Origin of the sequence: Microcoleus sp. CZ3-B2, from assembly GCF_036705055.1 — a bacterium.
Lineage (GTDB): Bacteria > Cyanobacteriota > Cyanobacteriia > Cyanobacteriales > Microcoleaceae > Microcoleus.
Genome location: NZ_JAUBTN010000005.1, coordinates 57,672 through 115,342 on the forward strand (window position 1 = coordinate 57,672; position 57,671 = coordinate 115,342).

Genomic DNA, 57,671 nt, shown 5'->3' on the forward strand with positions numbered 1-57,671 from the left:
TGAACTCATACATGACTGTTGATTGTTGACTGTTGATTGTTGACTGTTGACTGTTGACTGTTGACTGTTGACTGTTGACTGTTGACTGTTGACTGTTGATTGTTGATTGTTGACTGTTGACTGGTCAAAAAACTGAATGGTTGAGTGTTGACTGTTGACTAGATTTTATGATTCCGATGCAACCGGAAACGCTATGACGGGTGATAATTGTTACTGGAAAAACTCGATTTCAATCCGATCGCCCACTTTGACACCGAGTTCAGCAGCCCGCCCGCCACGAAGTTCGATCACTCGATCGACAGGAGTATCAGGCCCGTAGGTAGGACAAGGCTCGGCTGTACAGGGAGGCGCCTCGGCTGCGATAGCTGTGACTACTCCATCCCGCAGAAAAATCATATCCAGAGAAATCTGGCAATTTTTCATCCAAAAATTGACCCACCGCGCCGGTTTAAACTCAAACAGCATTCCTCTGTCATCGGCCAGAGAAGTTCTGTACATTAAACCCATAGCCTGTTGTTCCGATGTTTTAGCGACTTCGAGTTCGATCTGGCGATCGGCTATCCGAGCTCTAGCAGAAATAGGCAGCACTTGACCCGATGTTGTCGCCGTTGGAGACTGCGAGGCCAAAATGCCAGTAACACCAGCATCCGCGACAGGTAAAGCCGGCGAACATCCCAGCAAAAATATAATTACCCCAATAAATAGGAAATTAGCTAAATAACTCATAATGATTTTAGATTTAGAATCGGGAATGGGGAATGGGGAATGGGGAATGGGGAATGGGGAATGGGGAATGGGGAATGGGGAATGGGGAATTGGGAATTGGGAATTGGGAATGGGGAACTGGGAATTGGGAATTGGGCGGAGCGAAGCGGAGGGATTGGGAATTGGCCCGCGCAGGTCATTGGGAATTGGGCATTAGGAATAACAAATAACCAATAACCAATAACCAATAACCAATAACCAATAACCAATAACTAATGACTAATGACTAATGACTAATGACTTCTTCAAGCTTCACGCATCACGCATCACGTAGCCAACACCCCGCACCGTCTGAATCAAGCGTTTTTCGCCTTCATCTTCAATCTTGAGCCGCAGATAGCGGATGTAAACTTCTATCACATTCGACTCGCCTAGAAAGTCGTAACCCCAAACATTCTCTAGAATTTGTTCCCGAGTCAAAACCTCGCGGGGATGTTCCATCAAATACTTTAGCAGCTCAAATTCTTTCATCGTCAGGTCGATCGTCCGTCCGTTGCGGAGGGCACGCCTAGAAGCCAAATCCAAAACTAAATCGCCAAACCTCAACTGTTCGCTACTGGGGCGTTCCGGCTGCAAATACAAGCGTACCAAGTGCAAAAACTCGTCAGTGCGGTAAGGTTTGAGAAAATAATCGTCCGCCCCAGCTTCCAGACAAGCCACGCGATCGTCAACTGTATCACGACCGATCAATAATAACACCGGTACCCGATTGCCGCTGCTTCGGAGGTGAGAACACAGCGACAGTCCCGACTCAGGGCCGAGTATGCGATCGATTACAATCAAAGCTGGCTGCAATTCACGGGCTAAATGTTGGCCGGCGGCGGTATTTGAAGCTATTACCGGTTCGTAGCCTGAAGATTTTAAGTCGAGACTCAAGTGTCCGGCGAGAACTTCGTCTGTTTCTACTAGCAGGACACGGGGATTGCGATCGAAAGTAATTGCAGCCATTGAATTGACCGGTGAAGACCATAACTGTTGTAGCACGTTTGAGGGCTGTTGGTTGTTGGTTGTTGGCAGTTGGCAGTTGGCAGTTGGCAGTTGGCAGTTGGCAGTTGGCAGTAATTATTAGTTAACCGTCAACAGCTAACAATAACCAATAACCAATAACCAATCACCAATAACCAATAACCAATAACCAATAACCAATAACCAATCACCAATAACCAATCACCAATCACCAATAACCAATCACCAATAACTAATAACCAATCACCAATCACCAATAACTAATAGCCAATCACCAATAACCAATCACCAATCACCAATCACCAATCACCAATCACCAATCACCAATCACCAATCACCAATCACCAATCACCAATCACCAATAACTAATAACCAATCACCAATCACCAATCACCAATAACCAATCACCAATAACCAATCACCAATCACCAATCACCAATCACCAATAACCAATAACCAATAACCAATAACCAATAACCAATAACTAATAACTAATAACTAATAACTAATGACCATCATCATATTCGGCAGTATCAATATTGACCTAGCAGCAAAAACTCCCCGTTTACCGCAGCCCGGGGAAACTATTATCGGTAGCAATTTTTTGACGGCTGGCGGCGGCAAAGGAGCAAATCAAGCTGTCGCCGCCGCGCGTCTTGGAACTTTTACCCACATCGTCGGCCGCGTCGGCAATGATAAATTTGCTGAAGAATTATTGACAAATTTACAATCTTATGGTGTAAATACAGAGAATGTATTGATAGATAAAACCACTCATTCGGGTGTGGCAATTATCGCGGTAGATGATAGCGGTCAAAATAATATTATTGTGATTCCGGGGGCGAATAACAATGTTGGTGCAGCAGATATAGAATGTCTGAAAAAACTGTTGCCGCAATCTACATCGCTGCTATTACAGTTAGAAATTCCCCTGGAAGTTGTCCGAAAAGCTGCTAGAGTTGGCCGTGAAGCGGGGGTGCGAGTGATTCTCGATCCTGCACCGGCTGTGGGGGATTTGCCGATCGAACTTTATCCGCTAATTGACATTATCACGCCGAATGAAGTGGAAGCTGGCCAGTTAGTCGGTTTTGCGGTGAATGACACGGAAACGGCGATGGCAGCGGCTAAACAGTTGCAGGAACGCGGTGTCGAAAATGTTATTGTCAAATTGGGCGATCGCGGGGTGGTGGCTGTGACTGCAGATGAGAGCTTTTTTGTGCCGGCTTTTGCTGTGGAGGCGATCGACACTGTGGCCGCTGGCGATGCTTTTAATGGCGGATTGGCCTGTGCTTTAGATGGCGGTCGATCGCTCCGTGAAGCAGTGGTGTGGGGCGCAGCAGCGGGCGCTCTGTGTGCAACGAAAGCGGGCGCTCAAGCTGCTATGCCCGATCGCGCAACGTTCGATCGTTTTTTGCAGAATAGGCTTATTGGCTAAATATTCGATAGATAGCGAAACCGCAGTTTGTAGGGCGTGTCGCTTCTTCGTATAATTTAATATCGTGTCCGATCGATTGATAGCAATAAATTGGATCGCGCGTGCCGTGTTTGTTATGGTAATCGATCAAACTTGATATAACGAGCACAAAAAATGAAAAAACCAGGTTTCTTTTAAGAAGTCTGGTTTTTGCGTCTGGGCTGACCCACGCGAGGGCCCAGAAACCGGGTTTTTCAGTTAATCTACAGGTTAGTGCGAAGAATTATTGTCAAAAAAACCCGGTTTCCGATCGCCCCAGAGTGAGTCCTTGGGGTATTTTATTGTCTAGTTGAAGCTACTTAACTTCGGACGATGGCCGAGTGTTAGGCGATTCGTAGTAAACCCCAGAACCTGTATCGGAGACAAAGTGACAATCCCAGTAAGAGCGAATAAAACTCTTCCAAATTGGATCGGTTGATTTGCGGTAATAATCGCCCAACACTGGTTTAATTGCTTCGGTTGCTTCCTTCAAGTGATAGTGCGGCATTGTCGAGAAAATGTGGTGGGCGACGTGGGTGCCGATGTCGTGATGGATGGAGTTGATGAATCCGTAATCGCGATCGATCGTTGATAGCGCACCTTTCAAGAAATACCAGTCATCTCCGCGATACCAAGGAATATCGGCTTCTGTGTGGTGCAGGAATGTTACCAAATCCAGCCACATTACAAAGATTACGTAGGGAACCAGGTAGAACTTGAGTAAAAACAACCAACCAAATTGGTAGGTTAATGCGCCTAAAAAGCCTACCATCAATACTAAGGATGCGGAACTCGTCAACACATCCCATTTTTCGGAAGGACGGAAAATCGGGCTACCAGGCATGAAGTGAGAACCTACCCGATCGGGCGATCGGCGAAACAGATAAATTGGATAGGCAAATAACATCAAATAAAAGCGTCCCAGCTTCTCATACCAGGGCATTTGATTGTATTTGCTTTCCGACACTGGATACCAGCTTTCATCGTTATCCAAGCTGCCTGTATTCGCGTGGTGGGTTCTGTGGCTGATCCGCCAACCGTGGAAGGGTACGAGAATTGGAGCGTGGGAGAGGTGTCCGATCAGGTTGTTCAGCCATTTTTTCTTAGAAAATGAACCGTGCCCGCAGTCGTGGCCTACTACAAACAACGCCCAAAACATGGTTCCCTGCATCAACCAAAAGATTGGATAAAACCACCATGAATCGAGGCTGTAGGCGATCGCGTATAAACCTGCGATAATGCCAATATCTAAAAAGAAATAAGCTAGAGATTTCCCTGTCGAGGGTTCAAAACAATGGGCTGGAATGGCTGCTTTAACATCTTGAAGAGTAAAAGGTAACTCTTTTGTACGGGAGGATGAGCTTTTATCGCTCGGCGGATTGAGAAGAGTATTTGATTGCACGAAGTTTCCGATTTAAGCTGACTTGAGAAACCGCATTTCGCCTTTTAACTTTCACTGTGGGCTCGGAAGGAGCCATATTTTTTACTCTGCAAGGGTTTCTAAAGTTCTTTAGTTCGCATGAATAGCCTTCCCGTGATTCTCAAGCAAGTTGGCTTGTCAAATACTTGTGTGGGAAAATTTAGTGCGATCGACCCTGTTATCTAAAAAAAATTCCTGTGTTCGTTGTTAGTACGAAATGCGATTTTAATCTGATATCGCACTTCTGGAGGCAGTACCTCCAGTCCGCAGGTGGCCTATAGCGCTTCCGGCAGGAATTGTTAACGATAGTGTAGGGAAGGCCGAGCGATTTTAGATTTTAGATTTTAGATTTTTTATTGAATCTCAAACCTCAAATCCGAGTCTTGGGTTTCCCGCAAGTTCTACCCAACTGGCAATTCGCTACAATTCACTAATTCTGCAAGAGTTGCAATAGCTAAGTTAATTTAACATTTCTACACACACTTGGCAAGACTTTTCAGAAAATTTTTAAAATTCATAAATTGTTGAAAGTGACCACTCAAAAATGGATGAAATCCCCCAAAAATTGTCGAGAATTCAAGCATTTTAGATTTTCGTTCAAACTCCTAGATTGACTGCGCTGCAAGTCATATCATATCCGGTCGATTGACACTCGATCAGATTGGAGCGCGCGTGCGGACTCGCATTCCGCACGCGCGAACAAGTCAATCTCAAATCGACTGATGCGCGATCGCTTTCTAGCGTTTGGTTTTTCTAGGTTGCAGCCTTTTCTAAGATCAGCTTAGACCGTTTTACCACTTCTGGAATGTCGATCGGATAATCGCCGGTGAAACAGGCCGAACAGAAACTTTTCGTATCTTCGTTAGTCGCCTTCAGCATTCCCTCTCTACTCAAGAAAGCCAAGGAATCCACCTCCATTAGAGTGGCGATTTCTGCGACTGACTTGGTAGCAGCAATCAACTGATCTTGATTGTCGGTGTCTATTCCGTAGAAACAAGGATGAGTCACCGGCGGCGAGGAAACTCTCATGTGTACTGCGATCGCGCCCGCATCCCGCAAGGCTTTGACGATTTTGCGACTGGTAGTGCCGCGCACGATCGAATCGTCGATAATGATTACTCGCTTTCCGTCCAACACATCTCTGAGAGGGTTGAGTTTCATGCGGATTCCTGACTCCCGCATGGCCTGAGTCGGTTGAATAAAAGTGCGCCCGACGTAGCGATTTTTAATTAATCCTTCGGCGTAAGGAATGCCGGAAGCTTGAGAAAAGCCGATCGCCGCCGGGATTCCAGAATCGGGAACGCCGATAACTATATCAGCATCAGCGGGAGATTCTGCTGCCAACATACGTCCGATCCGCAGTCGGTAGCTGTACAAATTTTCACCTTCCATAATGCTGTCAGGTCGAGCAAAATAGATCATTTCAAAGATGCAAAGTTTGCGCTTCTGCTGCTTGCTCCAGTGGAAGGAAGCCATACCTTCTTCTGTAATCCAAACTAATTCCCCCGGTTCTACATCCCGCAAAAATTCAGCACCAATAATATCTAAGCCGCAAGTTTCCGACGCTAAAACGTACCGTACCGGAGTTGTGGGGAGAGTGCCAATTACCAGCGGGCGAACGCCGTGGGGGTCGCGGACTCCCATCACGCCGATCGGGGTGGCGATCGTCAAACTAAAGGCTCCTTGGCACATACCAAAGGCACTGATCGCTGCTTCGAGCCAGTCTTTACCCTTGTCTACCTCCGAACCGATCGCCACTGCGATCGCCTCTGAATCCGTCGAGCTGACAAACTCGCAGTTGCGAGACAGCAATTCTTCGCGCAATTCTTTAGTATTGACAAGATTCCCGTTATGTGCTAGAGCCAGACTTCCCAAACGGGTTTCGACTACCACAGGTTGAGCGTTGATCGCTCGCGACGAACCTGTAGTAGAGTAGCGAGTGTGTCCAACGGCTAAGTTACCCGGCAAGTGACCTAAATTCGATTCGTTGAAGACTTGGGAAACCAGTCCCATATCCTTGTGCAGATGGACTGTTTCACCCTCAAAGGTGGCAATTCCTGCAGATTCCTGACCCCGGTGCTGCAAAGCATACAAACCGAAGTAGGTCAACTTGGCTACATCTTCACCCGGTGCGTAGATACCGAAAACGCCGCAAGCTTCCTCTGGCTTGTCGGGTTTGCTAGAATGCTCGTCAGCCTCGAAGGAATGGTTGGGAATCATAGATTGGGTTGGCTTGTATGTAATGGGGACGGTACGTGAGCGGGGCAATTTCACCGGTGCGTTTTGTTGGGGAAGATGCCGTATAACTTAACACTCCCTTAATGTTGCCACGGATCTGTCATTCGATTTTAGATTTTAGATTTTAGATTTTAGGTTTACTCCCCAACAGAGGAATTAGCTGAGCCCGATTAGAGTCTAAAATTTTACTCTCTCCACTTGAGATTTTAGATTTTAGGTTTTAGGTTTATTCCCCAACAGAGGAATCACCGGAGCCCGACTAGAGTCTAAAATTTTGCTCTCTTCACTAATTAAGTTAGGCGGCTAATATCCGTTCGAGCTTGTGCAACCTTTCAGGCAGAAGCTATGCGGCGTTCAATGGCATTGTAGTATCGATCGCCCAGTTCTGCGATCGTAACCTCAATTAACGGCTCCTTGTCGGTAGTAAAAACCCGCAAAGACGATTCGGTACTACGAACCAAGCCGATTTTCTGCCACTTACCGGCCAAATTCTCCTGCAAGTAGGATGTCCAAGCAGCCTCATTTTCAGGACTTACCGACACTAAAATACAATTTCCCATTTCGCCAAACAGCAATTCATCCCAACGCTGAGACTGCGACGAATTTGGGGAAAGGTGGATTTTGGCACCAAGTTTACCAGAAATGCAGCATTCAGCCAGGGCGATCGCGATTCCTCCCTCAGCACAATCGTGAGCAGAGCGTACCCAACCGCTGCGGATGCCATCCCGACAAGCTTTTTGCACTTTTCTTTCTAAATCAAAATCTATTCTTGGCGGTTTTCCAGCTACAATCCCGTGAATTGCCGCTAAATATTCCGAACCTCCGAGAGTAGGAGAAGTTGCGATTTTTGAGCTTTCAGATAACAGTTCGGAATTTTGGGATAATTCACCAATGCCCAACAGATAAATTAAATCACCTTTTTTGAGCCAAGCTTGACCCGAAATCTTCTTCAAATCGGGAATTAACCCCACCATTCCGATGACCGGAGTCGGATAAATTGGTACAGGATTCCCCCCAGCATCAACAGTTTCATTGTAAAGAGAAACATTGCCACCAGTTACAGGCGTTCCCAACTCCCGACAAGCCTCAGCAATGCCGCGACAAGCTGACGCTAACTGCCAATATCCGATCGGCTTTTCAGGACTGCCAAAATTCAAATTATCAGTAACTGCCAGAGGTTCAGCACCCACACAACTTAAATTTCTCGCTGCTTCCGCTACAACGGCTTTTGCACCTTCATAAGGATCGAGATAAACATAACGAGAATTGCAATCAACCGTTGCAGCAACTCCGGGAATCATCCCCAGGGGCGTTTCTTTCTTGCTAAGGGGGGGATAATTTTTTGGAGTTTCCCTACCTTGTGCCTTTGTAAATAGAGGAATTACCTCTTCTTCCTGTTTGCTTTCGGAAGCTATAGAAATAGCATTTTCTCTCTGTAAATCCCCCTTAGCAAAAGGGGAGTTTTCCAGGCCTTTACCCAGGGAAGATTGGGAAGTTTCTAGAGGACGCAACCTGACAACCGCAGCATCAGCGCCTCCGGGTAACAGTACAGTATTATTTTGAACTTGATGGTCGTATTGGCGATAAACCCAGCGTTTAGAAGCGATAGTGGGAGTATCTAACAGCGTCAGTAAAATCTGATTCCAAGTTTGGAACTCACCCTTAACTTCAATCCCAAGAGCGGTGCATTCCGGCAACAAATCCGCCGTCCATTCCCAGGCTTTTTTAGCATATTCTGGCGCTTCTGTCAACAGTTCGCGGTGATAAATTGGCGTGTTGTCTGCCAAAGCAGTCGCGGTAATTTCGGCCGCGATTTCGCCTTTAAACAGGATTCGGACGATCGGCTCTTCGAGCACTGTCCCCGCGACTACGGCGTGTAATCCCCAGCGGTGAAAAATATCGATTAATTCCTGTTCCCGTCCTTTTTGAGCCACAAACAACATCCGTTCTTGCGATTCCGAAAGCAGGTATTCGTAGGGAACCATGCCGCTTTCTCGCACCGGAACTTTGTCTAAATCAAATTCAATTCCAACGCCACCTTTGGCTGCCATTTCTGATGTCGAGCAAGTAATTCCGGCCGCGCCCATATCTTGGGCGGCGACGACTGCACCGGTTTTGAATGCTTCTAAACAAGCTTCAATTAAGGATTTCTCTAAAAACGGATCTCCTACTTGGACGGCGGGGCGATCGTCCATTGATTTGTCGGTCAATTCTGCACTGGCAAAACTCGCTCCTCCCATGCCATCTCTGCCCGTAGTGGAACCGACGTAAAGCACGGGATTTCCGATTCCCGATGCGCCGGATTTAACTATTTCTTGAGTTTCCATTAAACCCAAGGCCATGACGTTAACTAAGGGGTTGCCAGAATAGGCTTCATCGAAGTAAACTTCTCCGCCAACTGTGGGTACGCCGATGCAGTTTCCGTAATGACTGATTCCCGATACTACGCCTTTGAATAATCTCTGAGTTTTGCTATCATCTAAGTTGCCGAAACGTAGGGAGTTTAAAAGTGCGATCGGGCGAGCACCCATTGTGAAGATATCGCGAAGAATGCCACCTACTCCTGTTGCTGCGCCTTGGAATGGTTCGACTGCAGACGGGTGGTTGTGAGATTCTATTTTGAAGGCAAGTTGCAAACCGTCTCCCAAGTCTACGACACCGGCATTTTCTCCAGGCCCGACCAGAATGCGATCGCCCTCTGTGGGAAACTGTTTTAATAGCGGTCGCGAATTTTTGTAACAGCAGTGTTCGCTCCACATCACGCCGAACATTCCCAATTCAGCTTTGTTGGGATGGCGGCCGAGGCGCTGAACGATTTCTTCGTATTCTTCGGGTTTGAGTCTTTCGGCGGCAATTTGTTCGGGAGAAAATGGGAGGTTTGGCATAATAATTGCGATGGTTTTGTAGATTTTACATCCCAATTAGGGATTCTTTAAATCAGAACTTAGGCATCAAGATCGAAAAAACCGGTTTTTTGATTTAATCAGCAGGTGGGAAGGCATTTTTTCGGTAAAAAACCCGGTTTACGATCGCCCGTGAGTCCAAGACTGCTAATGCTTATTTTTAGGAGGGGGAGTTTTTTGTTGATAAAAGCATTCAGATTTTAAGTTTTAGCATAGATTGAGGAGGCTGCATTTTTGTCAACTTAATCTCAAAGATCCTACCAGTTGCTTGTGACTCCGATTAGCTCGCAACGGACGCGATCGATTATACAGGAAAATTGAAAATTTACCAAATATCCGATAATGATTGACATATATCTTGTTTTCTGCTATTACAACCGCACCCAACGGTTAAGATGTTCTTAATTCCTCAAACCCTAGTCGAAGATTCCCTCTTCCCTCTTCCTTCGTGTCCTTCGCGTCTTCGCGGTTCGTACCTCTTCACTTATGACTGAAAATCTCAATTTTGCCAACCAAAACTTACGCAACCGTTCATTTAAAGGGCTTGACTTGTCTGGGGCGAACTTCAGCGGTAGCGACATTCGAGGCTGCAATTTCACCGGAGCGATTTTGAGGGGGGCAAATTTTCAGGGTGTCAGAACCGGACAAAGCCGCCTGCGGGTACAAAAGTTGATTGCTAGGGCTGGTGTAACTGCGGTGACAGTGACGGCGGCGGGGGCTGTGATGGGAATGATTGGCGGGGCGGATGCGGGGGCTGTGGCGGTGGCGGGGACGGCTGCGACGGCGATTGCTGCGACTCGTGGCGAGGCGGGAATTGTGGCTGGGGCTGTGGCTGGGGCTGCTGCTGCGATCGGGGCTAGCGGTATTGTGACATTTTGGGGCGGGGATACTTTGAGGGGAATTGGTTTGTTTTTGGTTTCTGGGGTGATTTTGGGGTTAACTGCGATCGGCTTTTTTATTGCTGTTGAACAGATAGAACAATTGTCGGTAACGTCGTTTAGAAAGGCTGATTTGACTGGTGCTATATTCGATGCGGGGGCGGTTCTTGATGCTGATTTTTCCGATGCGCGAGGTTTGCCGTGGTAGACTGCACAATTACAGATTTTTTACCCATTCTCGGAATTCTCGCACTGCTGCGGTTGCGCCTGCTGTTTGAGTGCGATCGATAAATTCGTCAACTTTTGCAGTCGGTAGCATCGGGAAAGCCCTGGAAAAATTGCACTCGGCATATTCGCCATTTTGCAATTGATAAAACTTGACGCTTCGTCCGTCATACCGCCAAATTTCGGGTACGCCTAAATCTGCATATAAATCGAATTGATTTAAGGAACTGCTGGTAATATCAATTTCCAGTGCTAAATCGGGCGCAGGATCTCGCGCAAAGTCTAATTCGGTTCTGCCTCTGACCAGTGCTTCGTTCTGAATATAATAGCATGAATCTGGTTCTTTTCCCGCTGCTTTTTTGCGTTTTTTAATAGTCATCGAACCAAAGGGGTTGTACTCCAGATTTAGTTCTTCTATGAGAGTTACAATTAACCGATCGATCAGCCTGTTGCGATTTTCATGTTCCGGTAGTGGTACCATAATTTCTAATTGACCTTGATGATAAGCAATTCTGGTGGAACGTTTGTTGCCTAGTTCCGCTAGCAGGCTTTCATATAACTTCCAACTGATATTTGGCAGTAAAACTCGCTGTTCGGGGGGCGTTGATATTGTTAGCATTTTACTTGGGTTTTAGAGCTTTAGTGTATTTTAGTTTATCCTTTTTTTTTGCGAACCGCATAAAAAGTATCTGCCGACCGCTACGGTGATGCGCTACTCTAGTTAATAGTAGACTGTGGTAATTAGTCCTTGTTGTTATGAAGCTGCGATCGTTCTTTTCTTTCCTCATTGCTGGTGTTTTAGCACTCTTAGGCTTGGGTGCAGGCGGTTTTTACTGGCTGTCAACTCAAACTCCCCTAAATTTGCTCGCGGGCGGGCCGACAACTACTCCGGCTGCGGCTGTGTTTGTCTCGAAAGAAGTACCTTTGTTGGTTTCAATGCTGGTAAATCCCGATCGCCTCGAAGCATTGCGACAAGTTTTTGCCACTCCCACAGAAAGAAGCCTCGCACACGCAGAATTCGAGCAAATCAAAAAAAGCCTCCTCGCCAATACTGACTTGGATTACAGTCGCGATATCCAACCTTGGATCGGTGACGAAATTACCCTCGCCCTCACAAATCCCGATTTCGACGATCGCGATCGCCGCAAGGGCGAACAAACCGGGTTTTTGCTGGCTGTTTCTTCCCAAAATGCCGATCGCAGCCAACAATTTCTTAAATCCTACTGGCAAAAACAATCTCGTGCGGATAAAACAGTGCAGTCGGAACTATATAAAGGTGTCCAACTAAATTACAAAAAATTACCGACAGCCAAGCCAAAACCCGCTCCAATTTTGCCTTTTAACCCGCTTTATCTGCCGAATTCAACTTTACCATCAAGTTTCGCGACGGCGGCAATCCGCGGCCGTTCGGCTTCTGGAAACAACCTAAATTTTGTTTTATTTTCCCACAGTCCGAATATACTTCGAGATGCAATTAACAACTTGGAAGCAGCGAACCTAAATCTCAGTAACAGTCCTAACTATCAAAAAGCTTTCCAACAGTTAAATCAAGGTAGAATAGCTTTAGCGTTTGTCAATCTGCCGGAGCCAGCAACCGAGCAAAATCTCCCAGTTTCCCCTAATTCCCTAGCAGTTGCTGTCGGAGTCAACCGACGGGGATTGCTGGCTCAAACTGCTTTAGTGACATCGCGAGAAAACACGGCTTCTCCCACACTCTCCGAACCGGTGCTGGCCTTGCAATATATTCCCTCAGCCAGTCCTTTTGCCGTCGCCAGCACCGATTTAAGGAATTTTTGGGCTGATTTGTCATCGATGGTGTCAGCCAATGCAGAAGTATCTAAATTAGTCGATCGCGCGATCGCAGATATTCAGCAAAGTTGGAGCGTTAATTTGCCGCAGGATATATTCAACTGGGTACAAGGAGAATACGCTTTAGCAGTGGTTCCGAGTTCCTCAAACAGTGCGGATTGGGTTTTTGTCACCGAAACATCTGCCGATGCCCTTCAGGCGATCGACAAACTCGATGAAATTGCCCGTAGCAAAGAATACAGCATCGGCAGCTTCACTCTCAGAAACCAGAAAATTACCGCTTGGACGCAGTTGACAACTAGCTCGAATCATGGTAAGGGAAATAATAGGCAAAGTGCGATCGTAACTGAGGCAAAAGGAGTGCGAGCCACTGTCGGTAAATACGAAATTTTTACCACTTCAGTAGAAGCAATGGACGCAGCACTAAAAGCAGCCGAAACAGGTTCTTTGGTGGCCAATCAAGACTTTCAAATCAGCATCGAAGCGCTACCACCAGCTAACGACGGCTATTTTTATTTAGACTGGCCTTCGATCAGATCAATTTGGGAAAAACAAATCCCGCTGTTGAGGTTAATTGAACTTTCGGCGAGACCGTTATTTGACCATTTGCGATCGATCACTGTTACCAGTACCGGAGAAGTCGCAGGAATTCGCAAAGCCACCATATTTATGCGGCTGAATTAGTTATTCGTTATTGGTTATTGGTTATTGGTTGTTGGTTATTGGTTGTTGGTTATTCGTTATTGGTTATTGGTTATTGGTTATTGGTTATTGGTTGTTGGTTATTGGTTATTGGTTATTCGTTATTGGTTGTTGGTTGGTAGTCATTTTAGCCTGAGTGAAGTGGAAGGCTAGTGATTAGTAACGGACGCGCCTATCACGGTAAGAAACCGGGTTTCTACGAGTTTGGGGTTGAGTGACGATAAATATTGAAAGAAACCCGGTTTCTCAGGTGGGCGGGCGTGAGTCAGAAACCGGGTTTCTACGAGTTTGGGGTTGAGTGACGATAAATATTGAAAGAAACCCGGTTTCTCAGGTGGGCGGGCGTGAGTCAGAAACCGGGTTTCTACGAGTTTTGGGTTGAGTGATGATAAATATTGAAAAGAAACCCGGTTTCTCAGGTGGGCGGGCGTGAGTCAGAAACCGGATTTATACGAGTTTTGGGTTGAGTGACGATAAATATTGAAAAGAAACCCGGTTTCTCAGGTGGGCGGGCGTGAGTCAGAAACCGGGTTTCTACGAGTTTTCGTAACAGAAACCATAAATATTGAAAAGAAACCCGGTTTCTCAGGTCGTGAGTACACCTTACTCTACTTGTCAACTAATGCCCCATGCCCCATGCCCCATGCCCTATGCCCTATGCCCTATGCCCAATGACCAATGACCAATGCCCAATGACCAATGATTACTGAGGATTGGGTGGTGTTTTCGGTTTCCCAAAATAAGCTTGAAATACATCTTTGGCGATCGGGGCCGCAGCAACAGCACCAAAACCGGCATTTTCCACAATCACGGCGATCGCAATTTCTGGCTTGTCAGCAGGCCCGAATGCCACATATAGCGAGTGATCCTTCTGTCCGATGACCTCCGAAGTCCCAGTTTTGCCCGCCGTCAGCGGAATCGAACCGTCATTGAGTCCCTGTCCCGTACCCTCGGAAACCACCGCGATCAGTCCTTCCTTAACCACCTGAACTGTCGAAGGTTTCATCCCCGTACTTACCCGTTGAGTCTCTGGAGTGCCAGTCATAGATGTCAAAAGATGGGGCTTGACTCGATAGCCGCCGTTAGCGATCGAACTCACCATTACCGCCGCCTCCAAAGGCGTCACCAACACCAACCCCTGACCGATCGACATCGTTACCGTATCGCCCTCATACCAGGGTTCTTTATAGATTTTCTCCTTCTCCTCCGGCGTCGGGATTTGACCGTGACTGCCGCCGCCAAGTCCCAAAAGATTCAAATCCGTATCTTTGCCAATTCCCAAGCGGTGTCCCCACTTAGAAATTTCCTCGGGCCCGGTACTCATCCCCACTTGGTAAAAAAACGTATTGCTGCTGAAAGCCAAAGCGTCCCGAAAGCCGATGTAGCCGTAACCGCCGCTGTGTTCGTTAAAATCAATTCCTCCCACCGTAATGTAAGACGAAGTACCCAAAATAGAGTCTGGCGAAAACTTGCCTGACTCGATACCGGCGACAGAAGTCACAATTTTAAAAGTGCTGCCAGGGGGGTAGCCCTGCATCGCCCGATTCAAAAATGGATCTTCCTGGTCTTGAAGAGTTGCCCAGTCATCCTTACTGATTTTTCGCGTAAACAGATTGGGGTCAAAAGTCGGGTGGCTGGCGAGAACTAATACCGCGCCGGTTTTGACATCCACGGCGACGACTGCTCCCCGGCGGTTTCCCAGGGCTGTTTCCGCTGCTTTTTGCATGGGCAAGTCGATGGTTAGCTGCACCGCCTCGCCCGGTTTTGGGGGTGTTTCTCCCATCAGCCGCAATTCTTGATTTTGGGCATTTACTTCGATCAGCCGATCGCCCCAAACTCCCGCAATTTGCTTGTTAGAACTCGCTTCTATGCCCATCTGACCGACAATCATCCCCATCGGATATTCCGGGTGAGCTTTCAAATCTACTGCGGTAGCTTCGCCAATATATCCGAGAACGTGAGCCGCCAAACTGCCTTCGGGATAGTAACGGTTCGCTTCTGGCCGCACTTCCACTCCGCGTATTTGTCCTACCTGTTCTGCTAGCGGCACAAAAATTTCTGGCGGCATCGCTTGCTTGATCCGCACCGGTCTGTAGGATAGAGGATCGACCTCTTTTATTTTTTGTAAAATTTCTTTGGCCGGGATTTTAACCAGCGGACTTAACTTTTCTGCTGTTACTTTCCACTGTTCCGGCGTTTGTTCTTTCGGCCACAAATAGACCGATCGAGCTAAATTGTTTCCCGCTAGCAGTTTGCCTTTGCGATCGACAATATGTCCGCGATTTGCCGGCATTGGCACTAGGCGAACGCGATTGTTTTCGGCTCGTTCCCGGTTTTGCTTCCCTTGTACCAGTTGCAATTCCACTAGCCGACTAGCGTGCAGGCTCAGCAAAGCGGTTGCCAGCAGCATTAATACGATCGCCCGGTGCATCGGACGCGACTGTTTCTTAGGAGTTTCCCCCAGAGTTTTGTCACAAGAGCGAAATCCAGAGAGCGAAGAAATTTGTCGTTGCATCATTCTATAAGTAGATGTCAAATCCTAGATTTTAGATTCTTGATTGTCAATTGTGCAGTATACAGCATCAGACCTAGGCGATCGTCTTAGTTCTCAGTCATTAGTTCTTAGTTCTTAGTTCTTAGTTCTTAGTTCTTGGGAATTGGCCAAACAGGCTAAACAGGGCATTGTTAACTGTTGACTGTTGACTGTTAACCGTTAACTACTGCTGACTGCTGACTGCTGACTGCTGACTAATGACTAATGACTGCTGACTGCTGACTGCTGACTAATGACTAATGACTGCTGACTAATGACTAATGACTGCTGACTGCTGACTAATGACTGCTGACTGCTGACTAATGACTAATGACTGCTGACTAATGACTAATGACTGCTGACTGCTGACTAATGACTGCTGACTGCTGACTGCTGACTGCTGACTGCTGACTGCTGACTAATCGTCCAAGCACCAAGAAATAGCCAGCACAATTAAGATCAGGCTCAGCCAATTAGGGAAGTGCAGCCAGCCGAATATATCGACAGGTAACATTATTAAAACCCATGTCAAGAGGGAACCGATCGTCAACAGCAAAGCCAGAATTATCATATCGAGCATCTTGAGAGCGTATAATTTCGGATGTGAGCCGATCGCGTGTGGCAGAACTCGGAGTGGCACCATCGAGGGCGATCGCACGTGTCACGGTTCCGATGATAGTAATCACGAACAACAGCCAGAAGGTTTTTCACTCAATTAAACAAAAATTGTTCTTCCTCTGGAAGTTCCGATTCTGGGGACTCAGACGAGTAAATTCTGAGTTGTAATTTTAAGTTGTGACACAGGAGTATTGCCATGTGGTTCGATCGGCCAGTCCATTTCAAAAACAGTGCGCTCTTAGCTGCGATCGGCGCGATCGCCGCCCTACCAGTTTTAGCAGAAACAGCCAACTTCGGCACTTTAAATTTATCGCGAGGTTTTGACTCCCCAACAGCAATGTTGAGAGGTTCCACAGGCGGATCGTACTCTCTCTCTGCCATTGCCAACACCGATCGCCACAAAAACAAATGTTTGGGTTTTGCCACTCCTACTCCCGACCACATCATAGTCTTGCAGCAAAACTTTTCCAAACTCGCAATCCAAGTCAACAGCGGAGGGAAGGACACAACCTTAGTCGTACAAGGCCCCGGTAACAGCCTGCGCTGCGGAGACGATACAGGTCAAAATAAAGATGCCAGCATAGTTGATTCAGACTGGCAAGCAGGATCTTACAGAATTTGGGTCGGTACTCTCGAAGCCGGAGTCAAGTCTAACTATACAATCTCACTACAGGAATAGAACGCAGCCACGCTGTGGGATGGACACGCTAAAATATTCTACATCCTAAAATTTTTCTCCCGATCGCCCGATCGCCCGATCGCTAATATCATGTCCGTTCGATTAGATTGGTTCCTAGCGCGGACTTAAGTCCGGGCTACGAACCGTTGGTGTTGTAACAATCGACCGAACACGATCTAACTTCCCCGATCGAGTAAAATTGTAAAATTGAAAGTGGCGTGTTTAACCAAAATTGGGAACTCCGAAAGTGCTTCATACCCTTAAAGCTGACTTCAGTATAATTTTCGACCGCGACCCAGCCGCTCGCAACTGGCTGGAAGTATTATTTTGTTACCCAGGTCTTCAGGCCCTAGTGCTGCACCGCCTCGCACACTGGCTTTATTTACTGGGACTTCCCCTAATCCCCCGCTTGATTTCTCACATTGCTCGGTTTTTGACAGGAATAGAAATTCACCCCGGTGCAACGATCGGCAAAAGCGTCTTCATCGACCACGGTATGGGGGTTGTCATCGGCGAAACAGCAATAATCGGCGATTTTGCCCTAATTTATCAAGGTGTCACCCTAGGAGGCACAGGCAAAGAAAGCGGCAAGCGTCACCCTACCGTCGGCGAAAACGTAGTTGTCGGTGCCGGGGCCAAGGTACTAGGAAACCTGCTAATTGGCAACAACGTTCGCATCGGCGCAGGTTCCGTAGTCCTGCGCGATGTACCCTCAGACTGCACCGTGGTAGGGATTCCCGGCCGCATCGTATATCGATCGGGAGTGCGCGTCAATCCCCTAGAACACGGCAGTTTGCCAGATTCCGAAGCTGTAGTAATTCGCTCTTTGCTCGATCGCATCGAATCCCTCGAACAGCAAGTAAAAAGTTTGATTCCTCAAGAATCTCTCTCCTTAACTTCTGTTCCCAATTCCCATTCAGCATTTCAAACTTCAAACAAAACCAGCAATGTAGCCCTAGCTGAAAAAACCGAAGTTGCCGCCGCTTGTCAGTTAAAAGATAAAGCAATTCAAGAATTTTTCGACGGCACCGGCATCTAAAAATTTAATTAGTCATTAGTCAGTAGTCATTAGTCAGCAGTCATTAGTTATTAGTTATTAGTCATTGGGAATTGGGAATTGGTAATTGGAATTGGGAATTGGAATTGGGAATTGGGAATTGGTTACTAATGACTAATGACTGAGAACTACTGACTAATGACTACTGACTAAGGACTACTGACTAATAACTTCTTTTTCACGGATTGACCGATCGCACAAACCAATTTCCATCCCCATCGTGCCCGTAAAGCGATCTGTTCTGCGGTTCTCCCCGCAACTCCAAAAAATCCACCGTTTCCGGTTCCAACAACAGCAAACAAAAATTCGGCAGCGGCTCGCGAGCATCTGGGGAAGCAGAATCAAAAGCACCAGCATCCGCCTTATCTTCCCCCGGTGCAGGCCAAGCAAATTGATCTCGAGCAGCCTCAGAAAGCTCCTGCCAAGCTGTGCGGCGCGCTGTCAACAACTCGGAATCTGCATCGTCTTGCCGCACCAAAATCAGTTGTCCAGCAATCCGAAATTGTTCCCGAGTTTTAGGGAAATACCAGCAAATCTCCCCCCAAGGATAGAGGTCAATTTCCTCCGCCTTCTGACTGCGAATATCAGTAATAAACTTCAACTGATTAGTATCTCCTAAAAAGCCTCGAAACACCACAGTGCGGTTAGCCGGACGACCAGTGGCGCGAACGGTTGCTAATTGCAAGTAGCGAGCAAAAGCCAGACTGCGGTTGCGGTGGAGAGCTCGCGCTAAGGGCGATCGCCAAAGTGCTAAAGTCATAATTAATAACCTATCATATTAGTTAGTAGTCATCAGTCATTAGTCATTAGTCAGTAGTCATTAGTCATTAGTCATTAGTCATCAGTCATCAGTCCTCAGTCAGTAAGCTGTTGCGGCATTTAAATTCTATGTCAAATGCGCGACAACTTAGTCATCAGTCATCAGTCCTTAGTCCTTAGTCCTTAGTCACTAGGAATAGGAAATGATAACTGACAACTGACAACTAACTACTGACAACTGACAACTAACTACTGACAACTAAGAGTACCCGCACGGGCCACCGCCCCTACCAACTGACTAATGACTAATGACTGGTGACTAATGACTAATAACGAATGACTAATGACTGCTGACTAATGACTCTTCTTTCTGCTATAGGTAATTTTATGTCAAATGCACTCTCAAAACTCAAAACTATTGAAACTCCCCACAGCGGCTACCACTGGGACGGCAGTTCCCGGCGCTTTTTTGAAGGCTGGTACTACCGAATAACATTACCAATTCACGGACAATCCTTTGCCTTTATGTATTCCATCGAAGACCCCAGAGGCGGTCAACCATACAGCGGCGGTGCTGCCCAAATTCTCGGCCCCAAAGATAGCTATTTGTGCCGCACCTTCCCCGATGTAGAAAAGTTTTGGGCGCACCGAGAAAGCTTGGGTTTCGGGCATTGGGGCAAGACAGATTTACAAATGAAACCCGAATATTTAGAGCCGCAAATGTTCGACAGCCACGTCCAAGAAGGCTATCAAGCTACTGCTACGTTGAATCAAGGTTATCTGCACGATCCGGGAAGCAGCAGTCACTGTTTTTGGCAGTACGAAATCAAACCAGTTTACGGCTGGGGAAACTCTCAGGAACTCCAGAAATCTACAGCGGGAATGTTATCTTTTTTACCTGTATTTGAGCCTGGATGGCAAATTTTAATGGCTCACGGTTTAGCCACGGGCTGGATAGATTGGAACGGCCAACGCTACGAATTTACAGATGCTCCCGCTTACAGCGAAAAAAACTGGGGCGGTGCTTTTCCGCAAAAGTGGTTTTGGATTAATTGCAATTGTTTTCAAGGTGAAAGCGATTTGGCTGTCACTGCTGGCGGCGGCAAGCGGGGCGTGCTGTGGTGGATGGAATCGGTGGCAATGATTTGTCTGCATTACCGAGGCAAATTTTACGAATTTGTGCCTTGGAATTCTCAAGTTACTTGGAATATTGAACCTTGGGGAAGCTGGAAAATGCAGGCGAGAAACAGCCAGTTTGAAGTTGAGTTAACTGGTACTGCAAGTTCTCAGGGTACTTATGTGCGAACTCCTACTGAAAAAGGCATGGCTTTTTGCTGCCGGGATACGACGCACGGTGATTTGCGGTTGCAACTGCGAGAGTTGTTGGGGGGAAATGTCGATCGCAATGGCAAGCAGCGTTATAAAATTATTTTAGAGGCTCAAAGTTCTTTATCTGGTTTGGAAGTTGGCGGCGGGCCTTGGGATGAAGTTTGGCGATCGAATTAAGTTAGTAGTCAGTAGTCATTAGTCAGTGGTCATTAGTCATTAGTCATTTTAGCCGCTCGCGAAGTCGAAGGCTAGTCATTAGTCAGTGGGCATTAGTCATTGGGCATTGGCCAAACAGGGCATTGGGCATTGGTGCTGTCCCCCCGATCTTTCCGTCCAACGTCAGCAGTCAGCAGTCAGTTAACATTAGTAAAACAGCCATGATAAAAATACTCGGTTTACAATTAGAAAAATTCTACCGCAACCAACAATTACCACCAACTCTCAAAAGAATTTTGGGACTCATGTTATGTTTGGGTGCAATCTTAATACCTGCGACAATTGCCAATGCTGGCGATTTGTCTCGCCAACCTATCACCGAAATTAATGTTAGCTTGGGTAACGAAGCTGGAGAACTCAAATTTTTCCCCAATCAGCTAGAATTTGAATCTGGTAAGCGCTATAAATTAGTGCTGAAAAATCCCAGTCCGCAGAAACATTATTTCACTTCCAAAAATTTTGCAGATGCGAGTTGGACTCAAAAAGTTGAAGCTGGTAATGTAGAAGTTAAAGGAGCTATTCACGAACTGGAACTTAAATCAGGGGCTGTGGCAGAATGGTTGTTTGTGCCGGTGAAATCGGGAAGTTACAACCTTCGCTGTACCGTAGCGGGACATACTGAGGCGGGGATGGTTGGCAAAATTGCGATCGCCTCTTAATCCTCCTATCCCATAGTTGAGACTAGCAGAGAATTCAATCTCAGACTGCATTAGACCTCTTACAAAAGTCAAATTCACCCCCCGCAAGTCCCCCCTCCCGCGGGGAGCAACAAGAATAATCTTGCTCCCTCCCCGCGGGAGGGGAGGGTTGGGGTGGGGTACTTTGGATTTTTGCAAGAGTTTTATTGAATTATGTGCGTCTATCTGTGTCTATCCGCTGGAAATCGGCAGTTAACAGATCGAATATTTATGCCGATCGAGTTTAGCTTCAGCGGATATCGTATTGCTTGAAGATTAATTAGCCACAAAAAGTCGAACTTTCGGGCTTCTACAGACTTTTAAGTAGACTCTAGCGGAGCCATTGTCAGTCCAGCACGGCTCAATTGCATATGATAAAGTTCTGCTTGTTCTTGCGGGCCAACCCAGACGGTGGCTTGGCCTTCGTTGTGAATTTGGTTGGCGAGATCCCAAGCTCGATCGCTCGTCATCCCTGGAATGTATTTCGTCAAACATTCCACTACGTGCTGAAATGTATTGAAATCGTCGTTGAGGACTATTACCCGATAGTTAGGATAAGGCTTGCGGGTAACTTGACTTGATCGAACGGGTGCTATGGTTGGTGAAGAGGTCATCGCGCGAACAGCCACTGAAACTACAAAATTCGTACAATAGTTACCTCTTCAACTATATCACAATTTCTGAACTTTAAAACCGCCCATTGCAAATAGATCGACTTTGGCGATTTTCGAGGGCGATTTTTTGATTTGAGATTTGAGGACAAAGAAACCGGGTTTTCAGGAAATTGAGGGTTTCTACCCACGATTTTGGTTGAAAAACCCGGTTTCCGATCGATCGTTAGATGCAGTACAGCTTATCCAATTACAGTTAACTCTCGATCGACCCCAGAAGTGTTGGTGTCAGAGTATGCTTGCAACAGAAGTTGCTTTAAATCTTCAATCAGCGGATAGCGGGGGTTTGCTCCGGTGCATTGATCGTCAAAAGCGCGATCGGCCATTTCCTCAACGCGAGCAAAAAAGAAATCATCACTCATTCCCTGACTGGCGATCGCCTCCTGAATCGTGCTAGGAATATCTACCTGACGCTTCAAATCTTCCACCGCTGCGATCAAGTTCTCAACTTTCTCATCTAGTGTCTCCCCGCCCAAATTCAGATAATCCGCAATTCGCGCATAACGCCACTTGCTGTTAGGATACTTATTCTGAGAAAAAATCGCTTGTTTGAACGGAACATCCGTTGCATTGTAGCGAATTACATGGGAAATCATCAGCGCGTTCGCTAAACCGTGAGGGACGTGACAAGTTGCACCTAATTGGTGAGCCATTGAGTGACAAACCCCCAGAAAAGCGTTCGCAAATGCCATCCCGGCGATCGTAGCAGCATAATGTACTTTCTCCCGCGCTTTCGGATCGTTAGCACCATTTTTGTAAGCGCTGGGCAGGTATTTAAACAGCAAACGAATCGCTTCTAAAGCCAAACCATTTGTATACTCAGAAGCCAACACAGAAACATAAGCTTCTAAAGCGTGAGTCAGCGCATCAACGCCACCATAAGCAGTCAGTTTCCGGGGCATATTCAGCGTAATTTCTGGATCGACAATCGCCATACTCGGAGTCAGAGCATAATCAGCCAGCGGATACTTAATCCCCGATTTCTCATCGGTAACAACCGCAAAAGGCGTAACTTCCGAACCCGTTCCCGAAGTAGTTGGAATTGCCACCATAAGTGCCTTTGAACCCAAAGGAGGCAGTTCGTATACCCGCTTGCGAATATCCATAAACCGCATCGCCAATCCTTCAAACTCAATTTCTGGATGCTCGTACATCAGCCACATTACCTTAGCAGCATCCATCGGCGAGCCACCACCAAAAGCAATAATTACATCGGGATGGAAACTATTGCAAATTTCTAAACCTTTGCGAACAGTAGCAAGGGAAGGATCGGGTTCCACATCATAAAATGTATAATGAGCGATGCCGATTTCTTCCAAACTATCTGTGACTTCCTTAATCAATCCCAATTCAAACAAAGGTTTATCCGTCACAATCAAAGCACGTTTCTTACCTGCAAGATCCCTCAAAGCTACAGGAATGCAGCCAGACTTAAAATAAATCTTGGGAGGAATGCGGAACCAGAGCATATTTTCGCGCCGTTCTGCTACAGTTTTGATATTCAGCAAGTGATGGGGTGTCACGTTGACAGAAATCGAATTATCGCCCCAGCTACCGCAACCGAGAGTAAGGGAGGGATCGAGGCGGAAATTGTACAAATCGCCGATCGCACCTTGAGAAGAAGGCGTATTAATCAGCACCCGCGAAGTCTCTAGTTTGCTTTCAAAATAACGAATGTGCTTCTGATTTTGCGGAGCAGTGTAGAGTACAGAAGTATGGCCGTGTCCGCCAAAAATTATCAGCGCTTCAGCTTTGTCTACTGCTTCAGTAAAATCCTTGGCGCGGTACATTGCGAGAATCGGCGAAAGTTTTTCACAAGCAAAGGGTTCTTCTTTACCTATCGCCTCCACTTCTCCAATCAAAACCCTGATGTTTGACGGCACTGAAAAACCAGCAATTTCCGCCACTTTTTGCACCGATTGTCCGACAATTTCAGCATTCAATCGACCATCAATTAAGATTACCTGCCGCACTTTTTCCCGTTCTTGTGCATTGAGGAAATAAGCACCCCGCTTGATAAATTCTAGTTGCACCGCATCGTACACTTCATCCACAACAACTACCGATTGTTCCGAAGCACAAATCGTGCCGTTGTCGAAAGTTTTGCTGAGCAAAATTGAGCTAACAGCCATTTGGATGTGGGCGGTTTCATCGATGATGGCCGGAGTATTTCCCGCGCCCACACCGAGAGAAGGATGTCCTGAAGAGTAGGCCGCTTTTACCATTCCCGGCCCGCCAGTTGCCAAAATTAGTTTGATATCGTGGTGCTGCATCAAAGCTTGGGAAAGTGGCACAGTTGGCTCGTCAATCCAGCCAATAATATCCGGTGGTGCTCCAGCAGCTACAGCAGCATCGAGGATGATTTTTGCCGCCGCAGCGGTGCAGGATTTGGCGCGGGGATGGGGAGAAAATATAATGCCATTTCTCGTCTTGAGCACGATTAAAGACTTAAAGATGGTGGTGGAAGTCGGGTTAGTTACAGGGACGATTCCCGCCAGCAGTCCCACGGGTTCGGCAATGCGTTCGTAGCCAAAATGGCGATCGGACTCGATGATACCGCAAGTCTTGTCGTTTTTATATTTGTTGTAAATCATTTCCGAGGCAAAATGATTTTTGATTGCCTTATCCTCGATGACTCCCATTCCCGATTCTTTAACTGCTGCTTTGGCTAAGGGAATGCGGGCGGCATTAGCGGCTAAAGCTGCTTGCTTGAATATGCGATCGACTTGTTCTTGAGTGTAGGTAGCAAATTCAGCTTGGGCTGCTTTCACTTTTTGAATTAGCACTTCTAATTCATCTAAATTCGTAACTTTCATGGTTTTTTTCCTGCTATTAGTGTTTTTGACTTCTTCCTTTTTCCTCACTCTTGAACGCATCAAGACCAAAGAAACCTGTTTTTTTACTTAATCTGCGGGTTCCAGCGAAGGATTTTCATAAAAAAAACCAGTTTCTGACCACCCGTGCGTCCAAGACTATTCCTTCTTCCTTGTTCCTTCTTTTCACCCTGAGCGAAGCCGAAGGGCCTTGTTCCTTATTCCTTGTTCCTTGTTCCTGATGACGTTGGACGGAAAGCTCGGAGGCGACAGCAAAACATGACTAATGACTAATGACTAATGACTAATGACTTCTTCCTTATTCAATAATTATATACCGCTAGCTCCGATCGCATAAATGCCGCGACTGCTAAAAATATCAACAGTTTGTTGGACGAGTTCCGGTGAAGCTGGAGGTGTATCTTTGAGTTGGTAATCCAGTTTTAATTGTTCCCATTTGTATTCTCCCATTTTATGAAATGGTAATACTTCTACTTTTTCCACATTAGTCAGATTGGCAATAAAATCCGCTAGTTTTTCTATGTTTTCGATGGCATCTGTGAGGTGAGGAACTAAAACGAATCGAATCCAAGTCGGTTTGCCAATTTCGCTGAGATATTTGGCCATTGCTAAAGTAGGCTCGATGGAAACGTTGGTGACTTTGTAATACACTTCGGGAATGTAGGATTTGATGTCCAACAAAACCAGATCGGTCATTTCCAGAACCGGTTTAGCAAGTTCTAAAACACAGAATCCTGATGTGTCTAGGGCTGTATGCAACCCCATTTGATGACAGCGGCTAAAGATTTCTCTGACAAAATCTGGCTGCATCAAGGGTTCGCCGCCGCTGACTGTAACGCCTCCTTTCCGCAGGTAGGATTTACATTTGGTAATTTGATCGATTAAATAATCGACGGTTACTTCTTTACCATCGTGGGAATTGCGACAGTCGGGATTGTGACAGTAAAGACAGCGTAAGGGACAGCCTTGGGTGAAGACGATAAACCGGATTCCGGGGCCATCGACGGTACCAAAAGTTTCGATTGAATGAATGCGACCAATTCCAGACATTGATTTGGTTTTGAATTTTGCTTGGTTTCAACTCCGCTCAGCCAGCGGTTAAATTGTTAACTGAGCGAAGTCGAAGTTTGAGTTTGGGCTTTGCTCAGACACCGTTTAGGTTGGTGGCTGAGCGAAGTCGAAGCTATACCCGTTCGTGGAAGGTGCGTTTAATCACATCTAATTGCTGTTCGCGGGTAAGTTTGATGAAATTAACCGCATAACCGGAGACGCGAATTGTTAGCTGCGGATATTTTTCGGGATGTTCCATCGCATCTAGTAATGTTTGCCGATCGAGCGCGTTAACATTAATGTGATGGCCGCCATCGTGGAAGTAACCGTCTAACAGACCAACTAGGTTATTAGTCCGATCGCCTTCCATTCTGCCCAAGGCTGCTGGTAGAATCGAAAAAGTATTCGATATGCCATCTTGACAATCGCTGTAAGGCAGTTTGGCGACAGAAGATAAGGATGCGATCGCTCCACAGGAATCTCGCCCGTGCATCGGGTTAGCACCGGGAGCAAAGGGTTCGCCTGCTTTACGTCCGTCGGGAGTGCTACCAGTTTTTTTGCCGTACACTACGTTAGAGGTAATCGTGAGTACCGATTGAGTCGCTACAGCGCCGCGGTAGGTTTTGTGCTGGCGAATTTCGTTCATGAAGCTTTGCACGAGTTCGATGGCTAGACTGTCTGCGCGATCGTCATTATTGCCGTATTTTGGATATTCGCCTTCCGTCGAGTAATCCACTGCTAAACCTTGCTCGTTGCGAATCACCTTAACTTTAGCGTATTTAATCGCCGAAAGTGAATCCGCCACCACAGACAATCCGGCAATTCCACAGGCCATTGTCCGATAAACATCGCGATCGTGCAAGGCCATTTCTAGGCGCTCATAGCAGTATTTGTCGTGCATATAGTGAATGACATTCAGCGTATTGATATAGGTTTTTGCCAACCACGCCATCATGTCATGGAACCGCGCTTTCACCTCGTCATAATCGAGATATTCGGAAGTAATTGGTGGAAATTGCGGCGCAATTTGGTCGCCAGATTTCTCATCTATACCGCCGTTGATTGCATAGAGCAAAGTCTTAGCTAAGTTAACTCGCGCTCCAAAAAACTGCATTTGCTTACCAATTCGCATCGCGGAGACGCAACAGGCGATCGCATAATCGTCGCCGTAGTCAGGACGCATTAAATCGTCGTTTTCGTACTGAATCGAACTGGTATCGCTGGATATTTTTGCACAAAATTCCTTGAAGCTTTCCGGCAAGTTTTCCGACCACAAAACGGTAAGGTTAGGTTCTGGCGCAGTACCGAGATTTAAGAGAGTATGCAGGAATCGGAAACTGTTGCGAGTTACCAATGTTCTCCCGTCCTTGCTCATACCGCCAATCGCCTCTGTTACCCAAGTTGGATCGCCAGAGAACAGTTGGTTGTAGTCGGGAGTTCGCAAAAACCGCACCATGCGGAGTTTCATTACAAAATGGTCGATTAGTTCTTGCAATTCCTGTTCGGAACTGGTGCCACTTTGCAAATCGCGCTCGAAATAAATGTCTAGAAACGTGGATACACGGCCGAGGGACATCGCCGCCCCGTTTTGTTCTTTCACTGCTCCCAAGTAGCCAAAATACAGCCACTGGACAGCTTCTCGTGCATTGGCCGCCGGCTTGCCAATATCAAAGCCGTAGTTAGCAGCCATTTCTTTCAACTCAAACAAGGCGCGAATTTGCTCGGATAACTCTTCGCGCAAACGAATTGTTCCCTCGTCCATCGCTGCTAGTTCGAGGGATTCTTGCTGGTGTTTCTTATCATCAATTAGGCGATCGACACCGTACAAAGCAACGCGCCGATAGTCACCGATGATCCGCCCGCGTCCGTAGGCATCGGGCAAACCTGTGATGATACCAGAACGTCTCGCCAGACGCATGGAGCGGGTGTAAACATCGAAGACACCATCGTTGTGTGTTTTGCGATATTTCGTAAATATTTCTTCTGTTTGTGTATCGAGTTGATAACCGTAAGCTTCTAAACCTGCCTTGACCACGCGAATTCCGCCGAAGGGCATAATCGCGCGTTTCAAAGGTCGATCGGTTTGCAAACCTACTATTTGTTCTAACTCGCGATCGATGTATCCTGCTGCATGAGCTACGATCGATGTGGGTAATTTTGTATCAACATCCAACACACCTTTTTCGCGCTCTTGCTTCATTAGTTCCAGAACTTTTTGCCAAAGCTGCTGGGTTTTTTCGGTTGGTGCTGCGAGAAATTCTGCATTCCCTTCGTAGGGGGTGTAATTCTTTTGAATGAAGTCTCTAACGTTGACTTCTTTTGTCCAACTGCCTTCTGTAAAGCCCTGCCATTCTACAAACATAGCTTTCTTTCGCCTCAATTTTTTGTTAGCGATCTTTTTTTATTCTTTGACCGCTAAATCTAGCATATCTTAAATTTGCAAATTTTTAATAGCTTTTTTGCCCTTTGTGACAAAAGTTTACTCTGCGATTTTCTGGAAAAATTAAAATAGATAGTATCCAGAAACTCCTCTGGAGTTTTTGATGAGATTATGATAAAATTGGATTATGAGCTAACACTTTGACAACAACAATGTTGTTTAATGGCTGCTTGGTCGGAAACGTGCAATCAGATTTTGTTGTAACAGGAATTTGGCAAGTGACACCATCAGTAGGGTGCGTTAGTGAAAAAAAAACAAATTTTTGGTACCAACCTTAAAACTAACGCACCCGGAGATCCTATTTAAAATGTGACAATTACGTAAGTAAGATGTCCAAACAGCGACTGGAGCGAGATCGAGAACCAGCCGAACTAGCGGAACTAGCCGCAAAATAGTTCGGATTTGATGCGGTAATTGTTCAGTAAATTCACTTGATTAAACTTCAAATAACGCTGGTTCGGCTGGTTCCGTCAGTATTATTACTGCTCTCCTAGATGACTGAGCTGTGAGAGCATTTAGATTGTGTATGGCGATCGAGCACCAGAGGAGAAAAAGGAAGCTATAAAGGCTTCCTTCGACCGCGCTCTTAGGACAAGTTGCTCTTCGGATAAAAAGGAGAGTGAATTTGACGATTTTCGCTCGATTATCGAAATATACAATTTAAATGCAGAATAGCTTAAAGCCTTCTTGGTTCTTGTTTCTTGGTTCTGCTTTCTGGTTTATTGCTTCTACCGACAGCAAAGCAACATTAATGGCCGATCAATTGAACTAGGGTATTATGCAGATAAATTCAATGAATCACAGCACTGCGAGCGATCCGGCTCACGATATTTGGAAAGAACAGCGTCACGAACTCGATCGCATTTTTCATCCTCGCTCCGTGGCTGTTATCGGCGCAACAGAGAGAGAAGGAAGTGTCGGACGCACTCTCCTGTGGAATTTGATTAGCAATCCCTTTGGCGGAACAGTTTTTCCGGTGAATCCCCAGCGCCACAGCGTCCTGGGGCTCAAGTCTTATCCTGACATTGCTAGCGTCCCGGAAGTAGTGGATTTGGCGGTGATTGCTACGCCTGCGACTGTTGTACCGCAAGCAATCCGCGAATGTATCGCTGCTGGGGTGAAAGGGGCAGTGATTGTTTCTGCTGGTTTTAAAGAAATTGGCCCGGCAGGCGTTGCGCTAGAACAGGAAATTATGGCTGCAGCGCGTCTGGGCGGAATGCGGATTATCGGCCCCAATTGTCTCGGCGTGATGAATCCTGTTCTCGGGCTCAATGCTACTTTTGCAGGTACGATCGCCCGTCCGGGTAATGTAGCCTTCATCAGTCAAAGTGGCGCCCTCTGTACTTCGATTCTCGATTGGAGTTTGGGAGAAAATGTCGGTTTTAGCACTTTTGTGTCGATCGGCTCTATGCTCGATGTCGGTTGGGGCGATCTGATCGAGTATTTTGGGGACGACCCCCACACCAAAAGTATTGTTTTATACATGGAATCGATGGGTGATGCTCGATCGTTCCTGTCCGCCGCCCGCCCAGTGGCGATCGACAAACCGATCATCATTCTCAAGGTGGGACGTACCGCCGCCGCCGCCGCCGCCGCCGCTTCCCATACGGGAGCTTTGACCGGCAGCGATGACGTGCTCAACGCTGCTTTCCGCCGCTGTGGCGCCTTGCGGGTACATACGATTTCCGATTTGTTCGACATGGCAGAAATTCTGGCCAAGCAACCGCGACCGCAGGGCAACCGCCTATCGATCGTCACCAATGCAGGAGGCCCAGGGGCGATCGCCACTGATGCCTTAATTAGCGGCGGCGGTGCCCTGGCAGAGCTGGCACCGGAGACGCTGCAGCAGCTTGATGGGTTTTTGCCGCCTCAGTGGAGCCATCAAAACCCGATCGATATTTTGGGCGATGCTAGTAGCGATCGCTACGCCAAAACTATAGAAGTTGTCGCTTCCGATCCCAATAGTGACGGATTGTTGGTCATCCTCACACCCCAAGCGATGACAAATCCCACCAAAACCGCAGAAGAATTAAAGTCCTACAGCAAACTCGGAAAGCCCTTATTAACAAGCTGGATGGGCGGTGCAGAAGTTTTAGCAGCAACGGAAATTCTCAATCAGGCCAAAATTCCGACTTTCCCCTATCCCGATACGGCCGTCAGGTTATTCAATTATATGTGGCGGTACAGCTACAACCTGCGCGCTATCTACGAAACGCCTTCTCTGGCGGCTGATTCGGATCTCTGGAGTCCCGATCGACCGACGATCGCTAAGATTTTGACTTCTGCACGCACCAACGATCGCCCTCTGTTAACAGAGTACGAATCAAAGCAGTTACTCTCTGCTTATGGGATTCCCACCATCGCCACATCCATAGCCACCAGCGATCGCGAAGCTGTGGAAATTGCCGATCGTCTCGGTTATCCTGTGGTGCTAAAACTCCATTCTGAGACGATTACTCACAAAACCGATGTGGGGGGCGTACAACTAAACTTAGGCGATGCTAAGGCTGTAATTAGTGCCTTTGAGGCGATCGCCCAGCGGGTACGGGCGATCGATCCTGCTGCGTTTCTCGGTGTCACTGTGCAGCCGATGGTGCGTTTGGAAGGCTACGAACTAATTTTGGGTAGCAGTATCGACCCCCAATTTGGGCCAGTTATGCTGTTTGGTTCCGGCGGACAATTAGTGGAAGTCTTTCAGGATCGATCGCTAGCACTGCCACCTTTAAATACCACCCTAGCGCGGCGGATGATGGAGCAAACGCGCATCTACAAAGCTTTGCAAGGAGTGCGCGGGCGATCGGCAATTGACCTAGAAAAACTCGAACAGTTATTAGTTCGTTTCAGTCAACTGATTGTCGAGGAACCTCAGATTGCCGAGATAGATATTAATCCGCTGCTGGTTTCTCCAGAAGGTGCGATCGCCCTCGATGCCCGCGTTGTGCTCCAGACCACAGAAAACACCATTTCACCTGCGATTCGCCCCTATCCGGTGCAATACGTTCAACAATGGTCAACAGATAGTTCCATTACCATCCGTCCGATTCGCCCGGAAGATGAGCCGCTGATGGTGCTGTTTCATCAAGAGCTTTCCGAAGAGAGCGTGTATTTGCGCTACGCTCATATGGTAAATTTAAAGCACCGCATCGCTCACGAACGTTTGACCCGGAGTTGTTTTATTGACTACGATCGAGAAATGCTGTTAGTAGCCGATCGCAAAGACCCCGAAACCTCAGAACACCAGATTTTGGGAGTAGCACGTCTCAGCAATCTGCACGGCAAAAACGAAGCCGAATTTGCCCTGATCGTCCGCGATAGCTATCAGGAGCGGGGTTTGGGAACAGAATTATTGAGGCTGCTGCTGCAAATTGGTCGCGAAGAGAAATTAAATGCGATCGTCGGCTACATTCTCACTAGCAACTACAAGATGCAGAGCCTCTGTGAAAAAATAGGATTTGAACTGAAACCAGAGCGAGGTGAAGGAATGTTGAAAGCTGTTTTTGTCTACTAGCTCATCCAGTCTTACGCGCGCACTCTATTCGATCTCAAACAAGATGGAGGAGTGCGATCGCTTAATTCGTAATTCGCGATCGGACAAACTGATTATAATGTGAATTACTTTTTGGTAGTGTAGTGATTAGACCTCTTGCAAAAATAACTAGGACGGGTTCTCCGGCTCCTTCCATAATAAAAAATGTTGCTCGTGGAACAAGCCGGAAAGCCTGTTCCACAATTTGATTAAAAGCACTTTTGCAAGAGGTAAATTGATAATTTATGTTAATTTACTTGCTCATACCTGTATGAAAAAAACTATCGCCATCATTTCACTGCTATTAAATGTCATTCTCTTAACAGGGATTTTAGAATTTACGATAAAGAAGGGGTATTTAGGTAGATTTTTAGTCATGTTTAATGCAAATTCCATCGGATTATCGACAGACACCCTAAGTTCTAGTTCTTGGTGGCTAGATGAAGTTGATTATCAACTATATCTGACTAAAAACACTCAAATTAATGCTTGCATTTGGGGCGATTCTATCACCTCTGGGCTGGGAAATACAATGGGTCAAGATACTTTTAATTTTGCCTTGCCCGGAATGTCAACAATTTCTCTGATCGAACAGCTAAAACTCTTAACTGCGGCTAACGTTAAATGTAATACATCAATTATTGCGATCGGTACTAATGATGCGGGTTATCGAATAAATGATCCACAATTTGTTAACAATATGCAGGAAATTATCCGCACTGTCAGAACAAAAATGAACACCAAAAAAGTAGTGTTAATCCCTGCTTTTTACTCAACGATTGAAGCCAGCCATGATATCACACTAGCGGGTTCTTTGGAAAGAGTGAAAAGCATTCAAGCCTTGACTCGTCAAGTGGCAGCGACAGATAAGTTATTGATAGTAGAAAAAGAAATTCAGCCCCTGTACGAAGGGACAGTATTGAAAGATCAGGTAACAACAGATGGCGTTCACCTTGACTCAGAAGGCAGACAAATTTATCGAAGAGCCTTATTAAAAATACTGAAGGGGGGATAACCAATACGGTTCACTTAAGTCAACGTAGGGTGCGTCGCCAAAAACAACTCTCGCCCTAGAACACCAGATTAAACGAGCGATGCACCCTACAACTTAGAAATGAGAATTAAATAACTTCCAAATTTGATTGTTGTGGGATGGGCTAGAAGAAAAATGGAAATTATTTAATTCACAAACCTTATAACTTAAGTAAACCGTATTGGGGTTTGGATTGGAATGATTTAACCGCAGAGTACACAGAGTACACAGAGTCCGAGAATATATATCTGAATCATTCCGATGCTACCGGATTTGATATAACTTAAGGTTCTTTGAATTCCTCCAGTAGAATACGGGTTATCCGTAAACAGTCCCACAATTTTAGATTTCCTGTACGATAGCAACTGCCTTGGTAATACCATCTTCAGCTTGGATGTGCGCCGCCAATCTGGCGGCGCGTTGACGCATTGTTTGATCTGTAATAGCCTGTTGAATCGCTTGTATAAGTCGTTCAACTCAACAGCCTAAAGTTTTGCTAAAGCTCGATCGATATGCACTCTCATTTTTTCTGCCAAGATAGGGACATTGGGTTCTTGAAGGATACTTAGATGATCTCCAGGGATATCATATATATCTAATCCTTCAAGCAACAGTTCATTCCAGTTTTCCAAAGTGCTAAAGTGACTTTCCTCCATCGCCCGGAACAAAACTGCCCTGCCTGGGTAAGGCTGTGGCTTGTAACTATTGAAAGCGTACTGCCGAAACTCTAATAGAGGATCTACGCGATTATTATTAACATTATCACTGTTAATATTAGGAGTCGATTTAGTTTTCGATTTTCGTATTTTTTGGAACAAATATGAAATCCCTTGTTGGCGCAGCTTCTTGATATGAAAAGCCAGCTTCTGACTCAATGACAGTTGGTTTTTTCCTGGAATCGCACTATCCAAAAGAGCCAGTAAAGCTACTTCCTCACCCTGTAAATGAAGTTGATGTGCCATTTCAAAAGCTACTAAGCCACCTAAGGACTCACCCGCTAGGAGGTAAGGGCCTTTAGGCTGATGTTTTTGTATTTCTTTGAGGTAGCGAGTGGCCAGATATGGAATACTCACTGAAGGCGTTGGTGATTGGTCAAGTTTATTCCTTTGGAACATATTGACTTCCTCTTTGACATAGACTCCATAACAGGTTTGGTCTTTGCCGAGGTGTCTTGATAAATTATAGTAAAGGAATATGCCGTAAATAAAGAATAAAGGCAGTTTGGAACTACCTTTCTGAATCGTGACTAAAGCCTGCGAAGAAGACGAGAATCTTTGTTTGCGAAGGGTGTTAGCCAACTGCTGAATCGTTTGCGATTGGAAAAGGATAGGTAAAGGTAGCTCTTTATTGTAGGTTTTCTCTATTTCACGAATTAGGGATATCGCTAATAGGGAATGTCCTCCCATCTCGAAGAAATTATCTGTCGTACTGATGGGTGAAATATTCAATACTTCTTCCCAAATATTGACGAGTTGAACTTCCAAATCATCCTTGGGCTTGGCACTTTTTTCTGGCTTTTCTGGCTTTTCTTGAGTTGTAGGGGCGGGCAAATCTAGAGCCTTTTGAGTGGCGGGTATGATTGCTGCTTCGCGAGATTGTTCAGGTACAGGTAGAGCTTTACGATCTACCTTACCATTCGGTGTTAGAGGTAGAGCTTCCAAGAAAACGAAGATAGATGGCACCATATATTCTGGTACATACTCCTTGAGCAGACTTCGCAGTTCTTGGATGCTTGGGTTCGGATTTTTGAGAGCGACAATATAACCCACTAGACGCTTGTCGCCAGGAAAATCTTCCCTGACGATGACCACTGCCTGCTGCACGTTGGAATGTTTGACCAAAACAGACTCGATTTCACCGAGTTCGATCCGAAAACCGCGAATTTTGACTTGAAAATCTAGGCGACCTAAACACTCAATATTTCCATCGGGCAAATAACGTGCTAAGTCCCCTGTCTTATATATTCGTTCGGTTTCTCGAAAGGGATTAGGAATAAATCTCTCAGTGGTTAAATCGTCACGTTGCAAATAGCCTCGCGCTAATCCTGAACCACCAATATGTAATTCCCCAGCCACCCCAATGGGAACGGGTTGCAGGAGAGAATCTAAGATGTAGATATCGGTGTTGGCGATCGGCTTACCAATTAAAATTCGCTGTTCGGCGTCTTTGACTTGATAAACTGTTGACCAAACTGTTGTTTCCGTCGGCCCGTACATATTCCAAAGTTCTGTACCTTTGGTTAACAATTGGGCAGCCAATTCTTTGGGCATGGCTTCCCCACCGGAGAGGATTTTCAGCGGGAACTGACTTTCCCAACCCGATTCTATCAATAATCGCCAAGTCACTGGAGTCGCTTGCAGGATCGTAATGCCTAATTGGACGATCGTCCTTAATAACTTTCTGCCATCCATCGCAGCTTCCCGACTCAGGATGACAACCTGCGCTCCCACAGTCAGGGGTAAGTACAGTTCTAAGACTGCAATATCAAAAGAGAGAGTGGTGACAGACAGCAAAATATCCGCCTCACAGATCCCCGGTTGCTCGCGCATCGACTTTAAAAAATTGACTGCCCCACGGTGGAGAACTTGTACGCCTTTGGGCTTACCCGTAGAACCAGATGTGTAAATGACATAAGCCATATTTTCTGGGGTAACGCTGGCGATCGGCATTTCCTGACTCTCTTGGGCAATCAGTGGCCAATCCGTATCCAAACAGATGACCAATGCTTTTTTGGCTTCTTTGGCAGGCAGGCTATTCACAAGCTGCTGTTGTGTTAACAATACTTTGGCTTGGGAATTCTCGATCATGTATTCCACGCGATCGGGAGGGTAGTTGGGGTCTATGGGAACATAGGCTCCGCCCGCCTTCAGCACACCTAATAATCCCACAAGCATTTCGAGAGAGCGATCGACACAAATGCCCACTAAATCATCCGGCTTCACCCCTCTTTGTTGCAAATAGTGGGCCAGTTGATTAGAGCGTTGATGTAGTTCTTTGTACGTCAATGTTTGACCTTCAAAGGAAACCGCAATTTTCTCTGGCGTTACTTCTGCTTGTTGAGCTATTAACTGGTGCAGGCATAGCTCTTGCGACTCATCTTTTTGAGTCTGATTCCATTCCACAAGCAACAGATTTTTCTCTTGTTCTGGCAACAGCGGCAAGGCAGAAATCGATTGTTCTGGATGAGCCACAATCCCAGCCAACAAAATCTGGAAATGCTCGTTCATTCGTTCAATAGTTTCTGCATCAAACAAATCCGTGCTGTAGTACCAACTCCCCTCCAATCCTGCGCTGGTTGGTTTTAAGAATAAAGTTAAGTCAAACTTTCCTTCGTTGTTTTCAATCACCCACGGACTGGCTGTTAATCTTGACAGATCGATCCTTTGGAATGGAATATTTTCCTCAAAGACAAAGGTCACTTGAAACAGAGGGGAATAGCTTAAGTCGGGCTGGGGACAAAATTGATCGACCAATAAGCAATAGGGCACATCTTGATAGGCTTGCCCTAACAAAACAACTTTCCGCACTCGTCCCAGAAACTCTGGGAACGTGGGATTACCCGACATATCTGTACGAAGGGGGACGGCATTGAAAAAATTTTCTGCATTCACACGGCTCACAAAGGGGGAGCCAACAATCACGTCTTCCGTACCTGTATAGCGATAGAGCAAGATCTTAAACGCGGCTAACAGGGTTGTTGATAGGGCGACGCCTTCCTGGCCGCCCAATTGGCTGAGGGCTGTCGTGATTTCCCCAGAAATGCCAAAAGACAGAGAAGCTCCCTGGAGGGATTGCTCTGGGGGACGTGGCCGATCAGTGGGTAGGGGTAATAAAGGGGTGGCTCCCGCAAGTTGTTTTTGCCAATAGGCTAAGGAGTCTTGAAGGGGGAGCTTTCGTAGCTCTGACATCAGAGTTGTATAGGATGTTTCGTAAATAGCCCGATCGATAGATTGCAATTTGGGATCGTAATACAAGATTAATCTCAGAATACCCAAGGCTGCAACCCATTTTTTAGCTGCTATATATTTCAGGATTTCGTAAGGCAATCGATTGCCAAAAAGATTAATCCAGTGGTGTTTGCCCTGCTCATAGGCAACTATATATTCTTCTTTTTCTGTTCGTTGAACGTAACTCCATTGCTGATAATGATCTCGGATTGCATGGATCAGAAAGTAGGTCGATTTACTGGATATGTTATTGCCAGTGTAGCGATATTGAGAAACGACTTGACCGTGGAAATAGATAGGAAAATTACGGGCAATTCGCAGACATAAATTGTAATCTTCGGTCGCTAATACACTTGGATCAAATGCACCGATAGACTCAATGGCGACACTATCGAGGGCAGCACGGCGAAACATAATACAACCGCATTGAACCCTATGCCGGATAGCCAAAAGGGTTTCATAATTAGCAACTTCAGGCTGGTTCTCATATTTCTCTTCTACTTTGTATGAGCCATCGGGTTGAATGGAATAGAAGAAATAACGACCAAATACCAAGCCCATCTCTGGCATGGCGTTGAGATGCTTGACTCCAATCTCAATCGCTTCAGGCAAAAGGCAGTCATCACTATCCAGGAACAGAAGATACTCTCCCGTACTAATCTGCAGACCAGTATTGCGTGCAGTAGCATGGCCTCGGTTGTTTTGATAGAAGTATGTTACTTTCGGGTAGCGATCGCAAATTTCTTTCGTTTCATCAGTAGAACCATCATCTACGACAATAATCTCAAATACGGGTAGAGTCTGCCCAAGTATACTATCAATTGCTTCCGGTAAAAATTGGGCGCTGTTGTAGGATGGAATCACTACTGATACATTTTTTGTCATTTTTTATACTCCAAAAGGTTGTGTTAAATATTTCGGCACCCAATATTAAAAATATATCTCTGCAGACATCTATCTGTCCACACATCTATCTGTCCAGAACTCTATCTATCACAACAACATTACTATAGCAAGGGGAAACGTCCCGACTTTGCGAGGAAAGGATAGTATAACTCTCCTTTCCTCCCTACAAATGGGTTTAGAAATCTTCACAAATTAGATACCGTGTGAGGCAGTGGAAGTTCCAAAACTACCATCCCTATTCTTACATCCACTTATTAAGTAGGTTGGCGATATTAAACTTAACAATATAAAAATATGTAAATAAGGCTAAAGAGTGTTGCTAGATGTGCATTTGAATGATTTATAGTCGTTTACATATTTGCGTTTTACAGCGCCGACCTATTTAAGCGAACCTATGAAGCTAGTAGTGAGAACTTCAGTCCTTGGAAACAAAAAATAAAGTCCTCACTACGAACTTAATAGATTCGTAGTGAGGACTTTAATCCTAAAACTCAGGTGCTACTAAGCCGCAGCGAAATTTTCTGCTGCGAAATCCCAGTTAGCCAAATTATCCAAGAAATTAGTAATGTAGTCGGGACGACGGTTTTGGAAATCCAAATAATAAGCGTGTTCCCACACATCCAAAGTCAGCAAAGGAGTTTGGCCGTGTACTACCGGAGTGTCGGCGTTCGCAGTTTTGGTAACTTTCAAAGTACCGTTGTCCAAAACCAGCCAAGCCCAGCCACTGCCGAACTGAGTTGTCGCAGCAGTCTTGAATTCTTCTTTGAATTTGTCGAAGCTGCCAAAGTCGGCGTTGATTTTATCAGCTAAAGCTCCTGTCGGAGTGCCGCCACCACCTGGTTTGAGCGACTTCCAAAAGAAATTGTGGTTCCAAACTTGACCTGCATTGTTGAAAATGCCAGATTTGGATGGGTCTTTAGCAGATGCCATCACAATTTCTTCCAGGGATTTGCTGGCAAGTTCCGTGCCTTCAATCATTTTGTTGAGATTGGTCACGTAAGCAGCGTGGTGCTTATCGTGGTGAAACGAAAACGTGTTGGCCGACATATGATCTGACTCTAAGGCATCAGCGGCGAAGGGTAATGGTGCGAGTGTAAATGCCATTGTGTTCAATCCTCTCTAGGTGGCTGTTGTTTTTCGGTTGACTTTCCGGCTTTTCGTTGATTCGAGCCTAAAGTCCCTAGCTTGAGTTGATCAAGCTGTCGTAAATAATTCTTTACAATTTTTATATTTTATCTCAGTTGCAGCATTTTTGGATTTTGAATTCTGGGTTTCACCAAATCTACTAATACTATGGGCCAGCTAGCACAAACATTGCCAAGATGTCAACCCACTTGCGCGATAAATAAAAGTTTGGGGGGGAAATGGTCAACACAGGGAAGTATGATAATAGTTATAAATAAATTAAACCTATTTTTTGTCAAAGAGTGACTTTATTTAACTTAAGCTGTAAGCAGGTCAAACAGATTGCAGGAGCTGTCAATGGAAAATCGTTCACTTAACCATACAAGTAACCCCCCGCAGTGGTTGAATTTGAAACTAATAGTCAGCGTTCTCGAAACAATTCAAGATTTAATTGTAATTTCTTTGTGTATCGGTTTGTTCAGCTTTATGGTCATTGAACTGCGAGAAATGTTTTTCTCGCTGTTACCTCCTTTGGATTTCCAGCACGTGACGGCAGATATTCTATTTCTATTAGTTTTAGTGGAATTATTTCGGCTGCTAATTATTTATTTGCAAGAGCAGCGCGTTTCGATTGGTGTGGCTGTGGAAGTTTGTATTGTATCAGTTTTGCGAGAAGTCATCGTGCGGGGAGTGCTGGAAACTCCCTGGATTAAAATATTATCAACAGGAGCATTTTTGCTGGTTTTGGGAGTGTTGTTGGTAGTCCGGGTTTGGTTGCCACCCACCTTTGAGGGAATTGACCCGGAACGCCGTTTTGCTAGCAAAAGGAAGAATCAGTTAGAGTCAGAATCTTCTTCAGAACCTGTGGCAGTTAATAGCAATTTTAATTCTCATTGAGTAGGGCAAAATGGCGATTTGAGATTTGAGATTAGCTCTTTTACAGATGGTGGCGTTATTAGCCATTGTTTTCGGTAAAATAAACATGATAGCGTTCGGACTGCAAGTTTTTTGCTTTTTCCGAGGACTTGCATTCTTCACTACTATTTTATTTGATTGGGGTTGGACGATCGCGCTCCCATTACATTACATCCTGTGCGATCGCCCAACCCCAAGAACTAAGGATCGCGCTTGCGGACAGGATTCCTGGGCCGAGGGCCGACTTTAGTCCGCACTAGGAACCGTTTTTTGTGTAATCGACGGGGCGCGATATTAACCCTCAGCCTGCAATTCCTCCAGACGGGCAAACACTTCTTGCGAGTGAATCGCCGGGTTAACCTTAACAAAAGTTTCCCGCAAAGTGCCTTCAGGATCAATAATAAAACTGTGCCGCGCCGAGATAAAACTCATCCAAGAACCGTAAGCTTTGCTGACTTGGCCGTCGGTATCAGCTAACAGCGGAAATTTTAAACCTTCAGCATCGCAAAATTCTGCGTGGGAGTTGACATCATCAGCGCTGATGCCGATAATTTGAGTGTTTTTTGCCAAGTATTTCGGCAAGTCTTGCTGGAATCGACGCGCTTCGATCGTACAACCCGATGTAAAATCTTTGGGATAGAAATAGACTACCAGCCACTTACCGCGATAATCGGAGAGGGACACTTGTCCGCCGCCACTGTTTGTCGGCAAACTAAAATCCGGTGCAGCTTGATTCACCGCCGGCAGCTTGCCGCCGAGGGCAAAGGCAGGGGCCGCAAAATTATAACTGAGAAAGACTAGACAAATTGCCAATAAAGTGCTAAAAAACTTGCGGCGGGAAATCATAAATTCACAAGTAGAATTGTACTTAAGACAAGTTTACAGTTTTCTGATTAAATGGGTAGGGGCAATTCGCGGATTGCTTCTGAAACCAAATCCGGTGTTAGCTACCCTTTGATGATTCGGCGGTTAAAACCGCTTCTCGACAGAGGGAACCAGCCTTAGCAGGTTAAGAAATAAAGCGGATATTTAGCCAGGATTTGGTATTAGTCAAGAGATAACTCACTCAAATCACAATTTACTTATGAGCGCTGCACTCCCGTTAACAGGCAAAGTTACAGTAGTCCAGGTAATTAACGGTCAACCCGTTACGATCGAAGTTGACGGCACTAATGCCCCGATTACTGGGGGAAATTTTGTTGATTTAGTTGAACGGGGCATCTACGATGGGGTGATGTTTCACCGAGTGGTACGCCAGCCAGATCCTTTTGTGGTGCAAGGAGGCGATCCGCGCAGCAAAGATCCTACAATTCCCGCAAGTCAATTGGGAACAGGTAATTTTATTGACCCGGATACTAATGGGCCGCGTTTTATTCCTTTGGAAATCAAGCCGCAAGGCGCGGCGCAACCTGTTTACAACCAAGTTGTGACTCAGACACCGCAGTTGAAGCACACTGCCGGGGCTGTGGCAATGGCTCGGGCTACTGCTTTGAATTCGGCTTCTTCGCAGTTCTATTTTGCTTTGGATACTTTGCCGTTTTTGGATGGCAATTATGCTGTTTTTGGCAATGTTGTTCAAGGTTTTGAAACGGTGAATGCGGTGCAGCAGGGCGATCGCATTTCGAGCGCTAAAGTCGTTGGAGGAATCGTCCCAAGTCGGGTTTCCAACATCATTAGCGATACTGGTTTGCTGAACAATTTGGTTAATACTACCAATTTTGTCAATCTGTCTTTGCGAGCGCTCAGATTGCCTGATGCCCCGAATAACTATCAAGTTACCACCCAAGATTCTCAGCAAAACCCCAGCGGCGTGCTCGGCGGTAGTGGAAACGATCGCATTATCGGTTCGCCGATTGATGATGCCATTAACGGTAGCCAAGGCAATGATACTCTCACCGGCGAAGCAGGCGACGACTTCCTTAGAGGCGGCAAAGGTAACGACTTAATTAGTGGCGGTGTTGGCAACGATATTATCAACGGAAATCTCGGCGACGATACTATCAATGGCGATGCTGGTAACGACTTTTTGAGAGGTGGCAAAGGGAATGACGTGTTAATTGGTGGTGATGGCAACGATATTTTGATTGGAGATTTAGGCAACGACACTCTCACTGGTGGCGCAGGTGCCGATAATTTTGTTTTAATCGCAGGTGATGGAGAAACGGATACAATTACTGATTTTATATCGCAGCAGGGCGATCGCATTGGCATTGGCGGTACCAGTTTGGCAAGTCTGGTATTTACTCAATCTGGAAGCAACACTTTAATTCAATCAGGCGGGGCTACTTTGGCTAATGTTCAAAATGCTACGGCCGCAGCAGTTCAAAGTGCTGTTTTTGCCGTTGATTTTGCTACTATTTCCCGTCCTAATGACTTGCCAGTAGGCGACGCTGCGTTCAGAATCGGCTAACTTTAACCTATAGGTGTAGGGTGCTGATATCGCACCTTACGCGACGATCGATTCCTAATTCCTGATTTCCAAATTCAACTAATACCGCAGTTGTCTAATTTGAGCGATCGATCCCTCCTATGAGAGATCGAACTGCTATCCCGATTTTTATGAAACAAATTGTTTGCCTACAAAGCATCTGCGAAATAACCGGATTATTCGCGATCGCCCGTCACGGCCATAGTTAAGTTCGTGTCTGGGTCAACCCCGATCGACATTTTACTAATATTTTTGAGTAATATTACCGGTGAAAGTTTCTGGTTATTTGCTATGCTTTGATTGTACATCAAGAATTTATCGCGCAAATTATTGTCAATGAACAGAGTTCTGAGGTTGAAAACTTTAGCTGCTACAGTGCTGGCGATCGCCCTGTTCACTCTCTACTTAACTCCTCCTGCGATCGCCGCGAATGCCGAGGATTTGAGTCAGCTATTAAAAGATAATTGGTGCGTCAGCTTTTTGTGGAAGCAGTGCGATTTGAGCGCTGCCGATTTGCAGGGAGTTAATCTCACTGAAGCCAACTTGAGTGGCGCTAATTTGTCCGGCGCTAACTTGTCCGGTGCTAATTTAAAAAATGCTGACCTTTCTGGTGTAGATCTCAGCCGCGCCAATTTGACAAATGCTGATATTTTGGGTACTACTCTCAGTCGAGCAAATTTGACTGAAGCTAATTTAAACCGCACCAAATTGTGGGACGCTAATCTGACTCTAGCAAATCTAAGTCGCGCCAACCTACAAGATGCTAATGTGTTAGATTCTCGACTTTGGGGAAGCAATCTCACTGAAGCTAATTTAACTGATGCGACGCTGCACGGTGCTGACTTGCAATACGCTAATTTGGCAAATACGAACTTGACAGGTGCTGACTTGCACAGCTTTTATTTTAGAGGTTCCAAACAAGTCACAAATCTGAGCAATGCTAATTTAGAAGGTGCTGTTTTAACGAAAGCAAATTTCAGAGGTGCAGTGCTGGCTGGGGCCATAATGCCCGACGGATCTATTAATGAAGAAGTTGGCTTTAATTTAAAGTAAACTCGCTTTGAATTATCTCCAAAACCAGTAATAACAGGTAAAATGCCTGTTTCACAATGCCTGACTTTTTTCAGGCTTTCCGGCCTGTTCCACAATGTATTAATTTTCTGAACCAGTCAACAAAAGTTCCTAAAAGCTGGTTGAGGATGGTGTCAAGATTCCGTTAAAAGCAGGGTGCGATCGACCTTTCAACTCCCAACCAGTCAATATCGCTAAAATCTATCTCAAATTTCCGACCGAAGCTGCACGCATCTGTTACAATTTTTAACAGAGCCAGAACAGCACGCCCGTCTGAATTCACGGGAAATCGAAAAAACTAGATATTTAGTTTAACCTCTCAGATTACTCTAAAATCTAAAATCTAAAATCTAAAATCGACACTGGAGTCAATCTAAAATCTAAAATTATTCAATCTAAAATCTAAAATCGACTGATGGAAACCTTGGCAACCCTACTTTACGAACTCGCACAATTTGCTAATAATTTAGTCAACACTCAACTGACTCATCTAAGTTTAGTCAGCGTCGGAGTCATCTTTCTGGCAGGGTTGCTAACGAGCTTAACGCCCTGTATGCTTTCCATGTTGCCGATTACGATCGGCTACATCGGCGGATACGAAGCAAAAAGCCGCCTCCAAGCCGCCACCCAGTCTGCATGGTTTTCCTTGGGTTTGGCGACAACCCTTGCGGGTTTAGGCATTGTAGCATCATTTGCCGGCCAAATTTATGGCAAAATTGGTCTGGGTTTGCCGATCGTTGTCAGCATCATCGCTATTTTAATGGGGCTGAATTTACTCGAAGCTTTACCCTTGCAAATGCCGTCTTTTGACGCTGCGGGCTGGGTGCCGAAAAATTTGCCCGCAGCGGTGCGATCGTACTTATTGGGTTTAACTTTTGGTTTAGTAGCGTCTCCCTGCAGCACGCCTGTTTTAGCGACGCTGTTAGCTTGGGTTTCCAAAACGGGAGATGTTGTTTTAGGTGGTGTGTTGCTGCTGTTTTACGCCGCTGGCTACGTCGCTCCCCTAATTATAGCCGGGACTTTTACCGCGAGCATTAAAAAGTTGTTAGAATTACGCAGGTGGTCTAGTTGGATTACGCCTGTCAGTGGCGTTTTGCTGGTAGGATTTGGCGTTTTTTCCCTGATTTCCCGCATACTTCCCGCGTAAGGTTGGCAGTTAGGTTTGTAGTAAGGACTTTAGTTATTGTTGAGTAAAGATATAGCAATTATTACAAAATTGGCGTTTTTTTGGGCGAACCGCGAAGACGCAAAGAGCGCGAAGGAAGAACAAAGAAAGATTTTACAATTGATTGATAATTGCTAGATAACAATAGTTTCTTCCTTCTTCCTTCTTTCTTCTTCCTGATGACGTTGGACGTTCGGGGGGACAGCACTAATAACTAATAACTAATGACTGATGACTGATGACTGATGACTAATGACTACCCTTCGACTTCGCGAGGGGGTAAAATGACTAATGACTAATGACTAATGACTAATGACTTCTTCCTTCTTCCTTCTTCCCTCTTCCTTCTTCCTTCATAATTACCAATGACATCAAAAGAAGTATTTCTATCTAAACTATCAAACTGGGCGACTGCGCCTCAAAGGTTTTTCAAGCGAGAAATTTTGCCGGTGCTGGCAGATTTGCGGCTGGCAATTATTTTGTTGCTGGCGATCGCACTTTTCAGCATTTCTGGCACAGTGATAGAACAAGGCCAATCGGTAGAGTTTTATCAATCTAACTATCCTGAAAGTCCGGCTTTGTTCGGCTTCCTAACTTGGAAAGTTGTACTGATTGCAGGATTAGACCACGTTTACCGCACTTGGTGGTTTTTGTCAATCCTAATTTTGTTCGGCAGCAGCTTGACGGCTTGCACTTTTACCAGACAATTTCCGGCGCTAAAAGCCGCCCGCCGCTGGAAATTTTATGAAGAACCAAAGCAGTTTGAAAAATTAGCTCTGAGTGCGGAGTTAGAAACAGTTCCTTTAACTTCGTTAGAACAACTTTTGCAGCAAAAAAACTACCGCATCTTTCGAGAAGGTGAAAAAGTTTATGCTCGCAAGGGCATAATTGGCAAAATTGGCCCGATTATTGTTCACGCCAGTATGCTAATTATTTTAGCTGGGTCGATGTGGGGCTCGCTGACGGGGTTTCTCGGTCAAGAAATGGTGGCTAGCGGTGAAATTTTTAAGGTGCAGAATATTATGGATGCTGGGCCTTGGGCGGGGCCGCAAATACCGAAGGATTGGTCGATGCGCGTGAATCGGTTCTGGATCGATTATAGTCCGAGCGGGGCGATCGACCAATTTTACTCGGATCTGTCGGTTTTGGACAAAACAGGCCAAGAGGTCGATCGCAAAACCATTCACGTTAACGAGCCTCTGAGATATCGGGGAGTGACTTTTTATCAAGCAGATTGGGCGATCGCCGCCGTGCGAGTCCGCCTCAACAAAAGCCCGGTTTTGCAACTACCAATGGCTCAGTTAGACACTCAAGGTAATGGCAGAATTTGGGGTGCTTGGATTCCGACAAAACCAGATTTGAGTGCAGGAGTTTCTCTGCTAGCAAAGGACTTGCAAGGAACGATGTTAATCTACGGTACCGATGGCAAATTATTAACTACAGTTCGCGCCGGCACCGCTGTAGAAGTTAACGGGGTGATGTTGGCCATTGACGAAGTTGTAGGCAGCACGGGATTGCAAATTAAGGCCGATCCGGGGATTCCGATCGTCTATACTGGCTTCGGGTTGCTGATGCTCAGCGTGTTGATGAGCTATTTGTCTCACTCGCAGATTTGGGCTTTGGAGAAAAACGGCAAACTCTACGTGGGCGGCCGCACTAATCGCGCTCAGGTGACTTTTGAAAGAGAAGTTGTGGAGATTTTGGACAAGTTGGCCGAATCGAAAACAGCAGAGGGAAAAAGTGGAATATCCCCGACTTCTCTAGCCAGTCAAAGTTAACCGCACCAATCTGTAAGGTGCACAGCGTGCACCTTACACCAAGGGCTCGAACGAAAAATAAAATAAACAATAAATGTGGATAAAAAAATAGAATTTAGTCAACACGCCTTGCTGAAAATAGAAATTATCGAAAGTCACGGGGTTACAATTTCAACAGATTTAATTTCCGAAACTGTTAGATAGCCGATTTGGGTAGAAGCAAGCGGTCAAGGGAAGTTTATTTGCCAAAAAAAATTGAATGGACTTGTCCTAAGAGTGGTCTACCAAGAATATTCAGATAGAATTTTAGTAATTACTGCTTATCCTGGTAAGAGGTCAATATATGAAAAAGATTAGATATAGCCCTGATGTAGATGCGATGCTGATTGAAATTTCCGATCCTCTTCGAGGGCTTCGCCAACGCCCGATCGCCTATGCCGAAGATGAAGGGCAAATGATTCTCCACTATTCTAGCAGTGGAGAACTGGTATTGATCGAAATATTAGACGTCAAACAATTTATCTCGTTAGAAGCTTTTTCTGAAGCAGTTAAGTAGGGTGCTCTACTCTAGCGTTATTTTCGATCCAAACCAACAGTCTCACTGACGCACCCTTGCAAAAAACGGTGCGTCAGAATCATGCTTTTGGTGCTGATTGAGAATCTCAAACCTGACGCACCCTACCGCAATAAGTACCAGCCGCAGAAGACTCTACCTTCTACTTCTCGTGTCGCACCTCAATCACAGTGTGTACGTTCCCCCTCGGAGAAAAATCGCCCTTCACCGTTGCTTCCAGCGGCGCGCAAGCTGCGACAAAATCGTCTAAAATTTGATTGATCGATTCTTCGTGAGAAATGTAGCGATCGCGATAACTGTTAACATACAATTTCAGGGCCTTCAATTCCACCACCCGCTCGTCTGGCACGTAAGTAACGTGAATTGTGGCAAAATCTGGATAGCCAGAAAACGGACACTTGCAAGTAAACTCCGGCAAAGTAATGTTAATCGTATAGCGCCGCCCGACTCGCGGATTCGGAAAAGTAATTAACTGCCCTTCCAAAATCTCGCGTTCGCCGTATTTCATTTCTTCGGTACTTGACTTTTGCGACATACTTTGTTCGGTTTGCTGGTGATTCATAGCGATCGACTAAAAATTTCTAACATTTAACTAAACTCACTATTAATATTTTTAACAAATATCTTGACGAATTGTATTGCGATCGATCTAATTGCAAATACTCTCAGGCTAAACTAAAAAAAGTTCACCCTCGCCAACTACTATGCAAAATACTACCTTATCTGACAATACATCCCCTGAAAACTCCAATAGTTACTCTCCATCGGTACCGATTTCGCTCTATCGAGAAGTCACCGCCGAATTGCAAGCCGCCCAAGCCATGCTTGACTCCCTCAAAACCCACAACCAGCAATTAGTCCAACAAAATCAACAACTGCGGCGAGAAGTAGAAACAGTAGTTCAAGTATCCCAACAACTACAGCAAGTAGTCAACTCAGCCCAAAGCGTCACCCAGACAGGGATGCCGCAAATGCCCTCAGTCAAATTCAATTTTAGCGTTGAACCGGAGCCTCTAGAACCTGTCATCTCGCGGAGTAGCTCTACCATACCTCAACCACCTCAGACAGTGGCTTTTCCCTTTCCCGTACCGGAAACCTCGCCCACACCCCCTCCGACACCCGAAACGCTTCCAGAAAAATTATTTTCAGAGGTGCAGGAAACTCCTTACCGGATTCGCTCTCAACCCAAAAAATCCTCAGACTTAAGCGGATTGTGGTTGGCCATCGCGATTTTTTTGATTGTTATTGCCGCCTTCGGTGCTGGTTATTTAGTTGTTCGCCCTTTATTAATGAAAAAGTAATTTCCAACAAGAATCCCACAGCCCGAGCCGTGGGATTTTTACCAAAACCTAGCATAAAATGTTCAAAGTTACGCTAATTGGCCATTATACTCTGGCGGCACTCGTTTCTAATGGACGAGGCGCATACTGCTCTTCACAAGCAGAACCTAGGCTGCCCACCCCGGGCTCGAAACCGCGCGTAAACTCAGTGAGTTTTACCTGTTTAGCTTCCAAAGCTGACTGTAGCACCTTCATGGCCTTGTGAGGGTCTCCGGCTCCGCAGAAAAATAAGTCTGCAGCAAAATAACCGTGTTCAGGCCAAGTATGGATTGCTATATGAGACTCTGCCAAAGTTGCAGTAGCCGTTACTCCGTGAGGACTAAACTGGTGCACGCACAAATCGATGAGAGTAGCTCCTCCGGCTTCGATCGCATCGAGTATGGCGCGGCGGATACGTTCAGGATCGTTGAGCAGGTCTCCTGGAGACTGCCAAGCATCAGCGATCAGATGGGTTCCCAATTGTTTCATTCTGCGGGGTTTTACCTCTAACTCACAATTCGTATCAAACCTTTTGACGATAGCACGATGTAAAAAATTTTGCAAGTAGTCTACCCAAAAAATCAAAAAATAGTGGTGAAGGGCGATCGTCCGAATAATTTTGGCACTTTAGGAGCAGCAACCTATAGCAAATATATGTAATAATCGGTTGGTGAAACCATAGATAATTATATTCCGTGAATCCCTTAAAAGTTTGGAAAAAAATTGCTCTGTTTGTTAGCTTAATGCTGTTATCGCTTTTGGGTGTCAAAACAGCCGCCTCTGCTACTTCCCCGGCAACAACCTTACAGGCTCAAAATTGCCCCTACGGAGGCAAACCTCGACCCTTCGCTCAAGTCGTCACCGCCAAAGATCCCCTCACTATCCGTTCCTCCCCCAACGGCCCGGTTATCGGTTTAGTTCCTAAAGGCTGGCAAGTCGTTACGGGCGATCGAGACGCAACGGGAAAGTGGGTAAAAATTGGCAGTCACTTTAGTTCTAATACCCAAAATCTTGACGAAGGCAGGTTTATGAATGCACCGGATTTCCGAGTCGGTTGGGTTGATAAAAATTATCTAAAACCTTTAGGAGATTCTTGCGAAAAGCCACTGAACGCACAGCGGGGAATTTTGCCAGAAGTATCAGATAAGCAACAAGTTTTGATTAATCAAGATTGGCTGCAAATCGGAGATCAAATCGCCAGCCAAAACTCTGAAAAATAATTTGACCTTAATGAAATACGCATAAAAGAGAATTGAGCGATCGCACTGTCATCAAATTAAAAAAAGTCTTAGAAGTTGCCCTAACTCTCCCAGGAAATTACCACCGCTTTTTGCAAGCTGGACTAATTGATTCCGACTCTGGGTTAAAACAACTTGTAACCGATTGGCAAACTGCTTTTAGTAACTTGCAGCCCATAGACAAACAAACTGTCCGGCAAAATCCAGGGTTATTTCTCGCAACTGCTGACGATTTAGTTTATCGAGGAATGACTAGCGGAACTTCCGGTGATTTTTTTACTTACTTTGCCGGTAATGAGTGGAATCAAGCGCGTTTATTGGCGCGTCAACGCGCTTTAGGTTGGTGGGGAATTGACGAACAAGTCCCAATTATTAATCTCGCCAGCCGCTTGCAGCCCCTGCGAGTTAACGATATTTCGTTAATTGGAAATATCACCGCCGATTGGCTGCAAAATTTAAAGGAATTGTTGCAAATTAAGCCTGCGGTAATTCGAGGTTATCCCAGTCGTTTGTCGGAAGTGGCGGCCGCCCTAGTTGGGCATTCATTTCCTGCTGTTTTAGGAGTTATTTGTACCGGTGAGGTTTTATTTGAATTTCAAAAAAAGTTACTTGAATCAATTTTTCAAACTTCTGTTATTAACGAGTACGGTTGCCAAGAAACGGGGATTTCTGGCTTGAGTTGTCCTGAATGCGGGCGACTGCATTTAGATGTCGATCGCTGTTTTTATGAAATTATTGACGGTGAATTAGTCACTACAGATTTATTCAATTATACAATGCCTTTGATTCGCTATAAATGTGGCGATCGCATTCAATTAGATTTTGAGGCGTGTCTTTGCGGGCGATCGGGATTCACCGCCAAAATTCTGGGCCGCAGTCAAGAACAAATTAAGACTCAGCAAGGCTGGAAATATCCGGGAGAAATCTGTTTACCTAAATTTCCGGGAATTCTGAATTATCAGATAGTCAAGCAAAATCAATTAGATGTAGATATTTGGCTGCAAGTCGAACCGCAGCAAGTTCTCGATCTGCAACCTTTACAGCTTTGGTTAGAAAATTTATTTGGAGAAGTTCGAGGGAGAGTTATTGTAGATTCATCGGATTTAAGTCAACTGGAAAATACCCAAAGTTGTAGCGATCTAGAGTGGATCGAATGGGTGACGAAAAAATCTTGGCGCGAGTGGTTGGAATTGGGTTTATTACCCGCAGGAGAAGCGAGAGAAATTGCATTATTGTTAAAAAGTTTAATTCAGCCGACAGCGATGGTAAATTCGGGGATTTCGCCGTTGGCGCAGCCCTCGAAGAGGATCGCCCAACAAGCGATCGCAAAACTTTTGCAACCTTCACCTTGTCGGAAATCAACCGTAGAATTGATGGCTGTACGAGTATTGCTGTTGACGTGCAGCTTTTTAGCCGATCGCCCAACCAGACACAATATCTACCACAGCGCCCAACAACGTTTAGCCGAGATGAATTGCGGCGACTATTCCGCGATGGTAGATTTACTAATTCCCAGTTTAGGATTCGACAGCAACACCGCTAGATCCATCTGGGAAAATACCAATTTACCCGATTCTGGCAAGCTAGATGTATTTAATATTCAGCACTTATTAGCAGCATTCAATCTCGCAGCAAGCACAGCCAAACGCGAAAATCCCAAAATCGCGATCGCCTGGAAACCAATTTTATCTATTTTAATCGGAGATTTGAATTTTTGGGCCTCCAGATTCCAGATTCAAATTTTAGCATCCTGGTGGCAGTTGGTCAACGGAAAAACCCTCGCATCCAGTACCCACCGACAAACAACGGGCGATTCCTTTTTAGACGCTTGGCTAACTTGGCGGCAAGCAATTTTGGGCGATGGCGCATCAGCTACCACAGCATTGTCTCAGTTACAAGCCACAGCAACTTTACCGACAGAAATAGCACGAGTCGAACTCGAACAAGGATATGCTAAACTACTTTGGCAAGAACCACTTAACCCCGTAGAATGGTTAGATAAAATTCAAAAAAATGCTGGACTAATTAGCGCCAACTTGCCCGATCGAGATATCGATCCCATACCTTGGATACCGCTTTTGTGGAAATTAGCCCCACTTTGGTTAGCACGGGGAGAATCGGAATTAGCTTATCAGTTTTTAATTGCCGCCGCCCCGCCGGATATGCGGGCTTCGGGATTTGAACGATTAGCAAGAGAAATGAATTACAAACAATCCACAATTTGCGATCGAGCCAATGGTAAGTTTAACTTTAATTATCCTGGGTAAAAGTCATCTGGGCTGGTCAACGAATGCAATGGGCGCTTTGCAACACAATGGACTCTATCAATTAAAACATATAATTGGGATCGATCCCTCAAATCATCAGGGTGAAAGTACAATTTACACATTCGATGAAGATGATGTTGATTTTTTCGTCTTTAATATTGAATCTTTTGCATCGTGTTTGAAAGTTTTACAGACAATTAATACAGAAGTCACTGCAATTTTAACGGCTAATACGCCGGTAATGTTTTTGCCGCCTCAACTAACAAATTTCGCACTAGCATCCTTACCTCCAGCGGTGGTATTACCACTAGAAACTGCCAAACAACATCCTCTCCCCGCCTTGGGCTGGATGGCGTCAACGCCTTTGCTAAAAGCAGCACTACCGCAGTTAGAAATAAATCGCTGGAGTCTTTTAGGAGTTGCTAGAGAATTAGAACGGCAAAATATCGCTTTTAATTGGGGAACTACTAACATAAATTTTGCCAGTTTAGACTCGGATGATTATCCCAAAATAAATCGTTCTATTTCCTCTACAAGTTCAGAGAATATTGCTGAAAAAAACATCAAGGCTACAAATAATCATTTAATTACAAATCAATCTCGCGTCTTGGCGCTGATTCCCCATTATCGCTGCGAACAATTTTTGCATCGCTGCTTGCAGTCCCTAGTAAGTCAAACTAGACCTCTGGATGGTATTGTGGTGCTTGACGATGGCTCGGATTCGCCACCTATCGATATTGTCCGAGAATTTCCGGGAGTAACTTTATTAGCTTCGGCTGTGAATGTCGGGCCTTACCGCTTAATTCAACAGGCGATCGAACTAACAAATTATGATGCTTATTTGTTCCAAGATGCTGATGATTGGTCGAGCGAAAATCGCTTAGAATTGTTGTTAGCAGCAGCAGAAAATACTGGTGCTGAATTAGTGGGAACGCAGGAATTACGCGCGTTTGAAGATGATAGGCTGTTACCTGTTGTTTATCCTCTCAATGTCAGCGCCGCCCTAGCAGAAAAGCCGGGACATCCGCTGTTACACCCTACTAGCTTAGTTTCGCGGGATTTAGTTTTAAGGTTGGGCGGTTTTGCTACGGGGTTGCGGTTTTCTGGAGATAGTGAGTTTTTGCTGCGATCGCACTTTGCTGCAAAAATAGTTAATATTCCTGACTTTGCTTATTTTCGCCGACACCGAGAGGGTTCGCTAACTACCGATCGACAAACTGGACTAGATGCTCCGGTGCGTTTAGAATTGATTCAGCAACTCAAGAGTAGAGCGATCGCCAATACTGCGGCGGTGCGCGAGGGTAAACTACCAGATTTGCGTCCTTTCAAGACAGCAGAGGCGATCGAACTCAATTATATTACCGGTGCTTCCCTAAACTGGGCAAGCTAATACTATTTTAGATTTTAGATTGATTTTATACTTGGCAATTCCTTGTTTAGCTAGCCTCTTTTTTCAAACTGTTATAAACATCATGTTACAGGTAATTATCCCCGTTAAGAACCGTCCCGAAATCGGCGACTGCGTGCGATCGCTTTTAGGGAGTTTCCCCGTCACTAAAATCATTATTTGCGATGGCGGCACAACAGAACCTCAATGTTTAACTGCTTTACAAAAATTATCCAACTCCGAACAAATAGAGTGGTTAAAATATCCTCAATCCGACTTTAATAAATCTCAGTTAATCAATCAAGGAATTCTCCACGTTACCAGCGAATATTTGCTAATTTCCGATGCAGACATTATCTGGAATCAGCAGGCAATTTTACAATTATTCTACTCAGTTCTATCCCCAAATAGTCTAAAATTATTATCGCTCAATAATAGGACAAAACCTGTAGAAAATCTACCACAGTTATTGCCTGTATCTGCCAAATCGCGAGAAAATGGGATTATTTGCTGTGTGAAAACTGTCGGAGAGTCTCGCCCGCAAACCGCAACTTTAAAGCGAAAACGCTATACTTACAACATCCAGATGCGCCAACAGACTGCCACGGTTAATATTGTAGAGGCTAAATCGGGCGATCGCGATCGACCGGGCTGCGGCTTAATCTGTGCCCGCAAACAAACGCTATTACGCTTGGGAGGATACAAGCAAATTTTTACAGGTTGGGGATGGGAAGACCAAGATTTGCTCATTCGCGCTACCCTGTTGGGAATCGAGATCTGCAGCGCGGGGAATGTAATCCATATTTCTCATGCGGATCGGACACGCAACCAACATCACCAGCAACTACCAACCCAGCAAACGCGCGATCGCAATATCATCTCTTGCTTGCAATCTCTCCAAAAAGGCGCTCTCTTTGGCGATTTAGTCCAACCACCAATTTTACCTCCTCAAATTTTGGAAATCACCACTAATTTTACCCCGAATTATAGCCGTGACTGAAATTAAGTTATCCTTAATTATTACCTACCGCCAGCGAGAACACCACTTAAAAACTCAACTCGCGTGGTGGAAAACTCAAGCTTCCTCAAATTTATTATCTATTTGCGAAATCATTTTAATCGAGATCGATCGGGTTTCTTCACCTTGGATTTTACCAGAAATTACCAACCTACCAATCAGCTACAATTATCTTCCCTGTGCGGGAACTTTTCATAAAACCAAAGCTTTAAATTTAGGTTTATCTCTGTCGCGCGGACAATGGGTAACAGCTTTTGATGTCGATCTCATTCCCTACCAAAATACCCTAGAGCGCCATTTAAAAATGGCTCAAATTTCCTCCCAAATGTTAGTCACTGGCTATCGAATGATGTGCGATAAAGCCTGCTTGGATTTCGAGCAAAATTCTGCCATAATTGAAGAGTTGAAAGTTGCACCAGAAGATAGGCCGACAGCCCTATTTAAGCACTTGACACGGCGGGAGCGGTTTGGAGTTTCACCCATATTTCAACGCCAGCGCTTAATAGAAATCGGGGGATGGGATGAGACATTCATTGGCTGGGGAGCAGAGGATCAAGATATTGTTGAACGCTACTTAGGAGAGGATAGATATTTTTGTCGATCGCCCGAATTAATCTACCTCCATTTAGCGCACCAACCCGATCCGAATTGGTCGGAATCTCAGTGGATAAACCAAAATCGCCAGCACTATTATACTAAACGCCAGTTGTGACGGGGGCGGTTGAAACCGCGTCTACACAAACAAAGTCGGCCTGCGCCGACTGGTTTCTAAAGGGGAACCCAAACCCGGATTTGAGATAGCTCTAAAACCCGTGCTTGTGAGAAACCCAGTTTCTCAAATAAACCCGGTTTACAGGTATTATAGTTTATCGACTCAACCAGACTTGAATCAACTGTCTAATATTTGCTATTAGACATTTCAAGAATTATTTTGAAACAGGTGTAGAGCCTGTTCTTGGCTTTTAGAAGAGGTCTATTATAGCAACAACTGCCAACAACCAACTGCCAACAACCAACTGCCAACTGCCAACTAACAACTAACAACTAACAACTTGCAACATATCAATCGCGGCTGTGAGTAGCTCCATTCGGCAAAATAGCGCCGCCCAAAGCCGCTTGATTCAAATTATCAACATTTAAGCTCGCCCCAATCAAATTAGCCTCTGACAAATTAGTTCCTGTCAAATTTGCTCCTGTCAAAGAACTTAGCAGCAAACCCGCTCCCGACAAATTGGCGTGACTCAAATTTGCCCCCCGCAAATCCGCTTCCAACAAGCTAGCACCCGACAAGTTCGCACCGCTCAAATCAGCTCCCCGCAAAGAAGCTTTGTTCAAATTCGCAGCCCTCAAATCAGCATTGTGCAGAATCAAACCATTTAAATTGGCTTTACTTAAATTAGCTCCGTGTAAGTCAGCACCGCTCAAATTAGAGCCATTTAAATTAGCACCGCTCAAGTCAGCCCCGCTCAAATCAGCCCCGCTTAAATCAGCAGCGCAAACAGAAGCCTCCCGCATACTTGCTTCGCTCAAATAAGCGCCAACTAAGTTGACACCTCCGAGATTTCCGCGATTGAGATAAGCCCGAATTAAAGTTGCTCCGCTCAGGTTGGCCCCGCTCAAATCCACTTCGCTGAGAATCGCTCTAGTCAAATTTGCTTTGCTTAAGTCAACCCCGCTCATAATTGCTCGACTAAGTGTCGCCCCGCTCAAATTAGCCTCATTTAGTTTCGAGCTGCTTAACAAACAAGCTCCTACTAAACTCGCTCCAGTTAAAATAGCTTTGCTCAAGTCAGCGCGAGACAATATTGCTCCGCTGAGATTTGCCCCACTAAAATCTGCTGCGATCGCCACAGTTCCAGTTAAACTAGAAGTGCCGAGGTTAGCTTCAATTAATTTTGCTTTAGATAAATTAGCCCCGCTTAAGTCGGCACCGTTTAAATTAGCTCCAATTAGTTTGCTTCTAATTAAGTTGGCTCCTTTCAAATTAGCGTTGCTCAAATTTGTGCGACTGAGATTAGCTTCACTCAAATGAGCTGCAATGAGGTTTGCTCCTCGAAAATCTCGTTCCCCGTTTCTATGTCTAGTTAAAAGTTCATTGGCACTTAAAATTTCAGTGAAATCCATAAAAAAAGTTGAGTGAGTTTCCTTAATTTCTCGATCTTCTATGTTGTCTGAAAGTTGGTTGTATCGTGTTTGCTAGTCAGTTTTGTCGATCGATACGGCTACAGTAAAAATTATCAAAACTGGTTGATTGCTAGCATCACTCTGTTAACTTAGTTATAACCAGCCCTGTAGGGCGTGTTTGATGAGTTTGGTTGAAAGTCTCCAAAATACTTGAAATATCGTCAGAATATAGGATGGCCGCCAGCACCGGCTAATCTTGAACGGTTGGCTTAAGACGGTAGCCAAAAAGTCAACCGATCGCCCAGCGATGAGAAACAAGGTCAACCGGTACGCGGTGCACACCCTAGTTTTTTACCAAATTTCAAGGGTTTCAAGCAGTTTTAACCAAGGGTTTGACACCCGCCAGACAGGGCTGCCTAGTTATAACTTACGAAAATCAACCATGTTTTTCGTAACAGATTTTGGGTTTTCCACCGAGGCAGTCATTAATAAACAGAGTTTATCGCCACCCCGCGTAAGTCCTGTAAGTCTTATTTTGCTAATAGTTAGTTGCGACTGATGTTAGTTGTTAATTGTTAGTTGTATTTATACTAACTGCTAATCACTAACTATTAACTACTAACCATTTGCCAAACTCGCAAAATATTGATAAATTGTCGATCGCCCTTGTCAAGGTCGATCGCCTATTTGGGGTATTGCTGCCGGCATCCCCGCCCCCTTCTGAGCCGAAAAATTGCCGGTACGGGCGATCGAATTTATTAGTGCCAGAAAGAAATAAGAACTCAAAGCTTAAAATCCGAATGCCTGCTACTTTCTGCCTTCTATCTTCCATCGCCCATCAAAGCAGAACCCTGCCAGCTCCGCTAGTTTCACCTCCCCCCACTGTACTCGCGTTCAGTGAAATCTAACAGGAAGGCTGTTTCCCTCACTCGCTCCCAAGGGCCGGGCGAAGCAAAAAACAGGCTATCTCTCGCCTGAGATTTCCCGAAAAAATGCCCCGCGAGGCTGGTACTTGCTCCCGCGATGCTGTGCTTGCTGTCAATCTTGACTCGATCCATGAGCGCTTGCGGTTCTAATTAACAGAAAGCCCGACACCAGACGCGCTGCCGGACATAAAAGCTGTTCCTAGCTCAAATGCTTCGCTGAGGCCGAGAAAAACTGTATTTATGCCGCAGGTGTTGCCAAGGGCCATTGGGCTGCTACAGCCAACCAATGACCAGCCTCAGTCTGGACTGAAGGGGACGACAATATTATTATTAGTCCTATGAACTTTTAATAGGTCATATTATTTGAGATTTTCGATTTAAAATACTTCGGCCTGCTTCGGCTACGCCAGCCGACAAGTCGCGAGGGTACAAGTTTGTGATTTAAGATTTTAGCATGGCCGCCAATGACTTATTCTGTATGAGTTTGGAGTTGGTCGAAAGTTGCTTGTTTACCAGAAAAAATGGGTTTAAAGCCTTCCCCTTGTAGGGTGCAAGGAACAATTAATTTCCCTAGCAGGCAATCACCTCGCGATCTACTACCGGGTAACTGTCCTTTTGTCAACTATCAACTGTTGAATAGTGTCGCTTTTTTTAACTTTCTAAAACAAAACAAAAGCCAGCTTTCACAAAAAAAGCTGACTTTTGAGATTATTCGATCGGCAA

45 protein-coding genes (1 of these 45 only partly in view) are annotated in these 57,671 nt (G+C 45.5%); 22 read left to right on the forward strand and 23 right to left on the reverse strand.

Features of this window, described 5'->3' with window-relative positions:
• Positions 1 to 210: 210 nt before the first annotated feature.
• A complete protein-coding gene (locus tag QUA97_RS03495) occupies positions 211 to 726 on the reverse strand; it encodes a DUF192 domain-containing protein (protein ID WP_194070101.1) in 516 nt (171 codons plus the stop codon).
• Between the two features lies 1 nt (position 727).
• On the opposite strand from QUA97_RS03495, the gene QUA97_RS03500 reads away from it, so the two are divergent.
• Positions 728 to 922: a hypothetical protein gene (locus tag QUA97_RS03500; protein ID WP_333193073.1), complete on the forward strand. Its 195-nt coding sequence runs from the start codon at positions 728 to 730 to the stop codon at positions 920 to 922.
• 95 nt (positions 923 to 1,017) lie between these two features.
• On the opposite strand, the gene nblR is transcribed toward QUA97_RS03500, so the two are convergent.
• The gene (gene nblR, locus QUA97_RS03505) at positions 1,018 to 1,713 is read right to left on the reverse strand and encodes a response regulator transcription factor NblR (protein WP_194071100.1); all 696 of its coding nucleotides are present in this window, start codon (positions 1,711 to 1,713) and stop codon (positions 1,018 to 1,020) included.
• Positions 1,714 to 2,239: 526 nt separating this feature from the next.
• Here nblR and rbsK point away from each other — a divergent pair.
• Positions 2,240 to 3,166 (forward strand): ribokinase, encoded by a 927-nt coding sequence (rbsK, locus tag QUA97_RS03510; RefSeq protein ID WP_194071099.1) that lies wholly within the window; start codon positions 2,240 to 2,242, stop codon positions 3,164 to 3,166.
• Between the two features lie 334 nt (positions 3,167 to 3,500).
• Here the strand turns inward: rbsK and QUA97_RS03515 are convergent, their stop codons facing one another.
• The 3 genes from QUA97_RS03515 to purL form a co-directional block, all read right to left on the reverse strand.
• Positions 3,501 to 4,586, reverse strand: coding sequence for a fatty acid desaturase (locus QUA97_RS03515; protein ID WP_194012187.1), 1,086 nt, complete (start codon positions 4,584 to 4,586; stop codon positions 3,501 to 3,503).
• A 771-nt stretch (positions 4,587 to 5,357) separates the two neighbouring features.
• On the reverse strand, positions 5,358 to 6,824 hold the full coding sequence (gene purF / locus QUA97_RS03520; RefSeq protein WP_194071102.1) for an amidophosphoribosyltransferase: 1,467 nt from the start codon (positions 6,822 to 6,824) through the stop codon (positions 5,358 to 5,360).
• 350 nt (positions 6,825 to 7,174) lie between these two features.
• Positions 7,175 to 9,727, reverse strand: coding sequence for a phosphoribosylformylglycinamidine synthase subunit PurL (gene purL / locus QUA97_RS03525; RefSeq protein ID WP_333193078.1), 2,553 nt, complete (start codon positions 9,725 to 9,727; stop codon positions 7,175 to 7,177).
• Positions 9,728 to 10,231: 504 nt separating this feature from the next.
• Between purL and QUA97_RS03530 the strand changes: the two genes are divergently transcribed.
• A complete protein-coding gene (locus tag QUA97_RS03530; RefSeq protein ID WP_333118850.1) occupies positions 10,232 to 10,831 on the forward strand; it encodes a pentapeptide repeat-containing protein in 600 nt (199 codons plus the stop codon).
• A 9-nt stretch (positions 10,832 to 10,840) separates the two neighbouring features.
• On the opposite strand, the gene QUA97_RS03535 is transcribed toward QUA97_RS03530, so the two are convergent.
• Complete coding sequence (locus QUA97_RS03535; RefSeq protein WP_194071067.1) at positions 10,841 to 11,467, reverse strand: Uma2 family endonuclease; 627 nt, start codon at positions 11,465 to 11,467, stop codon at positions 10,841 to 10,843.
• A gap of 137 nt (positions 11,468 to 11,604) precedes the next feature.
• On the opposite strand from QUA97_RS03535, the gene QUA97_RS03540 reads away from it, so the two are divergent.
• Positions 11,605 to 13,341, forward strand: a complete 1,737-nt coding sequence (locus tag QUA97_RS03540; protein WP_194071066.1) for a DUF3352 domain-containing protein — start codon at positions 11,605 to 11,607, stop codon at positions 13,339 to 13,341.
• Between the two features lie 721 nt (positions 13,342 to 14,062).
• Here QUA97_RS03540 and mrdA read toward each other — a convergent pair.
• Positions 14,063 to 15,877, reverse strand: coding sequence for a penicillin-binding protein 2 (gene mrdA, locus QUA97_RS03545; protein WP_194071065.1), 1,815 nt, complete (start codon positions 15,875 to 15,877; stop codon positions 14,063 to 14,065).
• Between the two features lie 488 nt (positions 15,878 to 16,365).
• Positions 16,366 to 16,578: a hypothetical protein gene (locus QUA97_RS03550; RefSeq protein ID WP_333193082.1), complete on the reverse strand. Its 213-nt coding sequence runs from the start codon at positions 16,576 to 16,578 to the stop codon at positions 16,366 to 16,368.
• 128 nt (positions 16,579 to 16,706) lie between these two features.
• On the opposite strand from QUA97_RS03550, the gene QUA97_RS03555 reads away from it, so the two are divergent.
• The gene (locus QUA97_RS03555; protein ID WP_194071063.1) at positions 16,707 to 17,189 is read left to right on the forward strand and encodes a hypothetical protein; all 483 of its coding nucleotides are present in this window, start codon (positions 16,707 to 16,709) and stop codon (positions 17,187 to 17,189) included.
• 247 nt (positions 17,190 to 17,436) lie between these two features.
• A complete protein-coding gene (cysE, locus tag QUA97_RS03560) occupies positions 17,437 to 18,228 on the forward strand; it encodes a serine O-acetyltransferase (RefSeq protein ID WP_194071062.1) in 792 nt (263 codons plus the stop codon).
• A gap of 196 nt (positions 18,229 to 18,424) precedes the next feature.
• Here cysE and QUA97_RS03565 read toward each other — a convergent pair whose 3' ends face one another.
• Positions 18,425 to 19,006, reverse strand: coding sequence for an Npun_F5749 family FMN-dependent PPOX-type flavoprotein (locus QUA97_RS03565; RefSeq protein WP_194071061.1), 582 nt, complete (start codon positions 19,004 to 19,006; stop codon positions 18,425 to 18,427).
• A gap of 386 nt (positions 19,007 to 19,392) precedes the next feature.
• On the opposite strand from QUA97_RS03565, the gene QUA97_RS03570 reads away from it, so the two are divergent.
• Positions 19,393 to 20,511: a tocopherol cyclase family protein gene (locus QUA97_RS03570; protein WP_194071060.1), complete on the forward strand. Its 1,119-nt coding sequence runs from the start codon at positions 19,393 to 19,395 to the stop codon at positions 20,509 to 20,511.
• A 200-nt stretch (positions 20,512 to 20,711) separates the two neighbouring features.
• The gene (locus QUA97_RS03575; protein WP_333193086.1) at positions 20,712 to 21,209 is read left to right on the forward strand and encodes a plastocyanin/azurin family copper-binding protein; all 498 of its coding nucleotides are present in this window, start codon (positions 20,712 to 20,714) and stop codon (positions 21,207 to 21,209) included.
• Positions 21,210 to 21,547: 338 nt separating this feature from the next.
• Here the strand turns inward: QUA97_RS03575 and clpS are convergent, their stop codons facing one another.
• The 4 genes from clpS to pflB form a co-directional block, all read right to left on the reverse strand.
• Complete coding sequence (gene clpS / locus QUA97_RS03580) at positions 21,548 to 21,841, reverse strand: ATP-dependent Clp protease adapter ClpS (protein WP_194008643.1); 294 nt, start codon at positions 21,839 to 21,841, stop codon at positions 21,548 to 21,550.
• Positions 21,842 to 22,080: 239 nt separating this feature from the next.
• Entirely contained in the window at positions 22,081 to 24,714 is a 2,634-nt protein-coding gene (gene adhE / locus QUA97_RS03585; RefSeq protein WP_442922476.1) for a bifunctional acetaldehyde-CoA/alcohol dehydrogenase, read from the reverse strand.
• 327 nt (positions 24,715 to 25,041) lie between these two features.
• Positions 25,042 to 25,782, reverse strand: coding sequence for a pyruvate formate-lyase-activating protein (gene pflA, locus QUA97_RS03590; RefSeq protein WP_333193090.1), 741 nt, complete (start codon positions 25,780 to 25,782; stop codon positions 25,042 to 25,044).
• Positions 25,783 to 25,915: 133 nt separating this feature from the next.
• Positions 25,916 to 28,144: a formate C-acetyltransferase gene (pflB, locus tag QUA97_RS03595; protein WP_333193093.1), complete on the reverse strand. Its 2,229-nt coding sequence runs from the start codon at positions 28,142 to 28,144 to the stop codon at positions 25,916 to 25,918.
• Positions 28,145 to 29,015: 871 nt separating this feature from the next.
• Here pflB and QUA97_RS03600 point away from each other — a divergent pair.
• Positions 29,016 to 31,730, forward strand: a complete 2,715-nt coding sequence (locus tag QUA97_RS03600; protein WP_333193095.1) for a bifunctional acetate--CoA ligase family protein/GNAT family N-acetyltransferase — start codon at positions 29,016 to 29,018, stop codon at positions 31,728 to 31,730.
• A 289-nt stretch (positions 31,731 to 32,019) separates the two neighbouring features.
• On the forward strand, positions 32,020 to 32,763 hold the full coding sequence (locus QUA97_RS03605; RefSeq protein WP_194066291.1) for an SGNH/GDSL hydrolase family protein: 744 nt from the start codon (positions 32,020 to 32,022) through the stop codon (positions 32,761 to 32,763).
• A 503-nt stretch (positions 32,764 to 33,266) separates the two neighbouring features.
• Here the strand turns inward: QUA97_RS03605 and QUA97_RS03610 are convergent.
• Entirely contained in the window at positions 33,267 to 37,613 is a 4,347-nt protein-coding gene (locus tag QUA97_RS03610; protein WP_333193098.1) for an amino acid adenylation domain-containing protein, read from the reverse strand.
• Positions 37,614 to 38,135: 522 nt separating this feature from the next.
• Positions 38,136 to 38,738, reverse strand: a complete 603-nt coding sequence (locus QUA97_RS03615) for a superoxide dismutase (protein ID WP_194066293.1) — start codon at positions 38,736 to 38,738, stop codon at positions 38,136 to 38,138.
• A gap of 378 nt (positions 38,739 to 39,116) precedes the next feature.
• Between QUA97_RS03615 and QUA97_RS03620 the strand changes: the two genes are divergently transcribed.
• Positions 39,117 to 39,656 carry a phosphate-starvation-inducible PsiE family protein gene (locus QUA97_RS03620; protein ID WP_194066294.1) on the forward strand — a complete coding sequence of 180 codons (540 nt, stop codon included), beginning with the start codon at positions 39,117 to 39,119 and terminating at the stop codon, positions 39,654 to 39,656.
• 312 nt (positions 39,657 to 39,968) lie between these two features.
• Here the strand turns inward: QUA97_RS03620 and QUA97_RS03625 are convergent, their stop codons facing one another.
• On the reverse strand, positions 39,969 to 40,520 hold the full coding sequence (locus tag QUA97_RS03625) for a peroxiredoxin (RefSeq protein ID WP_194066295.1): 552 nt from the start codon (positions 40,518 to 40,520) through the stop codon (positions 39,969 to 39,971).
• A gap of 238 nt (positions 40,521 to 40,758) precedes the next feature.
• Here QUA97_RS03625 and QUA97_RS03630 point away from each other — a divergent pair, with 238 nt between their 5' ends.
• On the forward strand, positions 40,759 to 42,084 hold the full coding sequence (locus QUA97_RS03630) for a peptidylprolyl isomerase (RefSeq protein ID WP_194066296.1): 1,326 nt from the start codon (positions 40,759 to 40,761) through the stop codon (positions 42,082 to 42,084).
• Positions 42,085 to 42,278: 194 nt separating this feature from the next.
• Here QUA97_RS03630 and QUA97_RS03635 read toward each other — a convergent pair whose 3' ends face one another.
• On the reverse strand, positions 42,279 to 42,410 hold the full coding sequence (locus tag QUA97_RS03635; RefSeq protein ID WP_255515810.1) for a hypothetical protein: 132 nt from the start codon (positions 42,408 to 42,410) through the stop codon (positions 42,279 to 42,281).
• A 28-nt stretch (positions 42,411 to 42,438) separates the two neighbouring features.
• Between QUA97_RS03635 and QUA97_RS03640 the strand changes: the two genes are divergently transcribed.
• The 4 genes from QUA97_RS03640 to QUA97_RS03655 all read left to right on the forward strand — a co-directional run bounded on the left by QUA97_RS03640 (position 42,439) and on the right by QUA97_RS03655 (position 46,651).
• Complete coding sequence (locus tag QUA97_RS03640; RefSeq protein WP_333193107.1) at positions 42,439 to 43,155, forward strand: pentapeptide repeat-containing protein; 717 nt, start codon at positions 42,439 to 42,441, stop codon at positions 43,153 to 43,155.
• Positions 43,156 to 43,588: 433 nt separating this feature from the next.
• Positions 43,589 to 44,320: a cytochrome c biogenesis protein CcdA gene (locus QUA97_RS03645; RefSeq protein WP_442922477.1), complete on the forward strand. Its 732-nt coding sequence runs from the start codon at positions 43,589 to 43,591 to the stop codon at positions 44,318 to 44,320.
• 383 nt (positions 44,321 to 44,703) lie between these two features.
• The gene (locus tag QUA97_RS03650) at positions 44,704 to 46,116 is read left to right on the forward strand and encodes a cytochrome c biogenesis protein (protein WP_333193110.1); all 1,413 of its coding nucleotides are present in this window, start codon (positions 44,704 to 44,706) and stop codon (positions 46,114 to 46,116) included.
• A 322-nt stretch (positions 46,117 to 46,438) separates the two neighbouring features.
• A complete protein-coding gene (locus QUA97_RS03655; RefSeq protein WP_194066299.1) occupies positions 46,439 to 46,651 on the forward strand; it encodes a DUF2283 domain-containing protein in 213 nt (70 codons plus the stop codon).
• Positions 46,652 to 46,811: 160 nt separating this feature from the next.
• Here QUA97_RS03655 and queF read toward each other — a convergent pair whose 3' ends face one another.
• Positions 46,812 to 47,231, reverse strand: a complete 420-nt coding sequence (gene queF, locus QUA97_RS03660; protein WP_333193113.1) for a preQ(1) synthase — start codon at positions 47,229 to 47,231, stop codon at positions 46,812 to 46,814.
• A 142-nt stretch (positions 47,232 to 47,373) separates the two neighbouring features.
• Between queF and QUA97_RS03665 the strand changes: the two genes are divergently transcribed.
• Positions 47,374 to 47,970, forward strand: a complete 597-nt coding sequence (locus QUA97_RS03665; RefSeq protein ID WP_333193116.1) for a hypothetical protein — start codon at positions 47,374 to 47,376, stop codon at positions 47,968 to 47,970.
• 84 nt (positions 47,971 to 48,054) lie between these two features.
• Here QUA97_RS03665 and speD read toward each other — a convergent pair whose 3' ends face one another.
• Positions 48,055 to 48,477: an adenosylmethionine decarboxylase gene (gene speD / locus QUA97_RS03670; protein ID WP_194008626.1), complete on the reverse strand. Its 423-nt coding sequence runs from the start codon at positions 48,475 to 48,477 to the stop codon at positions 48,055 to 48,057.
• Positions 48,478 to 48,683: 206 nt separating this feature from the next.
• Here speD and QUA97_RS03675 point away from each other — a divergent pair, with 206 nt between their 5' ends.
• The 5 genes from QUA97_RS03675 (at position 48,684) to QUA97_RS03695 (ending at position 54,610) form a co-directional block, all read left to right on the forward strand.
• Positions 48,684 to 49,208 carry a hypothetical protein gene (locus tag QUA97_RS03675; protein ID WP_333193119.1) on the forward strand — a complete coding sequence of 175 codons (525 nt, stop codon included), beginning with the start codon at positions 48,684 to 48,686 and terminating at the stop codon, positions 49,206 to 49,208.
• Positions 49,209 to 49,240: 32 nt separating this feature from the next.
• A complete protein-coding gene (locus QUA97_RS03680) occupies positions 49,241 to 51,493 on the forward strand; it encodes a hypothetical protein (RefSeq protein ID WP_333193121.1) in 2,253 nt (750 codons plus the stop codon).
• Positions 51,462 to 52,883, forward strand: coding sequence for a glycosyltransferase family 2 protein (locus QUA97_RS03685; protein ID WP_333193123.1), 1,422 nt, complete (start codon positions 51,462 to 51,464; stop codon positions 52,881 to 52,883). The genes QUA97_RS03680 and QUA97_RS03685 overlap by 32 nt, the downstream gene beginning before the upstream one ends.
• Before the next feature lie 82 nt (positions 52,884 to 52,965).
• Positions 52,966 to 53,880, forward strand: a complete 915-nt coding sequence (locus tag QUA97_RS03690; protein WP_194066304.1) for a glycosyltransferase — start codon at positions 52,966 to 52,968, stop codon at positions 53,878 to 53,880.
• Positions 53,873 to 54,610 carry a galactosyltransferase-related protein gene (locus QUA97_RS03695; RefSeq protein WP_333193126.1) on the forward strand — a complete coding sequence of 246 codons (738 nt, stop codon included), beginning with the start codon at positions 53,873 to 53,875 and terminating at the stop codon, positions 54,608 to 54,610. The genes QUA97_RS03690 and QUA97_RS03695 overlap by 8 nt, the downstream gene beginning before the upstream one ends.
• 350 nt (positions 54,611 to 54,960) lie before the next feature.
• Here the strand turns inward: QUA97_RS03695 and QUA97_RS03700 are convergent, their stop codons facing one another.
• The 4 genes from QUA97_RS03700 to QUA97_RS03715 all read right to left on the reverse strand — a co-directional run.
• Positions 54,961 to 56,022, reverse strand: a complete 1,062-nt coding sequence (locus tag QUA97_RS03700) for a pentapeptide repeat-containing protein (RefSeq protein ID WP_194066305.1) — start codon at positions 56,020 to 56,022, stop codon at positions 54,961 to 54,963.
• A 604-nt stretch (positions 56,023 to 56,626) separates the two neighbouring features.
• Positions 56,627 to 56,854 (reverse strand): hypothetical protein, encoded by a 228-nt coding sequence (locus QUA97_RS03705; protein ID WP_194066306.1) that lies wholly within the window; start codon positions 56,852 to 56,854, stop codon positions 56,627 to 56,629.
• Between the two features lie 37 nt (positions 56,855 to 56,891).
• Entirely contained in the window at positions 56,892 to 57,080 is a 189-nt protein-coding gene (locus tag QUA97_RS03710; RefSeq protein WP_194066307.1) for a hypothetical protein, read from the reverse strand.
• Between the two features lie 576 nt (positions 57,081 to 57,656).
• On the reverse strand, positions 57,657 to 57,671 hold the end of the coding sequence (locus QUA97_RS03715) for a hypothetical protein (protein ID WP_194066308.1). The gene runs 144 nt beyond the window's last position; only the last 15 of its 159 coding nucleotides appear in the window; the start codon falls outside the window, past its right edge; the stop codon is at positions 57,657 to 57,659.

What these genes read in the sequence shown, in the direction of transcription:
- QUA97_RS03495 (WP_194070101.1), bottom strand. Translation starts at nt 726, where the DNA reads ATGAGTTATTTAGCTAATTTCCTATTTATTGGGGTAATTATATTTTTG.
- QUA97_RS03500 (WP_333193073.1), top strand. Translation starts at nt 728, where the DNA reads ATGATTTTAGATTTAGAATCGGGAATGGGGAATGGGGAATGGGGAATG.
- nblR (WP_194071100.1), bottom strand. Translation starts at nt 1,713, where the DNA reads ATGGCTGCAATTACTTTCGATCGCAATCCCCGTGTCCTGCTAGTAGAA.
- rbsK (WP_194071099.1), top strand. Translation starts at nt 2,240, where the DNA reads ATGACCATCATCATATTCGGCAGTATCAATATTGACCTAGCAGCAAAA.
- purF (WP_194071102.1), bottom strand. Translation starts at nt 6,824, where the DNA reads ATGATTCCCAACCATTCCTTCGAGGCTGACGAGCATTCTAGCAAACCC.
- purL (WP_333193078.1), bottom strand. Translation starts at nt 9,727, where the DNA reads ATGCCAAACCTCCCATTTTCTCCCGAACAAATTGCCGCCGAAAGACTC.
- QUA97_RS03530 (WP_333118850.1), top strand. Translation starts at nt 10,232, where the DNA reads ATGACTGAAAATCTCAATTTTGCCAACCAAAACTTACGCAACCGTTCA.
- QUA97_RS03535 (WP_194071067.1), bottom strand. Translation starts at nt 11,467, where the DNA reads ATGCTAACAATATCAACGCCCCCCGAACAGCGAGTTTTACTGCCAAAT.
- QUA97_RS03540 (WP_194071066.1), top strand. Translation starts at nt 11,605, where the DNA reads ATGAAGCTGCGATCGTTCTTTTCTTTCCTCATTGCTGGTGTTTTAGCA.
- mrdA (WP_194071065.1), bottom strand. Translation starts at nt 15,877, where the DNA reads ATGATGCAACGACAAATTTCTTCGCTCTCTGGATTTCGCTCTTGTGAC.
- QUA97_RS03555 (WP_194071063.1), top strand. Translation starts at nt 16,707, where the DNA reads ATGTGGTTCGATCGGCCAGTCCATTTCAAAAACAGTGCGCTCTTAGCT.
- QUA97_RS03565 (WP_194071061.1), bottom strand. Translation starts at nt 19,006, where the DNA reads ATGACTTTAGCACTTTGGCGATCGCCCTTAGCGCGAGCTCTCCACCGC.
- QUA97_RS03570 (WP_194071060.1), top strand. Translation starts at nt 19,393, where the DNA reads ATGTCAAATGCACTCTCAAAACTCAAAACTATTGAAACTCCCCACAGC.
- QUA97_RS03575 (WP_333193086.1), top strand. Translation starts at nt 20,712, where the DNA reads ATGATAAAAATACTCGGTTTACAATTAGAAAAATTCTACCGCAACCAA.
- clpS (WP_194008643.1), bottom strand. Translation starts at nt 21,841, where the DNA reads ATGACCTCTTCACCAACCATAGCACCCGTTCGATCAAGTCAAGTTACC.
- adhE (WP_442922476.1), bottom strand. Translation starts at nt 24,714, where the DNA reads ATGAAAGTTACGAATTTAGATGAATTAGAAGTGCTAATTCAAAAAGTG.
- pflA (WP_333193090.1), bottom strand. Translation starts at nt 25,782, where the DNA reads ATGTCTGGAATTGGTCGCATTCATTCAATCGAAACTTTTGGTACCGTC.
- pflB (WP_333193093.1), bottom strand. Translation starts at nt 28,144, where the DNA reads ATGTTTGTAGAATGGCAGGGCTTTACAGAAGGCAGTTGGACAAAAGAA.
- QUA97_RS03600 (WP_333193095.1), top strand. Translation starts at nt 29,016, where the DNA reads ATGAATCACAGCACTGCGAGCGATCCGGCTCACGATATTTGGAAAGAA.
- QUA97_RS03605 (WP_194066291.1), top strand. Translation starts at nt 32,020, where the DNA reads ATGAAAAAAACTATCGCCATCATTTCACTGCTATTAAATGTCATTCTC.
- QUA97_RS03610 (WP_333193098.1), bottom strand. Translation starts at nt 37,613, where the DNA reads ATGACAAAAAATGTATCAGTAGTGATTCCATCCTACAACAGCGCCCAA.
- QUA97_RS03615 (WP_194066293.1), bottom strand. Translation starts at nt 38,738, where the DNA reads ATGGCATTTACACTCGCACCATTACCCTTCGCCGCTGATGCCTTAGAG.
- QUA97_RS03620 (WP_194066294.1), top strand. Translation starts at nt 39,117, where the DNA reads ATGGAAAATCGTTCACTTAACCATACAAGTAACCCCCCGCAGTGGTTG.
- QUA97_RS03625 (WP_194066295.1), bottom strand. Translation starts at nt 40,520, where the DNA reads ATGATTTCCCGCCGCAAGTTTTTTAGCACTTTATTGGCAATTTGTCTA.
- QUA97_RS03630 (WP_194066296.1), top strand. Translation starts at nt 40,759, where the DNA reads ATGAGCGCTGCACTCCCGTTAACAGGCAAAGTTACAGTAGTCCAGGTA.
- QUA97_RS03635 (WP_255515810.1), bottom strand. Translation starts at nt 42,410, where the DNA reads ATGTACAATCAAAGCATAGCAAATAACCAGAAACTTTCACCGGTAATA.
- QUA97_RS03640 (WP_333193107.1), top strand. Translation starts at nt 42,439, where the DNA reads ATGAACAGAGTTCTGAGGTTGAAAACTTTAGCTGCTACAGTGCTGGCG.
- QUA97_RS03645 (WP_442922477.1), top strand. Translation starts at nt 43,589, where the DNA reads ATGGAAACCTTGGCAACCCTACTTTACGAACTCGCACAATTTGCTAAT.
- QUA97_RS03650 (WP_333193110.1), top strand. Translation starts at nt 44,704, where the DNA reads ATGACATCAAAAGAAGTATTTCTATCTAAACTATCAAACTGGGCGACT.
- QUA97_RS03655 (WP_194066299.1), top strand. Translation starts at nt 46,439, where the DNA reads ATGAAAAAGATTAGATATAGCCCTGATGTAGATGCGATGCTGATTGAA.
- queF (WP_333193113.1), bottom strand. Translation starts at nt 47,231, where the DNA reads ATGAATCACCAGCAAACCGAACAAAGTATGTCGCAAAAGTCAAGTACC.
- QUA97_RS03665 (WP_333193116.1), top strand. Translation starts at nt 47,374, where the DNA reads ATGCAAAATACTACCTTATCTGACAATACATCCCCTGAAAACTCCAAT.
- speD (WP_194008626.1), bottom strand. Translation starts at nt 48,477, where the DNA reads ATGAAACAATTGGGAACCCATCTGATCGCTGATGCTTGGCAGTCTCCA.
- QUA97_RS03685 (WP_333193123.1), top strand. Translation starts at nt 51,462, where the DNA reads ATGGTAAGTTTAACTTTAATTATCCTGGGTAAAAGTCATCTGGGCTGG.
- QUA97_RS03690 (WP_194066304.1), top strand. Translation starts at nt 52,966, where the DNA reads ATGTTACAGGTAATTATCCCCGTTAAGAACCGTCCCGAAATCGGCGAC.
- QUA97_RS03700 (WP_194066305.1), bottom strand. Translation starts at nt 56,022, where the DNA reads ATGGATTTCACTGAAATTTTAAGTGCCAATGAACTTTTAACTAGACAT.
- QUA97_RS03705 (WP_194066306.1), bottom strand. Translation starts at nt 56,854, where the DNA reads ATGGAAGATAGAAGGCAGAAAGTAGCAGGCATTCGGATTTTAAGCTTT.
- QUA97_RS03710 (WP_194066307.1), bottom strand. Translation starts at nt 57,080, where the DNA reads ATGGATCGAGTCAAGATTGACAGCAAGCACAGCATCGCGGGAGCAAGT.